We start from the raw sequence: 57671 nt of genomic DNA on the forward strand, positions 1-57671 counted from the left end.
CTAGAGTATCTCGTTGTATAGATAATGGCCCAATGGAAGCATTTTGGGGGATGTTAAAATCAGAAATGTATTATCTAAAAAAATTTAATTCTTATGAAGAGTTAGAATCTGCAATTATTGATTATATAAAGTATTACAACAATCACCGTTATCAGAAGAGACTTGAATGTATGACACCAATAGAATACCGAAAGCATATTTTAAAACAAGCATCATAAAAAATGACATCAACCATAATTAAATGATTGATGTCATAGTGATTTTTATTTTTTCCACTGTCTACTTGACAGGGGCATGTTCAGTTTTGCCATGATTATAACATTATTTTTTATGATTTTCCCAGAGGGGATAATTTCAGCATTCAGTAAAGATCAAGATGTAATTATTATTGGTGCTAAAACACTTAGGGCTATAAGCTTGTTTTTCCCATTGTTTGGATTTCAACAGGTATATGCTTCATTGTTTCAAGCTCTTGGAAGGGGAAGGGAAGCTCTTATTCTATCCCTTTCAAGACAAGGTATATTTCTTATGCCTTCAATTTTGATATTGCCTAAAATATTTGAATTAAATGGAGTAATTTTTAGTCAGACTGTAGCAGACTTTTTTACAATACTTGTTACGGGAATATTAGCTATTATTCTAAATAGTAAACTAAAAGAAGAAGAGAATAGTTATAATTTTTTAAATGAGAAAATTTCATAATTCTGATTTGTTAAAATTAAGAGTTTAAGTAAAGACTTTAATTTATACATGTTCAAAACTCCCAGAAGCACTGAGTATTTGCATATGCATAAACTAAGTTTTACCATATAAATCCTATATTATTTATCTATAGATAAATAATTTTATAATATGAAATATTAAAGGTATGAAAATTGCTGGTAGCATGTTTCCTACCTTTATTTTTTTTATTTGGAGAATGTTAATTCCCAATGCAAATATTAACAACCCTCCAACAGCTGACATTTCTGTTACTACTGAAGTTAATAAGAACTGCTTCATAGAGAAAGCTGTTATAGTTATAAAACCTTGATATAAAAATACTGGTATTGCAGAAAATAATACTCCTACACCTAGAGAAGAAGCAAAGGCTATTGATGAAATACCGTCTAATACTGATTTTGCAAAAAGGGTCTGATGATTATTAGCAAGGCCACTTTCTAGTGCACCAATTATTGCCATAGAACCTATACAGTACATTAAGCTGGCATTAACAAATCCTTTAGAAATACTATCATTGCCAGTAGAAAACATTCCACTGGATAAATTACCTAATAATTTAAACTTGCTGTTAAAATGGTTCTCTAGCTTGTCCATTGTATTTTCAATGGAATTGCCAAGCTTTTCAAGCCTATCTTCTATTTTTAGAAGTTCTCCAATTATACTCCCTATAACTAAACTAAATATCAGTAAAAGAATATTTTCAGCCTTGAGTGCATTCATTAATCCTATTAAAATTACTGCAAGACCTATTGACTGTAATACAGTTTTATTATATTTATCAGGTATACCCCCTCTAAAAAGTAGACCTAAAATACTTCCTCCAACTATTGCAAGTGAATTTACTATAGTACCTAGCATATTGAAAACCTCCTCTAATTATTAGTGTATTCAAATTATTATGGGGTTTATGGAAAATCAACATAAAAATTGGAATAGACTTTAAAATTCTTCACATGTATTATACAATTTCCAAAATTATAATAATGCCATCTCAAAGCTTATTTGTGCATCCTAAAAATATCCATATCTGTGGGGTTGTTTTGGATGTATAAATATACATTACTTTAGAGTTGGATATCTCTATATTATATAATATAATAATATAAATCAATATAATATTTATTATATTGATTTATTTATAGACTTTAAATAATATTAAGGTGGGATAATTGTGGATTATAAAACATTATTAGATAATGCAAAAAAAAATATGCGTACTTGTAGAGTCTGTCCTCAGTGTAATGGCAGGGCATGTAGAGGAGAAATTCCAGGAGTAGGGGGTAAGGGCAATGGACTGGGCTTTATAAGAAATTATGATAAGTTTAGGGATATAAAAATTAATATGGATACTATATATAATAGTGAAGAAATAGATACATCAATAGAGTTATTTGGTATTAAATTTAAATATCCAGTATTTGCAGCTCCAATTGGTGCAGTAGAAATCAACTATAGTGATTTATATACTGACTATGAATACCAAAAAGCCATAATAGAAGGCTGTAAGAATGCAGGAATAGTAGGATTTACCGGTGATGGTGCAAAGGATGAGGCCTATGAATCTCCCCTTAAGGTTATAGGAAAAAATAGTGGACTTGGTGTTCCTACAATAAAGCCTTGGAAAAAGGATGAGATATTGAGAAAGATAAAATTAGCTGAAGAAGCTGGTGCTATAGCTATGGCCATGGATATTGATGCTGCTGGGCTGGCTTTATTAGGTATGCAGGGTAAGCCGGTGGCACCGAAGTCAGCTGAAGAATTAAAAGAAATAATATCATCTACAAATACTCCTTTTATTCTAAAAGGGATTATGACTGTAGAAGGTGCTAAAAAAGCATTGGAATCTGGAGCATATGGAATTGTAGTATCTAATCATGGGGGTAGAGTTTTGGATGAAACTCCTTCAACTATAGAAGTGTTACCTCAAATAGCCAAAGCAGTTAAGGGAAAAATGAAAATATTTATTGACGGTGGAATAAGATCAGGATTAGATGTATTTAAATCACTGGCTTTAGGAGCCGATGCAGTACTAATAGGTAGACCCTATGCAGTGGCAGTTTATGGTGGTGCAGCTGAAGGTGTAGAGTTATATACTAATAAAATAGGAAGAGAATTACACGATACAATGCTTATGTCTGGTGCAAAGAGTCTTGATGATATTAATGAAAAAATGATTACTATGTGTAGATAATAAACATTAGAACTTAAAATAGATTTCATAGAAAATGTAGAACATGTAATATTTTTTTGAAATCTATTTTGAGTATTGTTATTCATTATCTAAAGTTTTATGGGTTTTAAAACATATTTTAAATGTTGTTTTTTCATTATTACTTTGTACAGATATTTTCCCACTATGAAGTTCGATGATATTTTTAGCTATTGCTAGTCCTAAGCCTGTTCCTCCAGTGGCTTCAGATCGTGATTGTTCAATACGGTAAAACTTTTCAAATATATAGGGAAGGTATGCCTTAGGTATAGGAGAGCCATAATTTGTTATATTTATGATTGCAAGACTATTTTTCTGCTTCAATTCAATATCTACATATTTACCATCCTTACCATATCTTATTGCATTTACAATGATGTTTTCAAATGCCCTTACCAGCATATCACCATCACCTAATATGTAAATCTTGTCATCTAGTCCCAATAGCCTAGATTCCATTTTTGCATCTTGAAAAATAGGAAAAAGTTCTTCCACTAACTGTTTAAGTAAATTTAAAAGATTTATACTAGAGGTTTGTATTTTCATAGAACCATGGCTGAGACGGGTAAACTCAAACAGCTCATCAATAAGTTTTTTTAGTTTATGGGACTTTTCGTGGGCAATATCTGCATAGTACATGAGATGAACCTCATCTTTATATTGACCGTTTACAATTAATCCAAGGTAACCTAAAATAGAGGTTAAAGGTGTTCTCAAGTCGTGGGATATACTTGTGATTAGTTCGTTTTTAGTTTTTTCAGCATTCCTTTCATCTTCAATAGAGGTTTTTAATTGATTTGCCATTTTATTAATATTTTCAGCCAGCTTTCCAAGTTCATCTGATGATCTTATTGGGATTTCTATATCGAATTTACCTTGTGCAATCTTTTGAATCTCTTTAGATATTTCATGTGCATATTTTAATTTTTTTTGAGCTAATAAAAACCTATTCATTAAGAAAAAGAAGATAAAAAATAGTATAATACCTGTTCCGATGGTTAGACGGTAGATACCAACACGATATTTTATATTTCTCATAAAAGTATTTATCCAAGAAATATAGTATATTCTTGCAGCTATTATTAATAGTATATATACACATAATGTAGATAATACAATACTTAGAATAATAATAATTGATTTTTTATCTATATTTCTGAAAAATTTATTTTTCAAATTTATAACCTACTCCCCATACAGTTTTAATAAATCTTGGTTTTCTTGAATTCATTTCAATTTTTTCTCTGATTTTTCTAATATGAACCATAACAGTATTACTAGAGTCAAAGAAACGCTCCTTCCATACCTTCTCAAATATTTCCTCAGTCCTAAATACTTTGCCTCTGTTACTTGCAAGCAAAAAAAGTATTTCGAACTCCTTAGGGGTCAAATCTATTTCTTTATCATAGAGACAAACAGTATGATTATCATAATTTATAGTAAGCTCATCTATATTAATAATATTTTCATATAGATTACTTGGTTTATTAGGATTAAGATAGATGTATCTTCTTAGCTGAGACTTTACTCTTGCAACTAATTCTAAGGGGTTAAAAGGTTTTGTCATATAATCATCTGCTCCTGTACTAAGACCCATGATTTTATCCATATCTTCAGATTTAGCACTTAACATTAAGATAGGTATATTTAGTCTCTGGCGAATATTTCTACACACTTCAAGTCCATTAATGTCAGGCATCATAATATCAAGTATAACAAGATGAATATGATGATTATCAAGAATTTTAAGACCATTTATACCATTAGTTGCTGTGATAACTTCATAGCCTTCATTTGTTAAGTGAATTTTAATAAGATTTACAATTTCTTTTTCGTCATCTACGACTAAAATTTTTGTTTTTTCCATTTTTCTCTTTCCTTTATATAAAATTTATTTTAAAAGTGTACCCCTTTAAAAAATAATGGATTTTTTAGTATTGCTTTAATACCATTATTATACAACAGTGCTTAATAATTTCAAACTAAGCCTTTAATACTTTATGAGATGCATGATTTATGGGAAAAATCAATACTTAATACTGTTTATTAACATAAAAGCTGCTAGATTATAAAAATATCTTAAGAAAATCTTAAGATATTTCCAAAGTTTTTTTTAAGACTTTTACTATAATATGAACTTGTAAGAAATATTATTAAAAATAATGGAGGTTAGCTTAATGCTAAAGAAAAAAGCAATGAATCTTATTATAATAATGCTGCTGATATCAATTTCCACAATTGGATGCAGTAACCAAAGTGTAAACAATGGAGAAAACAGCATAAAAGGAAATAAAGAGGAGGGCAATAATACTGAATCTGTTCAACTAAATACAAAGGAAGTGTTAAACAGTGGAGTAGAGCAAACCCTAAATATATCTATCTATGAAGAGGATGAATTCTATAATGAAGCAGCAAAAAAATTCATGGATAAATATCCCCATGTAAAAGTAAATGTAAATAGTTTTACTGCTCCAAATTTAATAGAAATGCCTGGAGGTGCGGTAATGAGCACAGCTCCCTCTCCAGAACAGACAGAGGAAAAGTACATAACAAAATTGAATACTGAATTAATGAGTGGAAGAGCAGGAGATATTATAGTAGATCTTAACTCTCTTCCTTTGGTGAAATATATCGAAAGCGGCAATTTAATGGAGCTAAATTATTATCTGCAAAATGATGATGAAATCAATTTAGATGAATACTACGATAATGTTATTGATGCTCATGAAAATAGCAAGGGAAAATTATATGCATTACCCATATCTTTTAGTATGGATACTTTAGGATTGAATATGGAATTAGCTAGGGAAGCAGGTGTTAATGTTAATATAGATAAGGATTATTACTCTATTAAAGATGCTACTTCTATGGGTATGGAAATATTAGAAAAAGTAGAGGGCAATAATATAGTATTGTTTCTTCAACGGCCTATTAGTTTAGTATTTATGGATATCTCAAACAACTATAATAAATATATAAACCACGAAGAGAAGAAGGCATATTTTGATTCAGAAGATTTTTATACTATTCTTACCACATATAAAAATTTATATGACAATGGATACTTTAAAGACTATGATTATCTAAAAGATGAGCTAATAATCACAGACGGTTGGGGCGGTCAAGACGCTTATTTTCAATTACACCCTGATAATGAATATAAATATAAACCTCAAGCCGGGGATAATGGGGAAATAGATTGTATTTCCTCAACTGTAAGCATAAATTCTTCCTCGCAAAACAAAGCTTTGGCATGGGAGTTTATAAAGTTTCTTTTATCAGAGGAAATTCAAAGCTCAAAACAAATAATCTTTACACCTGTATATAAGAAGGCTTTTATTTCCAATTCAAAGGAGTATGTTTCCTATCTTCAATCAAAAGGTAATGATTATTTAAAGGCAGATGAATATATAGAACTTTATGATGGATGGGCAAAAACCATTAATCACCATTATTGCAAGGACTTAAATATTAGAAATTTTATTGTAGAAGAGTTAGAAGATCTTTTCTCCGGTAAAAAGTCGGCAAAGGATACTCAAAAGAGTCTACAGAATAAGATTACTACTTATTTGAATGAATAGATTGAGTGGTGTGGGATAATGAAAACGAAAAGTAGTATAACAATTTTAATACTGTTTGTAAGTGGATTTGCACTATTTTATATTATCCCATTTTTAGGCTCTATATACTATGCATTGATAGATAATACAGTAAATAGACAATTTGTAGGGATAGATAATTTTACTATGCTGCTAAGTAATCCTGTATTTCTAAGGGCATTAAAAAATACCATTACTTTTATCATTTTGATTGTACCCTTAAATATGATATTGTCTCTACTATTGGCTATGGCAGTAAATAAAACTTCTTCATACAAAGAGCTTATAACCATATTATTTTTATTGCCCTTGGTAATACCTTCTGCAACTACTGCATTTTTCTGGCAAAAATTATTTGATTTATATGGACCAGTAAATAAGGTTTTAAGTAGTTTAGGGATTGAAAACATAGATTGGTTTGAAAGTCAGTATGCGGTTATGGTTATAGCTTTGATTTTCCTTTGGAAAAATATTGGTTATAATATGATACTTTTTATAAGTGGTCTAAATAATATTTCTAAAGAATATTATGAGTATGCGAGTATAGAGGGAGCAGGGAAATGGAAGGAATTTACCAATATTACAATGCCTTGCTTAATGCCTACCTCATTACTCATACTAATTTTGACCTTAGTTAATTCCTTTAAAGTTTTTAAAGAAATATATTTAATAACAGGAAACTATCCCCATGAGAGTATCTATATGCTGCAGCATTATATGAACAATCAATTTCATTCCCTTAATTATCAAAAACTAACTAGTGCCTCTCTTACTCTTACAATATTGATAGTATTATTTGTACTATTATTTTTCGCAATAGAAAAGAAAGTATCAAAGGATTTATCGTAGAGAAGATAAAAAAGAAGTTAGAGGGGGGAATATCAAATGGAAAAAACATATAATAATAAGTCAATTATGACATATATACTCATTATAATAGGGATCATATATATCTTCCCTATTTTATTGACCTTCACAAATTCTCTCATGAGCATAGGAGAGATAGAAGAAAACTATAGTACTGAAGATGGTATTTTTAGTGATGATGACTATAAGTATATAGATATGAATATAATTCCAGAAACAGTTACCTTTAATCAGTATAGGCATATTTTTTTGAATACACCTACATACATAAATATGTTTTGGAATTCTGTAAAACTTACTTTCCCAATTTTGATAGGTCAATTGATAGTTTCTTCTGTAGTTGCCTATATGTTTACAGTTTTACGATTCAAATTCAAAGAAATATTGTATTTTTTATATATATTGGTGATGTTATTACCCTTGCAAGTCACAATGGTACCAAATTATATTGTGGCTGATATGTTAAATATAAAAGACAGCTATTTAGCCATTATAATTCCATTAATTTTTAATCCCTTTGGTGTTGTTCTTCTTAGACAGTATATGAAAGTATTTCCATATTCATATGTAGAAGCGGCACAAATGGATGGAGCAGGGCATCTATATATTTTTACAAAACTAGTCCTGCCAATGATAAAGTCAGGTATAGTATCACTAGGAATACTTACATTTATAGATTGTTGGAATATAGTAGACCAGGCAATAGTATTTATCAGAGAGAGCCATAGACAACCCCTATCAGTATTTCTTTCCAGCATAAATCAAGGTGAAATAGGGGTAGCTTTTGCTTCATCATCATTTTATGCCATTCCTATACTTTTAGTATTTTTCTATGGACAAAAATATTTAGAAGATGGAATACAAACTGCGGGGTTAAAGGGGTAAAAAAATGAAAAGAAAAGCACTAAAAATTATAACGATTATATTTATTACATTGGTATTGATATTTACATTTTTTTCAAAAACCATATATAATTATTCTTTACCTGAGGTTTCTACTAAAATGCCTTCAAAGGGAAATATAGTAAATACAATAAGAGCAAAGGGATTAATAAAGCCAAAGAAAGTCCATAAAATATATTCTGATTATGAAGGCAAAGTTATGAATGTATATTTTGATAAAGATGATGAGGTAAAGGTCGGTAATACTATCTTAAAATTAGAAGATGATAATACAGAGTCAAGTACTTTATTGCTAGAAATAGATAAAATGAATAATAATCTTTCTTTACTGCAAAACAAAGCTGAAAAGTTAAAAGAATCACTGGAAAAGAATACTGTTCTTTTTAAGCAGAAAGCAATAATAAAATCAGAATTAGATAATATACGGGAAGAGTATGATAAGGTTTTGGCTGATATAGAAAATGTTAAAATAGATATGGATTTAAAGAAAAAGGAGCTATCAAAGCAAGGGGATAAAAGTATTATTGCCGATAAGTCTGGAATTATTCATTTGAAAAATGTAGATGAAGGACAATACATCAACAAAAACCATGTGATTTATGAGATTTATGAAAAAAGTAATACATATGAAGTGGATTTTCATGTTTGTGAGGAGGAAAGTTTGCTGTTAAGTGTAGGAGATGTAGTAGAAGTAGCTTTGTTTGGGAACAAAAATAAGATAGAAGGAACAATTTCATCTATTACCTATGATAATGAGGATGAGGATAATGAATTTAAAATAAAGATAAGCTTTGACTATACAGGTAAAGAAAGTATAATAGGAAAACCTGTAGAAATCACTATAAAAATAGTGAGTCAGCCCTTTGAAGCTCTTGTACCAAACAGTGCAATAAAGCAAGATGTGAAGGGATATTATGTTCTTGTAATTGGAGAAACTGACGGGATTTTTGGAAAGGAGTATTATGCAAAAAAAATAAATGTTAGAGTAATTAAATCCGACGAAAAAAATAGTGCAGTAGAGGGCTTTACATATTTTAGACCTGTTATTATCGGTAGCGATAAAGAAATAAAAAACGGAAGCAGGGTGAAAATATGTCAGCAGTAAGAAAAGTATTTTTTGCTTTGGGAATATTAAGCCTATTACTTTGTCTGTCTGTAGGAATGATCTTAGGTAATGAGGGAAAAAAACAGGTTGATAGTAATGTGTTCTATATTAGGGAGAAGAGAGAAAGTAATAGTTTTTCCTTGGAGGATATAGAAAAACTGAAAGAACTGACAAGAATAGCACCTGTACTTGAAACCACTAAAAGGGTAGAGTCAAATTTTTATAATAATGATATGACTGTAATAGGTACTAGCGAAGACTTTTTCTATTTTAATAGTATGAATTTTATTGAAGGAAATGGTTTTTTCACTACCCACGAAAAAACGGGTATAGACTATGCAGTATTGTCAGAAAGTGCAGCAAATAATCTTTTTGGAACATCAAAGTCTACAGGAACGACTTTTTTTATAGAAAATAAACCATTTATGCTTATAGGAGTAATTAAAGAAAAATATTTAGATGACAAAGAAAATATTGTTTATATTCCAATGAATAATTTTGTCAGACATTTTGATACCCAGGAAGTCAAGAGCATATATATACTAGGGGGAAATTCCATATATATAGAACAGTATTTAGGTACTATAGGCAAAAATATGAAAAATTTTTTAGTTATTGACTTAATGAAGTATATTAATGTTCTATCTCAAAGACCGTTAATAATATTTTTTTTATTAGGACTATGTGCTGTAGTGGCTAATTGCATGAAAATTTATAGGATATTAGTTGATACAATTACTATTGGTATGGAATTTTTTGAAAAATATTATGTTAGAGAAATAAGAAGTTTTTTAAAAAATCCCAGAGTAAGAAAAAATATCTTTTCAATTATGGTGAATTTACTTATTTCAGTAATTATTATTTATATAATTTCCTTTGATTTTATATTACCGAATTATTTTTACTTTACAGGAAAGGTTGACAGTGATTTTTTTATTAACACATTTAAGGTGTTTAAACAAAATTACTATCTCAAGGGAAATTTATATGTTCTTAGAATTTATAATGAAATATCAAATTCTTTATTTGATATAGCTATATTATTTGGGTTACCTATGGTGATAGTTTGTATGCCTAATAGGGAAAAAAAGCATATTATATAAACCTATATAGAACTTTATGAATAGGAAAGGTGAATTGAAACTATTTAAATAGATAGACTTAAACTAATGAATAATTTGAAATCACCTTCTATTCATACAAATCTCCTGCCAATTTTTCAAGACCTTCTTTATCTAGAATTACAATTGTATTTTTTTCTTTTTTAAGTAAACCTTTGTGACATAGACTATTTAAAGTTCTATTTAAATGTCTGTAGCTGGTTCCGAGAAGCTCAGCTATATCAGTTAGTTTATCTGTTTCAATTTCACTAAAGGGCATGGTATAATTTTCATCATTATTCATAATTGCTAAAAAATAACTAGCTAGCCTATTTTCCAAGGGATATAAAAGGTTAATTGCATTCCAGTAGGAAGCATTATACAGCTTGCTGCCTAGGGTTTTACAAATGAATTGTAAGAACTTTACATCATTTGCTGCAGTATTTTTTAATAATTTCATAGGAATAGCGATACATGTAACATTTTCTACTGCTTCCACATCACAAGCAGTTAAATCACCATTTACAAATTCTATATCACCCATTACTTGAAGAGGAGTGTAAAACCTTAAAAGTAATGATTTTCCATTTTTCAAGAGAGTATATATTTTAACTTTTCCCTCTACTAGAAGATAAAAATAGTCCATTTTTTCATGGGCTTTGCAAACATGCTCACCTCTATTGAAAGTATGTAATCTCATAGTATCCACTATATTTTCTTTGAAAATATTATCAATATTATATTTTTTAAAATATGAATATAGGATTTCTTTATTATATGAAGATTTCATATTATTTCCTAGCCTTCTTTCATAAAATTTTAGATAAAATCAAAACTTCCAGATATAAGAACTGGCACGATCAGTAAATTTAAGAACATTTATATTTATATATTATCATAGGACATATGTCCTTTTAAAGCAATTAAATATAATGATAATCTATAAGAGTAGATATAAGAAAACTGCTAGTGGAGATGATATTATGTATAAATTATTTGCAGTTTTTTCAGGAGTATTAATTGCTTTAATGGTAACTTGTAATGGTAGTTTATCAAGAAATATAGGAGATGAATTATCCCTAATTGTTATTCATTTACTTGGGCTTATTACAATAGTAGGTATTTTAATTATAAGAAAGAAGGATGTTCCTAAACTAAAAAATATACCTATATACCTATTTAGTGCAGGGGCACTGGGAGTTTTTATGGTGTTTTCAAATAATATTTGTTTTAATTATTTGGGGGTTTCCTTAACCTTGGCATTAGGGTTATTAGGGCAATCCATAGCTTCCTGTATAATAGATCATTTTGGACTGTTTGGAATGGAAGTCAGCAAATTCAAAAAAGAAAAATTGTTTGGATTTATACTAATATTCATAGGTATAATTTCTATGGTTATATATTAAGGAGGAAAATTCTTGATTTATATAATACTTGCATTTTTAACAGGCTCTATGGTGATTTTATCTTTAGTAATAAACTCAAGATTAGCTGTAAAAATAGGGGTGTTGCAGGGAACTTTAATTAATTATTTAGTTGGACTGATATTTAGTATTTTAGTTTTAATTTTTAATTATAGTCGTGTTGATATATCATTAAAGCTTTTTTCAAATATTCCCCTTTGGTTTTATTTTGGAGGAGTTATTGGAGTGATTGTTGTATCAGTTAACAATATAGTAATACCTAAAATTCCAACCATATATTCAACACTTCTCATTTTTATAGGCCAGATTTTTACTGGGATAATTATTGACTTTATTTTAGGAGATTCCATTTCCAGAGGGAAAATAATCGGTGGATTGTTGATTTTACTAGGTATGATGTATAATTTTTATATCGATAAGAAAAATTTGCTTGTAAAAATTGTTGATGAATAGATTATAGGTTTTTAAATTCAAGAGTTTTTATTTGTATATGAGGCTTAGGTTATGTGTTTCCTCCCTTGATTCACATTATATTAAAGCCTCATATTTTTTTTATATTTTTATTAATATAATATCACATAATATTTCCATATGATAAAATAATAAAAATAAAGGGAGGTTAATTAATGCAGAAGAAATTTAAATTAATAGTGTTAGAAATTATAGTAGTTTTCTCAATAATGGGATGTAGCTATGTAGAATCTCCAGATATGCTTATTCGAAGGCCTAGAAAGGTAATAGAAAATGAAAACTATAATATTATCAATAAATTTTTAGATGAAAATAAGACTTTAACTTTGGCATCAGGTCAAGAAAATTATGAAGCAATAAGAAGAGTTGATATTGATGGGGATAAAGCAAATGAACTTTTGGTATTATATAAGGATATTGATAAAAAACATCAAAATATAAAAGGCTTTGGTATTCTTATTCTTAAGGAAGAAAAAAATCAATGGTATGAAATTAATAGAATTGGAGGTTTAAGCCACAGCTTTGATTTAGTAGATTATAAAGATATAACTGGTGATAATAAGCTTGAAATAATTATAGGAGTAAATACAGAAAATGAAATGAATAAACAATTATTAATATATTCCTATCATGGTGGGTATTTTCGGGACATTTACAGCTGTATATATAAGGATATTGGAATAGGAGATTTAAATAAAGATGGTCAAAGTGAATTGATTGTATTTAATAAAAAACCGGAAAATAATAAGAAATATGTTCAGGTTTTAAAATTTTTTAATGACGATATGATGATACTTGATGAGTATATTATTAATAATGACAGTTATTATAGCACTATGACTGTTGGCAAGGCTTCCAAGGAAGAAATAGGTGTTTTTATTGATTATGATGTAGGTTTATATAAGGGATATACAGATTTATTAGTAATGAAAAATAATAAGCTTATACAGGTCTTAGATAATATAAGAATAAATTATAAAAAGGTATTTGAAAATCATATTACTAATTCCGAGGATATTAATAATGACAATATTATCGAAATAGGGTTTATAGAAAAATTATTAATAACAGGAGAATATAAAGATTATAGTGTTCCTTATATAAAAAAATGGTATCAATGGAATGAAGAAAATGATATAGTCCTCATACAAAGAGAATATTATGACTATAATCAAAGATATAAAATAATAATACCAAAAGAGTGGCAAGATGACTTTATTATTTTAGAAAAAGAAAATAAGACAAGCACAGAATTTTATTCTTTAAATAATAAAAAACAGTTAGATAAACATATTTTCTCTATAAAAAGTTTTAACAAAGAAAATTGGGATAAGAAGAATTTAGATACTATAGGTAAGGATTATATAGTTCTAAAGGAGGATGAAAATATTATAATAATAGGTATATTAGGATATATAAATGAGGGATCAAGATTTTATATAGATAAAGAAAAACTAAGTATTACATTTAATTTAATATAAATTTCCCGGAAAATAATTAACGCTTTTACATTTTTTATTTAAAATTTATTACACCTCTAAACTAAGTTTTACTATGTAAACTCTATATATAAATTAGAAGGAGAAATTATATGAAGACAAAAATATTAGTTTTAGAAGACGAAGCATCGATAAGGAGCTTTATAAGAATAAAATTAAAGGGATTTGGATATGAAGTATTAGAGGCGGAAACAGGAAAAGAAGCCCTGGCAAAAATAGATGATACTATAGATATTGCACTATTAGATGTTATGCTTCCGGATATCGATGGATTTGAAGTTTGCAGGCAATTTAGAATGAACTATCCTAAGCTTGGAATTATAATGATCACAGCAATGGGAATGGAAGAAGACAAAATTACTGGGCTTGGAAACGGTGCCGATGATTATATTGTTAAACCCTTTAGCCCTAAAGAATTAGTTGCCAGAATAGAATCATTACTCAGAAGAATAAATATAAATAAATCCAATGAGGAGATTAAGAGTAGTACCATTAAACATGGAAGATTCATATTAGATACTGATAAAAGGATTTTAAAGAAAAATGATAAGCTTATTTCTCTTACCCCTACTGAATATTCTATTTTAGAATTTTTAATGAGTTATCCTAATAAAGTTTTTAGCAGGGATGAAATATTAGATAGGGTGTGGGGAAAGAATTATTTTGGAGATATAAAGACTGTAGATGTAAATATGAGAAGAATAAGGCAAAAAATTGAAGATGATGCTTCAAATCCTTCATCTTTAAAAACCGTATGGGGACATGGATATATTTGGAGTACGGAATAATGAAGAGCATAAAGGGAAGATTATATATACAAAATGGCATAATAATTATAAGTATTGTATTGATTTTGGAAGTGATATTTCTATTTTCCGTAAGGAGTTACTATTTTCAAAGTGTAGAAAGGCAGCTGATAAACAAAATAGATATTTCTGGAGAGTTTTACAATAGACATCTCATTAATGAAAGAATAAATGAAAAGGCCAAATATATATTAGAAAATGATTCAAAGGATCCCATATTTTATATGCAGGTGATAGATTCTGATAGAATAATGATAATTGATTCAAATGGATTAAGTTATAATAAGCCTTTAAACACAAGGGATATTGTTGAAGCTTTAAATGGAAGTACTAAAGCTATAATAACAAAGGATGTAGAGACTAATGAAAAAATAATGGCGATATCAACCCCTCTATATAGATTAAATGATATTTCTGGAGTCCTAAGATATCTTATCTCAATTGAAGATTTAGAAAAAATGGTTGCAAGAATCTCATGGATTTCCCTTTTAATAGGGGCAATTGTAATAATTATTATATTTTTATTGAGTTCATTTTTAGCCAATGATATAATTGGTCCCATCAAAGAATTAACAAATATATCTGAAATAATGGCTAAGGGAGATTTTTCAAAGAGGGCAACTAAAATAAGTAATGATGAAATAGGAAAGCTTTCCAGGACATTGAATTACATGGCAGAAGAAATCCAAAGAAGTAATTCTGTAAAAAATGAATTTATATCATCCATATCCCATGAGCTTCGCACACCACTGACAGCGATTCAAGGCTGGAGTGAAATAATTCTTTCTGGTGAAGTTGAAAACTTAGAAGAAGAAAGGGAAGGATTAAGGATTATGGCTAGTGAAGCCAAACGATTATCGAGCCTAGTGGAACAGCTTTTGGATTTTTCAAAATTTGAAGCAGGGAAGGTTACACTGGATTTAAAAAAAGTAGATATAAATAGGCTTTTAAATGATATATATAGTTATTTTAAAAAAAGATTTCATAAATCCCAAATTAAAGCCAGTTTAGCTTTAGACAAAAACCGTTGTTATGTCAGGGGAGATGTTAATAGGCTTAAGCAGGTGTTTATAAATATAATAGATAATTCAATAAAGTTTTCAGGAGAAAAGGGAATAATAATAATAAGGACCTTTCTGAAAAAAGATATTGTATTAATTGAAATAGAAGACAACGGTATAGGCATTCCCTCTAATGAAATACATAAAATAACAGAGAAATTTTATAGGGGGAAAACTAAGAGATCAGGTAGTGGTATAGGTCTAGCAATTTGTAGAGAAATAATAGATTTACATTATGGAAAATTTTACATCAGCAGTGTAGAAGGTAAAGGAACAAAGGTGAGTATTGAGCTACCCCTTATGAATAAAGATAAATAATTTTAAATCTAGAAAACCTTAACCTATTTGTAAATATTTAATATAAAAGACTATGTATAATAATAATAGATTCCGGTTATGGATATCCTAGCAAAATAGTTACTTTATACACATCAAAACTCCTGAGAAACATTGGATATTTTTATATCCATAAAGTAAGTTTTGCTATGGGAAACCTATATAGATAACCAACTCTAAAGTATTATGAATTTTAATGTTGGTTATTAATATAGAAAATAATATATTAGAGTCAATACTGTCACTTGAGAAAGGATGAATAAGAGATGAGATCAATAAGTAAAAAAGTATTTTGTATTTTATGTATTTTAATATTGGCTGTTTCTGCTGTAGGATGTAAAACAGTTGATAGTGAAGAGCCTAATGTGGAAAATAATGAAGCTAAAGAAGAAAATGAAAATTCAAGTGAAAAGGAGGTATACAATAAAGATATAGCTAAGTATTTTCCGGCGGTAGAAGGAACAGTTTTAAGATACTATGGAACTGCTGAATATGGACAAACATTAACTTTAAATAAAGTTATAGAAAATGAAGAAGAGCTTAGATTAGCCTTTAAGGGTGAAATAGATGATCTGAGTGATGGAGAAGGTCCTTCTAAGGAGGAATTAATCCTTGAAGTTGAATATGTAATTGATTCAGATTCAGTAAAGGAAATATATAAAAACCAAGAGCTTAAGCATTCTCAATCTATTATTAGAGAGCAAATAGTATTAAAGTCACCAATTGAAGAAGGTAAAGCTTGGAATCAAACAGTAAATATAGATGGCATGGAATATGAAGCAGAAACAAAGATTATTGAAATATTTAAGGATGAAAATGGTAAAAATTTAGTAAAAACTGAAACCCTTGTAAAAGGTATGGAGAATTATCCAGAAGACACATATAAAGAAGTAAGAGTTTATAAAGAAGACAAAGGACTTGTGGAATTTAATAAAGTGATTCTTTTAGAAGGTCTAGAAGGCGAAGAGCCCTATCCTTTTGAATTTGGATATAGATTATATGAACAAGAATAGTAGCTGCTTTTGCTAAGGCATAAAATTATTTTAGAATCCCAAATTAATTTGGGATTTTTCTTTATATAAGCAAGAAAAAGATGTAAAATGATGTTAAGTGAAAAAATTCTATAATTTATTTTAAATGTACTTTTTAGGAGGGGGGAGAAAGTATGAAGGTATATATTAGTGCAGATATTGAAGGGATCACAGGGGTTACCAGCTGGAGTGAGACGGATAAAGGAAATGCCGATCATTCTTCTTTGGTAAAGCAAATGGAAGAGGAAGTAAATGCTGCATGTAGGGGTGCATTAAAGGCGGGAGCAGAGGAAATTTTAATTAAAGATGCCCATGATAGTGGGAGGAATATTGACCCTGCAGTTCTTCCAAGAAATACTAAGTTAATAAGGGGCTGGAGTGGGCACCCGTTTTCGATGGTTCAAGAGCTTGATGAAAGCTTCGATGCTCTCATGTTTATTGGTTATCATTCTCGTTCAGGCTCAGGAGCTAATCCACTTTCACATACAATGAATGCACACGCAATAAATTATATTAAGATAAACGGTACATATGCCAGTGAATTTTTAATTCACGCCTATGCAGCTGCAACAGTGGATGTTCCTGTAGTATTTGTAAGTGGAGATAAGGGACTTTGTGAAGAGATAAATAAATTTAATGAAAATATAAGTACCTTTGCAGTAAAAGAAGGAGTAGGAAATTCCACCATAGGTATAAATAGTAATTTAGCAGCCCAGCTTACAGAGGAAAAGGTAGAAGAAGCATTGAAGGGCAATTTAAGTTTGTGTAAAATAAAACTCCCTGATAGTTTTGAAGTAGAAATTTCATATGTAAATCATATTAAGGCATATAAAGCATCATTCTATCCAGGGGTTAAGCAGATATCACCTACAAATATAGTATATAAATCCAGAAGCTATTTTGATGTTTTATGTATGATATCCTTTTTAGTTTAATTACTAATAAAGATTTTAAAGCATCTGCTAAATGCCGATGCTTTAATTATTTCAAGCAATATGAGGATTAGAGGAGGAGCAATGAATCAGAATAGAATTCCCAAAAAAGATGCCTATATAGTACTGATTATTTCATTAATATTTATAGTAAGCTGCATATTATTTAAATTTTCTTTAGTATATGGATTTTTAGCAAGTGTATTTTTAGCAATTAGCATATTTATAAGAAGAGGTTTTTCTTTAAGAGAATTATTAAATATGATTTTATTTGGGTTATCAGAATGTAAGGTTATTTTTCTATTGCTGGTTTTAATTGCCTCCACAATATCTATCTGGATGTCTTCTGGCATAGTACCAGCAATGATATATTATGGATTTGAATATATGAAGGGAATGAATTTTCTATTTGCCACCTTTATAATTACATCTATAATATCAATTTTTATAGGATCAGCATTTGGAACCATTAGCACCATAGGAATAGCATTATTGGGATTAGGTAAGGGTTTTGGAATACCATCTCATATTCTACTTGGGACTATTATCTCAGGAGCATTTATTGCAGATAAAATATCCCCTATATCGGCGCTTCTTAATCTTACATTAGCATCAACAAAAGCTAGATATAGAGAAACAATAAAAACCATGCTTGTTACACTGGTTCCAACATATATATTATCTGGTATATTTTACTTTATAATAGGAAGAACTTATGGAATAGCAGTAGATATTAGTAATATGGATAATTATAAAATAGCTATAAAACAAAGCTTTATAATATCTCCTTTACTACTTTTGTTGCCGGTATTAATCCTGATTATGTCAGTTTGGGGAATAAAAATAATTCCAACTATTACGACAGGATTATTAGGAGGCTTCATGATAAGCTTATGGTTACAAAAAATTAAATTTATAGATGTTCTAAAGTCAATATTTTCAGGATATAGGGGAGCCACTTCCAGTGCTGAGCTTAATAAAATATTGGTTAGTGGTGGAATCCTTTCAATGGTAGAGGTAATGCTTATTATAGCGGGAGTAGTGGCTTTAAATAGTCTTCTTGAAGGAACAGGTATTATTCGACCAATAATTGATAATATAATATCCAAGGTCAAGTCAAAAAGCCAGCTTATATTTAAGACAGGGTTAATTAGTAGCATATTAACCATTGTAACCTGTGATCAAACCATAGGAATAATTTTGCCTGGTAGGCTGCTAAGAGAAAAATATAATGAATGGGATATCAATGATACTGTCTTGGCAAGAACAATATCAGATACAGGTACAATTATAGCTCCACTGATGCCGTGGAATGTCAATTCCATATTTATTTTTATAATATCGGGAATCTCAGCGTTTTATTATGCTCCCTATGCAGTATTATGTTATATTTCACCTGTAGTAACCTTTATAACCGCTTATTTCCATAAAGAAAAGAGATTACATGCTGAATATAAAAATATAGTATAGGAATAAGGCTTTGCCAGTTAATTGAGAAACTTGCATAATTAACATTATCAATTTTTAAAAAATATTAAAGGTCTTAAAAACAATTTAAAATTGAGGCTGTCAGGAAACAAAATTTATCTATTTCCTGACAGCCTCTTATGTGGTAAAAATATTTTAAACTTTGTACCAATATTAACCTCACTTTCAACTTTAATATAGCCTTTATGCTTATCAATAATCCACTTTGCAATTGATAAACCGAGACCATGGCCGCCGGTCTTTTTAGCCCTTGACTTGTCGGAACGGTAAAAACGGTTAAAGATTAATGGAATATCTTCTTTTGGTATACCTATTCCACTATCTTCTATAGTAACCATAACATTTCTTTTTTCTGTAAATAATTTAATTTTTATTTTACCATCTTCAGGTGTGAATTTAATACTATTGTCAATAAGTATTCTAAAAGCTTGTTTAATAAGCTTTCTATCTGCAGCAATTACAACTTTTTCATTAGCTTCCCAGATTATTTCATGTTTTGAATCGATTAAATTGGTTTCATAGGCAATTTCATTGATTAACTGATCTATATAGAAATCTTCAATTTGTAATTGTAATAAATCCTTGTCGCTTCTTGCAAGAAACAAAAGCTTTTCTATTAAATCCTTCATACCTTGAGATTCACTTTTTATTGCATCAATGGACTCATCTAGTACTTCTATATCTCCCTTTCCCCAGCGATCTAAAAGATTTATATATCCTTGAATTACTGAAATAGGAGTTCTTAATTCATGGGAAGCATCGGAAACAAATTGGTTTTGTTTTTCATAGGATGCCTGGATCCTATCAAACATATCATTGAAATTTATGGCAAGATCCCTGAGCTCATCATAGGATTCACTTACATCAAGGCGGGTATCAAGATTTTGAACATTTATCTCATTAACAGTTTCCGACATGTCTTTAATAGGACTAAGCATTTTTTTACTAAGCTTACATCCAATAACAATTATAATAAGAATTGCTAATATATTTAAAGTCAATAATATTATAGATAATATACTGACAGAAGTATTTTCAAAATCTAAGCTTTTTGAAAGCTGAAGATATAATATACTGTCATTCAAATTTATTTTATTGTTTAAAATCAAATTATCTCTATAAGCCTGCTGAATAATGGATGGAGAATTAAAATTATCATGAAATATTATATCATCATCTCTATTATTTGATGTATATAATATCTTTTTATTTTTATCAAAAAGTGATATTTCAATATTTTCATATTTTGAAATTTCATTTATTTTATCCACTGGTATTTCTGCTTCTTCTGCCACATGGTCAATAATAATATTACTGATTTTACTAATATTTTCATGGGTTTGATGCATTAAAAAAAAGCGAAATCCCAATAAAATTCCCATAGTGGATAAAAAAAGTATAAGAGATATTACAATACCATAGACAAAGGTTATCTTAAAGGTTAAAGAAAATCTTAGAAGCCTTTTTAATCTATTAATGATACTACCACAAATCCTTTTAAAAGGAATAAAAATAAAACCTATATATTTAAAAAGAATTGGTATAGAACTAATTAATATTTTAATGATTTTAAAAAACAATAAAATTATTTTATATATAAATTTAAATCCAGTTTTAAATCTACTCATCTTTTATAAGATACCCTACCCCTCTAATAGTGTGGATAAATTTCTTTTTGAACTTATCATCGATTTTGCTTCTCAGATAGCGGACATATACATCAACAACATTTGTATCGCCAAAATAACTGTATCCCCAAACTTTTTGAAGTATCTGTTCCCTTGTAAGGACCATATTTTTATTTTCCATTAAATATTTTAAAAAATCAAATTCCTTTTTAGTTAATTCAATAGGATTATTACAATATGTTACAAGATGCTTATTTTGATCAAGCTTTAATCCGTTGATAGAAAGAATATTTGATGCCTTTATGGCTGCTAAGTTATTATGCTTTAAAGCAACACGAATTCGTGCCAATAATTCTTCAATGGCGAAGGGCTTAGTAACATAGTCATCTGCACCTGTATCAAGGCCCATTACCTTATCCATAGTGGAATCCTTTGCGGTAAGCATAATAATTGGTATTTCAGATGATTGTCGTATTCGTCTGCATACTTCTACACCATTTAAGCCTGGAAGCATAATATCTAATATGATCAATGAAAAATCATTCTCAAGGGCTTTTTCCAGACCAGTTCTACCATCATATGCTTTTTCAACAATATAGCCTTCGTATTTTAATTCAAGCTCTAAAAAACGAGCAATTTTTTCTTCATCTTCCACTATAAGAATTTTATGTGGCATAAATACCGTCCTCCTAAGACTAATTACTTTCTCTTAAATTATACATCCTATAACTTATAATATTCAAGTTTTGTATATATTTTAAAGCAACCTATATTATCTATAAGTTGCTTATTTAAGCTATCTATCCTACTCTTCTTTTGTATTTTTAGTAGTTTCGTTTTCGTTGGATTGAAAATCAGAAGCCATATCATTTACAGCTGAGCTCATTTTATCGAAAACCTTATTGACATCATAGTTTTTTCCACCAATCTTCTCAATACTTATTTTATGTTTTGTTAATAAGGCTATAAGTAAACCTATTATCACAAAAGGAGTACCTATAATTGTTATTATTATAGCCAATGTAACTGGTATATTTAAGACGGTATTTTCACTGTTTTTGATTATGAATTTTGTTCTATTTCCTTTTTTAATAATACTTTTTAGCTTACTCATGAAATCACTTTTGTTTTTAGATTTTACTTTGTTTTCTTTTTCAAGATATACAAGGGCCTGAACTGTATCTCCTTCAAATTTTTCCAAAGCTTCCTTTGCATCTGCATAGCTTACATTTGCCCTCTTTTTTAATAAATCAATCTGTTCTAATGTGATTTTCATATAAATACCTCCATATAATTATAATTTTTTCTTTTTACTATTTGTTAATATTGTATAGCTTGAAAATTAGATAAAGCTTAGTGTAAGATTAAAAATAGATTAGAAAAAACAGCCAATACTAACTGTAATGTCAGTATTGGCTGTTTAAATATTTGTAAGATAAACAATTTCAAGGTTTAATATTATTTATTGTTAATATAATTTTCTAAGGCTTTTGATAATTGATCAGGACAGGAAGTGGACTTAACTCCGCATTTTATTCCCTTAAGCCTTTTAATAGCTTCATAAACATTCATTCCTTCAACTAATCTGCTAATACCTTGTAAATTACCGGGGCAGCCTGAAAAAAAAGCCACATTTTTCACCATATCATTATCAACAGTGAAGGTAATTTTCTTTGAGCAAACTCCTTGTGTAATGTATGAATTCATATCTATCCCCTTTTCTGCATATAGTATTATTTGAAATTTTAGAGTATATGTAGTCCAGTACTATGTTAATAAGTAAAATTAAGCTTGTCAAGCTAATTATTTAAAACTTTGATTTTTAAGGTGTTCATAGAATTAAAAAGACTTAGCAGAGTTTAAATTTTCTATAAATAATCTGGGTTAAAGTTTTTATAGAATCTATTATGTTATAATGAAACAAAATAGAGTTATATTTATAAAAATTGATAAAGGTGGTTTTATTTCAAATGTACAATAAAGGAAAATTTTGCATAGACAGTGATTTTGAAATAAGAACAGTTAGAGAAGAAGGTAATGATATAGACCTCTTTATTCCTATTGGAAACAGAACTTTGAATTTGTATTTTGATGATAATATAAAGCCTTTATATTCAAGAATGCAGTTTTCTATAGTTAGGAATTTAATAATTAGATATTCATTGGATGCAGAAAATAATATTGCAACTATTCACATGTTGAGAAGTATTGATCTTCATTCATCGGTTGTAAATTTTGAAATTGATTATAGGAATCATGTAATAGAAATAAAGGATAGAGAGTATTTTGTTGAAATGAGGATAATTAATAAAGAAGCTGTTGATAAACTTATTTAAAATTAAATTTATCAACAGCTATATTTTATTTATGTTAAAAAAATAAAAACTTAAACTATTCATAATAAAGAAGACATATAATTAAATATGATGTGATTGCATAATTAAAAACTTCATATTTTGACTTGAGGGGGTATTTTATGTTAAATGGTAGGAAGATTCGAGAGATCAGAAAAAATTTAGGATATACTGCACGTGATGTAGAAATTCTTACGAGAAGCAGTAAATATTGTACCTCAATTTCAAAATCATATTTAGAGGAAATAGAAAGGGGTGATAAAAGAAATCCAAGCTTCACAAAAATTGAAGTGCTTGCAAACGTACTATGTTGTAAACTAGATGATTTAGTTTCAAAAGCTGAAGCTTAATAGAAATATAGTATTGGTTTTATATATAAATTTTAGAGGAACGGTTTTAGGCCGTTCCTTTAAAGTTTATATGAAGACATAAGATTTTAATTTTTTGAACCTTTTAACAAGGTAAAATTAAAGCATTAAAAACCAATATGGGGTAGTTAGTTTTTTCAGAAGGTAATTATGCAATTTGCTCACTTACAAAAGGAGTAGATTAATTATGAAAAAAATTAAATGTTTATTCATTCTATTGATATTCTCTATTTTGTTAGTATACTTTTATGAAAATCACATATATTATCTAATCCCTTACAACCCTTTAGATGAATTAGACTCAGATACTCTAGTTACTTGTTATGTTAGGGTTAATGGTGATTCAAAAATAAAGAGTCATAATCCAAATAATAACGCTCTTATTTTTAAATATTTACGTAATTTAAATTTGAGACCTTTAAATTTAAACAAGAAAGAAAATAGAGATAAATTTCTTAAGCATAATTATAATACCTATTATTCTTATAAATTAGAATTTGGGCCACCAACGTATTATGTACATATTGATGATATATGGTTAGATAATCCAACCTTTGTTTATATTGGTTCTAGTAAACTTGGCTTCCGTAATGGATATTATAAAATTATAGATTCTAAATTAGATTATATGTATGTTAATGAATTGATTAATGATTCTAAAAAATAATGTTTGCTTAAAAAAATAAGAGGTTGTCTCACAATTAAAAAGTGACATAGCTCAAATTTTATGCAAAAAATGAAAAAAGATGAACTCCAATCTATGGATTGTTTGGGAGATATCAGGATTAATAGGAGTATGTATTGTTATAGTTTTAGGATTTTTCACTTTCTTATATTTACAGCTAAGAGAGCTGAAGAAAATGTTGATAGAATTGAATAATAAAATAGATAATTTAAAGTAAGGAATTAAATTAATGAATACAGTAGAGCCAATAAGGGACTTAAAAGGAGATTGATGCAGTGAAAAAGCATCTTTTAGGAGCTAGAAAGATGCAGTTTTGTTACCGATCATCATGGAGGTTTTAAATCACAGTAGTATTACTGTTACTGAAAGATATTTAGTAATTTTATCGTATCCTGGACTAGAAATAACACTTGACTGTGGAAAAAACTATAACCTCAACAAAGGATTAGTTATAGAACTAGATATTATTGGTTCAAATATCAAAACTAGTCGACAAATAGGCTTAGATAATACTAAAGAAAAAGTTATGTCATTATATAATTTAGAAAAAGAAATTTTCTATGACTCCAGCGATGAAGAGATACCTTCAGTTACCATTAGAGGCTTTAAAAGATTACAATATGGTGATAGTTATATGTCCTATGAGGAATATTGTTATATTCAAGATTCAGAAAATCCTACAGCCTTATTGTTTCTATTTAAAGAAAATAAAGTTGTCAGAATAATTTTACGGCATTTAACAGCAGGTTAGAATATGAATTTTAATAAATTGGATCTAAATTTGTATAGCTTGTTTTCTGCTATATATTAATATTTGAAACTTTTTATCTAGACCTGGGGCTATTAGAAATGGAAAAATGCTGCTTTGCTGCTGATCATTATGGAGGTTTTAAACCATAGCAGTATTTTGTTAAGTAGGTAGACATACTCTTGAGAAATATTAACAAAAGTAATGATTTTAAGGGGGATTTTGACATTTTTTTCACTTGTTATATGTTACTATCATAATCAAATGGTAATAATGATAAAGTATTATTATAAAAATATGGGTTTAGGAGATGATTAATATGGAGAAAATATTTAAGAAGAGTTCATTAAAAACTATACTTGTAATCTCGGTATTTTTAATAATTACATTATTTTTAATGAAAATGGGAATTAACAATAAAAAAGAAACAGTATTAGCACATAATAATGATAATATACAAATATTTATAGGAAATGTAGATGTTGAAGGCGAGGGGGTTAGTGTAACACTTAAAGATAGAGAGTCAGATGAAATAAATAATAATAATATTATTCATGATATTGATTTGATAGAAGTTGTAAATTTATTAAATTCTGCTGGTGCAGAAGTCATATCTATAAATGATGAAAGATTGCTTTTAACAAGTAAAATAGAAGCAAATAAAATGACAATTAAGATAAATGATACAGAGTATACTAGCCCATTTAATATTAAAGCTATAGGAGATTCTGAGATATTAAGTAATGCGTTGACAAATGAAACAAGTTATCTAAATTTATTGAAGGAACATGTAGAAATAGAAATAGAAAAGCATAATAAACTATATATCCCTAAATATAAAGGTAATATATATTTTAAATATGCAAAACCAGTTTATGATAAAATTGACTAATAAGTATAAAGTTTTATTCTAACAAAATCTCCTTCAGATTATTCAATTAGAAGGAGATTTTGTTAGAATGTTAAGAATATAAGAGTTTTAATTTTCAAATTATAGAATCATCTGCTAAAGGGCCAGATCTAACATTTAGGTGACTATCAAGATCGTTTAAAACAACCTTCGCTGGCCAAGATCAATCTCTACTAGGTTTGCTTTCTAAATATTTTGCTTTAACATAACCAAAACCACTCATAATAAATTTCCCTCCTTAATTATAAATATTTATAAATTTTTTAATGAAAAATTTAACCTGATAAATTTTTTACGTCATAGTTCCCTTGAACACATATACCAAGAGACCTAGTGTTGTGGCTTTTACAATGTGCTCCTATAGTATTTTCAGGCCTGCCCCTATGAATTTCGCCATCTTTAGGTACTAAGAAATGATAGCCAGATCCACTCCATCCCCTTTCTAGATACCATCTATGTATGTCATTTTTTAGCTTTTTTAGGGAGCACAATGAAAAAGCAAGAGTTATGATACCTAAATTGTATCCCATAGTTTTATCTAAAACCCATACACTTATAGCAGAAAACCAGCAATCTCAATAGTAATATTCAGAATTAAGGTTTATGATACAGTTCATTACAAGCATTGTAAATACTAACCTTTAAAAATGGCTTTGACAAAACAAGCAATTCATTGTAAGTTTATCTTATAGCGAATAGTGAAATAAAAGTATTAAGGGGGTATCAGGGTAGAGAAATAAGAATAATTAGATAAAAGATGATGAAATGTTGTGATTTTATATAAAATGAATACATGGGTTGAATTATGTATGACTTATAGGTTAAAATATTTATGTGAAAATAACAAATAAGAGGTGTGATATGGTTAGAACAATTATATGGGTTATATATTTTATTATCAAATTATTGCTAATAACACCAAAGCTTATAAAGCTTAAATCACTTGGAAGGCAAGATAAAATAGAGGAGAGGGATAAGCTAGCCTATAAAGTGGCTAGAAGCTGGGGAAGAGACTTAATAGAAAAAAGTGGATCCAAAGTAAAAGTTATAGGAGAAGAGAATGTACCAAAGGATAGACCTGTACTCTTCGTTAGTAATCATCAAAGCTATTTAGACATTCCTATTTTACTTGGATACATAGATAAACCAAAGGCTTTTATAGCCAAGAAAGAGCTTTCAAATATTCCACTATTTAGTACATGGATGAAAAGTCTACAATGCGTATTTATTGATAGATCTGATATTAGACAGTCATTAAGAGCAATAAAAAAGGGGATAGAGCTTTTAAAGAAAGGGTACTCATTTGTTATATTTCCTGAAGGAACTAGAAGTAAAGATGGTAATTTGATGGAATTTAAACCTGGAAGTCTTAAAATGGCTATCAAAGCTAAGGTTCCTATAGTACCTGTTACTATAAAGGGAGCTAATAAAATAATGCCAAGGGGTAAGATAGTAATAATTCCAACTGATGTAGAAATAATTATTTCTAAGCCAATATTTATAGACGATGGTATAGCAAAGGATTCTAAGGGCTTAACTGAGCAGGTATGGAATACAATTAATGATAATTTAAAATAAAAAATGCTATTCAAAATTTTGAATAGCATTTTTTATTTTAATTACATAGTAGAAATCACAGCTAAAAAACTTAGTATCTAATAAAAATAAACTAAAGGTTATTTTCAAAATAATTATAAATAATATAAATAATTTAACCAATAGAGGTAAAAATAAATATATGATAAGTAGATTTATAATTTATGGACTTTTAGGCTGGTGCATTGAAATTCTTTGGACGGGTTTTGGTTCTCTTTTAAAGGGAGATGTTAAATTAACAGGAAGGACATATATATGGATGTTCTTCATATACGGGCTGGCGGTATTTCTTGAACCTATTCATGAGCGAATAATGAGCTTTAATATTTTTTTAAGGGGAGGGTTATATACTGTATTGATTTTCACCATAGAATATTGTACGGGATGGGTGTTAAAAAGGGTATTGGGGGTATGTCCATGGGATTATAGCAAATGCAGCTTTTCCGTTAATGGCTTAATAAGATTGGATTATGCACCTGCTTGGTTTATAGCAGGACTAGTATTTGAAAAAATTCATATTGGGATAGAAAGGATAAGCAGTGTTATTAATATTTGAGGAAATTGTATAATTACCTTTCCCCGGAAATGATTATTACATATAGTTTCAAAATCTACAAAGTTATACTATATATTATACAATTTTGCCAAGTTAGAATTATGCAATTTTCTCAAATATATATAAATATATGTATTATTAATTTAAAATGTAAAATACTAAAAATTGTATAGAAAAATTAATATTAATTGCAAAATGGAGGTTTGTATATGACGAAAAAAATGAAGACCATGGATGGTAATGAAGCTGCTGCATATGTTTCATATGCCTTTACAGAGGTAGCATCAATTTATCCTATAACACCTTCTTCTCCAATGGCTGAGCTTGTAGATTTGTGGTCAGCAAACGGAAAGAAAAATATTTTTGGTCAAAGAGTTAATGTTGCTGAAATGCAATCAGAAGCAGGGGCAGCAGGTGCAATGCATGGTTCATTACAAGGTGGGGCTTTAACTACTACCTATACTGCTTCACAGGGATTGCTTCTCATGATTCCAAATATGTACAAGATGTCAGGAGAGCTGCTGCCAGGAGTATTTCATGTAAGTGCTCGTTCCCTAGCTGCTCAGGCCCTATCAATTTTTGGAGATCATCAGGATGTAATGGCAACTAGACAAACGGGCTTTGCACTACTTGCATCAAGTAGTGTTCAGGAAATAATGGATTTAGGTGGTATTGCCCATCTTTCAGCTATTAAGGCCAGAGTTCCTTTTCTACATTTTTTTGATGGTTTTAGAAATTCCCATGAAATTCAAAAGATCGAAGTATTAGACTATAAAGACCTGGAAAAGCTTTTAGATTATGAAGCTTTAGAAAAATTTAGAAATAATTCGTTAAATCCAAATAGGCCTGTACTTAGAGGAACTGCACAGAATCCTGATATATATTTTCAAAATAGAGAGGCTGCAAATCCTTTCTATGAAAGAGTTCCTCAAATTGTTGAAGAATATATGAAAAAAATAAGTGAAATAACAGGAAGGGAATATAAGCCCTTTAATTATTATGGACACCCTGAGGCGGAACATGTAATAGTAGCAATGGGCTCTGCTTGTGCAGTTATAGAGGAAGTAGTGGACTATCTTATTTCAAAGGATGAAAAGGTTGGTCTTATAAATGTTCATCTCTATAGACCATTTTCTGAAAAATACTTCTTTGATGTATTGCCTAAGACGGTTAAAAGAATTGCGGTTCTTGATAGAACCAAGGAGCCTGGAGCAGTTGGTGAACCCCTTTATGAAGATGTCAAAAGCCTATTCCATGGAAGAGAGAAGAGTCCTATTATAGTAGGAGGTAGATATGGACTAGGATCTAAGGATACAAGGCCTTCCCAATTTATAGCTGTATTTAAAAACCTTAAGAAGTATGAGCCAAAGGACCGCTTTACTATTGGCATAATAGACGATGTAACCTATACATCATTAACTGAAGAAGATATAGTAGAAACTACTCCTAAAGGAACAATTAGATGTAAGTTTTGGGGGCTTGGATCTGATGGTACAGTCGGAGCCAATAAAATGGCTATTAAAATCATTGGTGACAATACAGATATGTATGCCCAGGGATATTTTTCCTATGATAGTAAAAAATCTGGAGGGACTACAATTTCCCATTTAAGATTTGGAAGCGAGCCAATAAAATCCTCTTATCTTGTTTATGAGGCCGATTATATAGCATGTCACAATAAGTCCTATGTGAATCATTATGATTTGCTCAAAGGACTTAAAAAGGGAGGAACATTTGTGCTGAATTGTCCTTGGGATGAAGAGGCACTTGATGAAAAACTTCCAGACTCAATAAAGAACTATATAGCTGAGAATGAAATAAACTTTTACATTATAGATGCAATAAGTATAGCTCAGGATATTGGTCTTGGTGGTAGAATCAATATGATTATGCAGTCTGCATTTTTTAGCCTTGCAAAGGTAATTCCTATAGAGGATGCAGTAAAACATCTAAAGAAATCAATAGATAAAACCTATGGTGCTAAAGGTGAAAAAATAGTTAAGATGAACTATGATGCTGTGGATCAAGGAATAAAGGGGCTTAAAAAGGTAAATATACCAGATTCGTGGAAAGATGCTAAAGAGGATCATATAGATACACAGATTAAAGAGGAACCTGAGTTCGTTAAGAATATTCAAAGACCAATGGCTAGACATGAAGGCGATGAGCTTCCTGTAAGTGCATTTACAGGTATGGAGGATGGAACATTTCCCCTCGGCACTACAGCATATGAAAAACGTGGGATAGCTGTTATGATACCTCAGTGGCAAACAGATAAGTGTATACAGTGTAATCAATGCTCATTGATTTGTCCCCATGCAGTATTAAGACCATTTTTATTAGATGAAGAAGAAAAAGGAAAAGCACCTGATACATTTGAAACAAAGAAAGCTATTGGTAAAGGATTTGAAGGTTTAGAATATCGTATGCAGGTGAGTCCTCTTGACTGTACCGGTTGTGGTAATTGTGCAGATATTTGTCCTGCACCAAAGAAGGCTTTAGTAATGGTAGATGCTGAAAAAGAAATTGAAAGACAAAGTGAAAATTGGGAATATGCAGCAAACAATCTTAAATATAAAGATGATTTAATGAACAAATATACTTTAAAGGGAAGTCAATTTGCAAAGCCTTTATTAGAATTCCATGGAGCATGTGCCGGATGTGGTGAGACAGCTTATGTAAAGCTTGCAACACAGCTGTATGGAGACAGAATGATTATAGCAAATGCCACAGGCTGTTCTTCAATTTGGGGAGGAAGTGCGCCTTCAATACCATATACAACAAACCATGAGGGCAAAGGTCCTGCATGGGCCAATTCCCTTTTTGAAGACAATGCAGAATATGGATATGGAATATATTTAGGAGCAAAGCAAATCAGAAATCGCCTTAGGGATATAATGAAACAGGGAATAGAATCAAATATAGATAATCAATGTAAAGAGGCTTTTGAAGAATGGATAAATAATATGTATGATGGTGAAAAATCTAAAGAAGCATCTAGAAAACTATTACATATTATAAGAGCTCCTAAATATAAAGATAATATGATAATAAAAGAAATACTGAAAAAGAAGGATTATCTGGTAAAACCTTCAGTTTGGATTGTTGGTGGAGATGGTTGGGCCTATGATATTGGATACGGAGGCTTGGATCATGTATTGGCTTCTGGAGAAGATGTCAATGTACTTGTAATGGATACAGAAGTCTATTCAAATACAGGAGGACAATCTTCAAAGGCAACTCCAACGGCTGCAGCAGCTAAATTTGCAGCTTCGGGTAAGAAAATTCGTAAAAAGGACCTTGGTATGATGGCCATGAGTTATGGATATGTATATGTGGCTCAAGTAGCCTTTGGCTCCAATATGAATCATACTACCAAAGTATTTAAGGAAGCAGAAGAATATAAAGGTCCATCTTTGATTATTGCCTATGCTCCATGTGTAAGTCACGGAATTAAAACAGGTATGGGAACAACGGTGGCTCAGGAAAAGAAAGCAGTAGAAGCTGGATATTGGCATCTATATAGGTATAATCCAGAAATTAAGAGGGAAGGTAAAAATCCATTTGTATTAGATTCTAAAGAGCCTCAGGCTCCATTTAGAGAATATATAGAAAGTGAAATAAGATTTGCGAAAATACAAAATACATTTCCAGAGATTGCAGAGGAGTTGTTTAGTAAGGCTGAGTCTGATGCTAAGGATAGGTATCAAACCTATAGAAGACTTGCAGATATGAAGTATAATTAAAGGAAAAGCATAAAGTAATGATAAACAGTAAGATCATGGGAAGCATCATCTCCATGGTCTTATTTATTGCAACTTAGAATTTAGAGCCAAAAAAGCGTCTAAAGACGCTTTTTGTATTACTTTTGATTTTTATCTACCCAACCCTTTGCATTTTCAACTTCAAAAACACTTGGGAGAGGAACTCTTGAAACTTTTTTTATATTTTCAATATTAGCCCATGCTGCTGTTTCATGATTTTCAATCGATGAAGACATATTTTTTTCTTTATATCTATTATCTGTCATTTAAATCCTCCTTTTTAATTTTATAATATGCAAAGGAATTACATAATATAGGGATATAAGTAAAGACTTTAATTTATATAAATTAAGCTTTACTATGTGGACTCTATATAGATATTCCAGTAAAACTATTAATTTATACACATGAAAAATCCTTAAAATCTCTAGATATTTTGATATGAATAAATTAAGTTTTACTATGGGAAATCTATATAATTAAAATTTCTTTTCTTAATTATTATTTGTTAAATAATAAAATATATATGCTATTAAAATTTGGAATAAAATTTTAAAAGGAAGGAATGATTAGTGTGGACAAAAAAATAAGAAATACTAGGGTCGTTGTGGGAATGTCAGGCGGAGTAGATTCATCTGTGGCAGCATTAATTTTAAAAGAAAAAGGCTATGAAGTAATAGGTATCTTCATGAAAAATTGGGATGAAGAGGATGAATTTGGTTTTTGTACCGCAGCGGAAGATTATGAAGATGTTAGGAAAGTATGCTCTCAGATAGATATTCCCTACTATACAGTTAATTTTCAAAAAGAATACTGGGACAGAGTTTTTACTTATTTTTTAGATGAATATAAAAAGGGACGTACACCCAATCCCGATGTTCTATGCAATAAGGAAATAAAATTCAAGGCTTTTTTAGACTATGCATTGAAGCTTGGGGCTGATTATCTTGCTACAGGTCACTATGCTAGAGTGGATTTTCATAATGGAGAATATAGACTTCTTAGAGGAATAGACAAAAAAAAGGATCAAACTTATTTTTTATGTGCATTAGGACAATATCCTCTTTCTAAAGCTAAGTTTCCCATTGGTCATCTTACTAAAGATAAGGTAAGGGAGATTGCTTTGTCAGCAGGATTGGAAACTGCTGATAAAAAAGATAGTACAGGAATATGCTTTATAGGGGAGAAAAATTTTAAAGAGTTTTTAAGTAAATATTTACCTGCAAAAGCAGGAGACATAAGGAGTATTTCCGGTGAGCTATTAGGAAAACATGATGGACTTATGTACTATACTATAGGACAAAGAAAAGGCTTAGGTATTGGGGGAAGAGGATCAGGGAAGCCTTGGTTTGTTGCTGGTAAGGATGTTAAAAGTAATATACTTTATGTTGCTCAAGGGGCCGACAATCCAGCTCTTTATTCAAAGGGATTAATAGTTAATGAAATGCATTGGATAAGTCCAAGAAAACAAAAAAATACATTTGAATGTACTGCAAAATTTAGATATAGACAATTAGATAAAAAAGTAGCTGTGTATAATGAATTTAATAATAGATATAAAGTGATTTTTAATGAATCACAAAAAGCCATTACTAAGGGTCAGTTTGTTGTGTTTTATGATGGCGATATATGCTTGGGCGGAGGAATAATTGATGAAATACTAACATAAAATTAAGGGGAATATTATATATACAATATTATAGTTTATGGTATAATATTAGCAGCAAATTTTAAATTTAAAAATAAACAACTTTATAGATTAGATTTCCTATAGTAAAACTTAATTTATGATCGCAGCCACTGAGAATTCTTTTGGCTCATGTAATAAACCTGTTTTAAATTGAATAACCAAAAGGATAAACAGGTTTATAAAAATCGCTCAAAAGAAAACCTCAGAGGCTACTTACTTTCTTAAGTTTTATTGTCGATATCTATAGAAGGTTTAATAAATCTTTAAAATGAATATTAATTTGGAATATGGAGTGAACATAATTGAATAGCCTCCTGAAGTTTTTTAATAAAAATAGGGCATTAAGTATAAAGCTTTTATTTCTTTTTTTGGTATTAATTTATATGCCAATGGCTTTATATGCACATTTTGTTCATATTAGAACAGTTGATGCAGTAGAAAAAGAAAAAATAGATGATATTGAACAAATATTAATAAAAACTAGTCAATCAGTAAACTTTGCATTAGACAGTATTGAGAAAGGTGTTTTTGAAATTGTTAACCATAATGGTATGCAAGCAGGAATGGAAAACTTTACAATACTTACAGAATTTTATAAAAATAAAATGTCAGAATTTACAGAGCGACAAGTGGAGATTTTAAAAAGTAATGTACCCTATGTTGATAGAGTTGTATTTATAGATAAAAATGGTACCGTCATATTATCTGATGGAAATATAATGGTAAATAGCGATAAGTTTTATCAAAGTGATTCTTTTAAAAAATTATTATTTAGTAATAGTAATTTTTTATGGGAATATGGTTTTTCAGAGTATATATCACTTCAACCTAACAACGAGAAAAGACTAATGTTAATATATAGAATAAAAGATTTAAAGGGTATAGAAGATGTGGGGTACTGTTTTATAACCATAAATCCCAATAGCTTCAAGGCTTTATATGATAATACTAATATTGGGAATACTGGTGGAGTCGTTATTTTAGATGGAAATGATAATGGGGTTTTAAGCAAAGAAAGCTTTAATATTCCTGAAAAGACAGTGGATTATATATTACAAGAGAAGAGCTTTTATAAAATGAATAACTTAGATATATCAGGAAAGGAATATTATATAGGGGTTGCCCCCTTGTTTCCAATAGATTGGTTTTTAGTGGCAACGGTTCCAAGGGAAGAATTAACTAAAACTGTGGAAGAGAATCTTAAAAGTAATTTTACCCCAATTATTTATATAGGGATTTCAACGGCATTAATAATAGTTATAGAAACATTTATACTTTCTAAAGTGGTTACCGAAAAAGAAATGGCAAATTATCGTTTAGTTCTTAGTGAGAAAATGAATGAAAAGCTCAGGGTGTATAAGCACGATTTCACTAATCATTTACAGATAATCTGGGGACTTATGGAGCTAAAGCATTATGATAAAGCTTTAGATTATTTGATGAAGGCAAGTAATGAAGGTATTGTAATAAAAGAGAAATATGAAATAGGCGTTCCGGAAATAGAATCAACTATTTTTTCCACTTTATTAAAGGCAAGGGAAAAAGACATTGAAATAGAGATGGATTGTATAAAATTAGAGTCAAATTTGCCTATTAAAATCTATGATTTAACTAAGATTCTATCAAATTTGCTAAAAAATGCTATGTATGCTTTAGAAAAGGCCAATGGATGTGAAAAAAAGCTTAAGATTAAAATTTATGAAGAATTAGGTTTTTATGTATTTGAAATAATTAATAATGTTCCCATTATTCCTAGGGAGCTGAGGGAAAAAATATTTGAAAAGGGCTTTACTACAAAGGGGAAAGAAGGTAGTGGACTAGGACTTCATATAGTGAGAAAGATGGTAGAAAAAAATAAAGGCAGTATTGAGCTTAAGATTGATAAAGAAGGGAATCACTTTATAGTGAGATTTCCAGCATAAAAAGTGTACAAATATCTTATTAAAGGATTTTTATAAAAAAAGAGAATTCCAAGAAGGAAATTCTCTTTTTTTATTTGAATATTTTATTAAAAATATATACAAACTAATAATACCTGTATTGGAGGAAATAATAAATAATAGAAAAAAATTCTTGTTTACAAAATTTATTTGTATACATGAGATACTTGCATAAGTCTTTAGGGATTTTAAAAACTATAGGTAGTAGCTGGTCTCTACAAGAGGTAATTATGCAATTTTATCAGAAATGTGAAGGGTGACGATATGTTTAGAATTTTAAGGGATAGGATATTAGGAAAGAAAAGCCAAAGGATAGCAACCACTGTTGAAGACTTTCAACTATCTAAATCATTAGAGGATAATATAGATATGTTTAAAAAAATATTCAATAATGATGGGACTATTATTTTTAGGGAATTTGAAAGCAAAGATTCTTCTTTAAAATGTTGTCTGATATTTGTAGATGGAATGGTAAATAGAGATATTATAAATGAAAATATAATAGAACCTATATTTAAAATTGAACCAAAAGAATTCAATACAAGTAAGAGATCTATTGATATTTTAAAAAATAAAATAGTAGTTTCAAGTGGAGTTAAAATTGAAAAGGATGTGTATAATTTAATAAGTATATGCTTATATGGGGATACCATTCTTTTGGTAGATGGAATGAAGGAAGCTTTGCTGGTAGAATCTAAGGGTTGGACTACAAGACCAATAAGTGAACCAAGTTCCGAGAGAATAGTTAGGGGACCAAGGGAAGGTTTCAATGAGGCCATAATAACAAATCTAACACTAATCAGAAGAAAAATAAGAAGCTCTCAGTTGAAATTTGAATTTAGAGAATTAGGTACTCGTACAAGGACCAAGATATGTATTTGTTATGTTGAAGGAATAGCAAATAAAAAAATTTTAGAAGAATTAAAAAGAAGATTAAATGATATTGAGATAGATGGAATATTGGAATCGGGATATGTTGAAGAACTCATTGAGGATTCGCCATTATCTCCATTTGCAACTGTTGGCAATACTGAAAGGCCTGATATTGTAGCAGCTAATTTACTGGAAGGAAGGATAGCATTGGTAGTTGATGGGACTCCTCATGTACTAACTTTTCCCTATCTATTTTTAGAATATTTTCAGGCAAATGAGGATTATTATAATAGATTTATTTATGCTTCAATAAATAGAATCATAAGGATTGTTGGTTTTTTTCTTTCAACAAGTGTACCAGCTGTATATGTGGCATTAACCACTTTTCATCAGGAAATGATCCCTACGCCACTGCTCCTTAGTATTTCAGCTGCAAGGGAAGGCGTGCCATTTCCTACTATAGTTGAAGCTTTGCTCATGCTTTTTGCTTTTGAAGTCCTTAGAGAAAGTGGAGTAAGACTTCCAAAACCTGCTGGAGGAACTATAAGCTTTGTTGGTGCATTGATTTTAGGACAATCAGCAGTAAATGCTAGAATTGTAAGTGCGCCTATAGTAATAGTAACAGCCCTTACAGGGATATCAAACTTTTTAGTTCCTAAAATGATTGGTGCATTAATAATTATCAGGCTAATATTCCTTCTATTGTCAGCTTTTCTAGGTCTTTATGGATATATTTTTGGGGTTATAGGCCTGTTTATTCATTTAATGTCCATAAGATCCTTTGGCATACCATATATGCTAAATATCGGTTCCCTTCAAAAGCAGGATATTAAGGATACTGCTATTAGAGCACCTTGGTGGGTTATGTATTTAAGGCCTAAGCTTATTGGTGATAATGATAAGGTTCGTCAGACCAATGATGGCTTCCATGAAAAGAGGTAGTATTATGTCCAAGAAAAAGATTTTTTTTATTATTATCATCCTGTCCATTATATATATGGGAGGCTGCTGGAATTATAGTGAAGTCAATAACAAAATAATAGTAGCAGGAGCTGGGGTGGATTATAATAAGGAAAAGGAAAAGCTGGAATTAACAGTAGAAGTAGTTAAGCCTATGATGACTGGCGAAAAAATAGAATTTGAATCGGAGTATTTTACAAGTACAGGAGATAATTTATTTAATACAATAAGGAATATGATACCTAAAACGGGGAAAAAAATATTTTGGAGCCATGCCAAGGTAGTAATTTTAAGTCAAGAAGTCATAGAGGAGAAGGAAAAGCTTTTAAGTATTATTGATTTCATGAAAAGAGATGCTGAAACCAGAGATGATATAATGCTGTTAGTTTCCAGGGAAAAAACCGCCAAGGAAATATTGAAAACAGATATCAGAATCCATGAGATAATTTCATTTCATCTTGAAGATATGCTTGAAAATCAAAAAAGTGTATCAAAATATCGAGCAGTGCCCCTATGGAAATTTGTTGACGAATTATCTGAAGAGGGAATATCACCAACACTACCAACTGTAAATGTGGTTAACTATAATAAAAAGAAAATTAGTCAGATTTTTGGTACTGCTGTTTTTAAAGAAGCTAAAAAAGTAGGTTGGTTAAATGGAATTGAAACAAAGGCCTTCTTATTTATAATAGATGAATTAAAAGGCGGCGTAATAACAGTTAAGGAAATTCCTATAGCAGATAAACTTACAAATATAAGCTTTGAGATATTTAATAATAAAACCAAAGTAAAGCCCATCTATGAAGATAAAAAACTTAAAATGAAGATTGATATTGAGACTTTAGTTAATATTGATGAAATAGATGAAAATATAGATTTTACGAATGAAAAAAATCTAGAAATAATACAGAAAAAAGGGGGAGAAACTATAAAAGAAATGATTCACAGTGTAATGAAAAAAGTACAAGAAGAATATAGAAGTGATATATTTGGCTTTGGTGAAATCATAAGCAGAGAAAATCCAAAGCTTTGGAAGGAAATAAAAGAAAATTGGGATGAAATTTTCATAGGGTTGGATACACAGGTAAATGTAAAGCTTAAAATAAGAGGTAGTTCACTAAGGTCTAAAACAATTAAGATAGGAGATTAAAAATGTATGTTCTAGTTATATTAGGATATATCATAATTGGTACTATTGAAATGGTTCCATTGTATAAAAAGAATCAAAAAAAAGAGCTTATAGTATATGCTTTCTTTTTTACGGCTGCTTTTATTATAAGCTTGCTTCTAAGCCTAGGGGTAGAAATACCCAGTCCTACAAAACCCATCGAAAAAATTGTGAAATCAATAATGGGAAAATAACTATTTGTAATTGAGCAAATTGCATAATTATTTCTTCAAAAAACTAACTTCCACATATTGTTTTGAAATCTCCGAAGCTATACCATATATATTATGCAATTTTGCCAAATTGGAGTTATGCAATTTTCTCAATTATAAAGAAGGAGATATGATGAAAAAGATATATATATTTATAATAATAGTATGTCTGTTTCTTCTTACTAGCTGTTGGAATTATACAGATATAGATAATATGAGGTTTGTTTCAGGAGTTGCAATTGATTATGATGAAGTGAAGGGTGAATACATTGTTACTAGTGAAGTAGTTAAGCTGATAAAGGGTGGGGAAAAGTTTGGAAGTGCATTATTTCAAAGCAGAGGGGAAACGGTATTTGATGGAGTAAGAGATACTGTTATTAAAAATGCAAGAAGATTATATTGGGGACATGCAAAGGTAATTATACTCAGCAAAGATATTACCAGTAAAAGGCTAATATCCATACTAGATTATACAAGTAGAGATGCAGAGTTTAGAGATAATATATGGATTGTAGTGTCAAATGAGAAAACGGCAGATTCAATTTTGGAGAATACCTTTGAAGACCGTCAGGAAATAGCTTCATTTCATATTGATAATATATTAAAAAGTGAAAAAAATATTTCCACATATCATGCAGTACCTGCATGGAAGTTCATAGAAAAGATATATGATAAGAGTACTGCACAAACATTGCCAATAGTAAGCATATCAGAGAAAAATGGTGAGAAGATCCCCAAAATAGGGGGACAGGCTATATTTAGAGGGGGCAAAATAATAGGAACCTTAGATGAAATGGAGACTAGAGCCTATCTATGGGTTATTGATGAATTAAAGGGGGGCGTACTAACGGTGAAGACTAATATAGAAGGTAGTTTAACAGAAGTTACCATGGAGTTATTTAATAATAAAACCAAGCTGCAGCCAAAAAAAGTAGATAATAGAATAGTTATGAAAATAGATGTGGAAAGTGATTATGGAATAGGAGAAATATCAGGCGAGGTAAATGTTATAGAAAAAAGTGCTAGGAAGACATTAAAAAGGGATATAGAAAATCATATAAAAAAACAAATCGAAGATGTAATAAAAAAAGCCCAAAAGGAATATGAAAGTGATATATTTGGCTTTGGAATGAAAATAAAGGATAAAATGCCTGATGAATGGAAAAAAATCGAGCCCTATTGGCTAGAAATTTTTAAAAATATAGAGATAGAGATAAATGTAAATGTAAATATTCGTAGTAGTGCATTAACATCTGAACCAATCAAAGTAAAATATTAAATCAGTCTGGGAGGTAGTGACATTGAATAAAGAAAGTGTTTCAGAGATTCAGGGAATATGTTTAATCATTTTATTTATTTCTGGAAGTACTTTGGCGCTACCAACTGGTTCTGCTGCAGGGAGTGACCTTTGGCTTGCCATATTAGCTGCACTTGTTTTAGCTATTCCGCTATATATGGTATATGCCAGATTATTGGTTCTTTATCCAGGAAGGGACATATTTGATATACTCCAGGATATTTTTGGAGAGTTCTTTGGAAAAGCCTTGGGACTTATATTTATTTGGTTTACCTTTCATTTGGCAGTATTGGTTTTAAGGGATCAAGGGGAGTTTTTAATTACCCTTTCATTGCCAGAAACACCTATGATAGTTCCTATGATTGTGGTTACATTATTATCTATATGGATAGTTAAGTCAGGTATTGAAACAATGGGGAGATGGGCTAATCTTTTTGTGATCTTAAATGCTCCTATACCAACAATAGTAATTTTGATGTTAATACCTCAAATGGAAATAACTAATATTGTACCAATATTATATAATGGTATACATCCATTTTTACAGGGAACCATAGATACTTTAGTATTCCCCTTTGGAGATGTAGTAGTATTTTTAATGGTTTTTTTTGCATTGGGACCAAAAACCTCTACTAAAAAAGTATTTATTAAGGGATTGTTATGGGGCGGTATTTTAATAGCAGGGGTTTCCCTTGCAGAGATATTAGTCTTGGGTGAGGATTTATATTTATCTACCTACTATCCAAATCATAATGTGGGAAGTAAAGTTAGCGTTGGAGAGCTTTTACAGAGACTAGAAGTTATTACTATTGTTGCAACTCTCACTTCTTTCTTCTTAAAGACAAGTGTATGCTTATTAGCTATTAGTAATGGAGTGTCAAAAATATTTAGATTTAATGATTATAGAGTTTTAGTGACTCCCATAGCTTTACTTATATGTAATTTTTCATATTTCATTTTTGATAATTCAATGGAGCATTATGTGTGGACTTCAAAATTGAGCACATACTACTTCTTTCCCTATCAGATTATTTTACCTATTATTATACTCATATTTGCAAAGATGAAGAAAAGAAAGAAACTAAATAGTAAAAGATGATTAACAGCCTTCTACTTTATAGGACCTTGCTAATCATCTTTTTATCTTTATAGGACCTTGCTAATCATCTTTTTATCTTTATAGGGTCTGGCTCTTACTTCTTGTAATTCCCTTATATATGAGGGAATTTATTATATAACTTTAGGACTTGGGCAGCATGCTTGGATTTATAAAAGGGATTTTTATATATCATTTGCTTAATAATAGGTAGACCTAGAAAAGATACTAATTTGTCAAAGTCTTTATTATCAAAGGTGTTTATAGACCTTCTAAGCTCATGATGCAGTTTTACTGCTTCTGTTGTTTTTTTCATTAGCTTATTGTAGTCACCCTTCTTTACAATGGATTTAGCCGCATTTATACCGCTTTCTACAGCATTTGTTACTCCAAAACCCAATAAATTTCCTGTCAAGCCTGCTGCATTTCCCACTAAATAAACATTATCAATTTGAAGGGGATAAACAAAACCCGTTACATATTCTATATCCCTTGTTTCAAATATTTTATATTGGATATTTTCTTTGGTTAAAAAATTTTTCCAATAATAATTAAGTTCACTATAAGTAATATTATTAACTATTAAGGTTAAGTTGGCTTTGGATTTATTATAGGGCAATAGATAGGCATATGTATTTTTTGCAAAGTCAGTATTCAGCCACATAGCTATAGAGCCCGGTTTAAAATTTCCCTCTATTGTTGAAATTCTAATAATGGTATTAAGGTTAGAGGTCCATACACCTAGTTTTTTAGAAAGAATATTGTCTCCAGTGGCCCATACTACATAATCAAATTTCTCCTTTATTTTATCAATATCAATATATGTATCGAAAACTACAGGAAGGTTAACTTGTTTCATAATTTGGTTTTCCATTGAATAGGATTCAGAACCCCTTTTATAAATATATCCTAAGCCTCCCCTAACAATGGTTTTATTTCTCGGGCCAAACATTACTATCTTTTTTAATCTTTTTAAAGGTATTAATTGAAGACCATACTTTTTTGCAAAGTATTTTTGTGGACTGCAATTAAATTTAGAAAAAGTTTTAAGAATACACACATTATAGTCTAGGGCATCATTTACTGTGCTTCTTTTCTCAAAAATTGTAGGTGTTATTCCATATTTTTTCAATTCAAAGGCGCAGGATAATCCAGATAAACCAGCGCCCACTATAGCTACCTCCATAGAGTTCAACTTCCCTTCCTTGCATTTAAATTATAATAGTAATTTCCAAAGAGGATTATTAGAATGTAAGCAGCAATGTACATTAAAAGAGCATAAAATATATTCATATTTTCCCCATAAATAAATATTCTCGTTGTTTTTAGAGTTATAATTTCAATTATCATATTTAAAGTCACAAAGATTGATATTAAAATAATATTTTTTTTAATGCTTTTTGAAAGAAATTTATAAAAAAGCATTGCCACAATAGGAAAATATATGAGGCTGGATATTATAGTTATTTCTGGATAACCTGGATTTTCCAAAGGATATTTCCAGTACCCATAATGTAACCCTATAATTTCAATAGTATAATTTTCAGCAGCAATAAATAATCCAATTGGAAGAAGCTCTTTTAATTTTTTTTTGCTGATTACAGCTATAAAAATAATCATTAGAATTAAAACATTTCCATAATAAAAGAGTAAAGACCATGTTTTGATATCCATTATTTCACCTTCAATAAATATTAATCTATAAGAATAATATTTGTATTTAAAGCCAAAAATATTACTAGGGAAAATAGAAATCCAGGAGGGAAATAAATGAAAAAATTATCCCAAGAACAACTTATGGATGTGTCATTTACTTTATCAATAGACCGTGAAGAAATACTTTTGAAAAAGTATCGAGATTATATGGGAAGAATCAATAATAAAGAAATTAAGGATATAATTAAAGAGTTTAAAAAAACCTCAAGGGAACATATAAAATTAATAAAGGATTTAATGATAAAAGTTAATTTACAAGGTTAGGTGATAGGCCATGAAGGAAGTAGATATATTAAAGGACATACTTCAATATAAAATTTCAAATCAGCTTTTTTATAATGAAAAATTGATACATATACTGAACCCTGAGGTGAGACAGCTTTTTAGTGAAATGCGAGATGATGAAATGAGACAGATTGAAAAGCTTCAGCAAAAGATAAAAAGACTCCAAGCGAAACCCTATATAATATCAAAAATATTTCCGACAAAAAGCAAGTATTAAAATAGTTTTTTATGGAGGAATTATATGGAATGGATATTACTTTTTATTACAAATTGGGTTATTTTTTTATTGTTGGTTGATTGGAGAAAGTTAAAAATAAATATATGGTCAGGATTACTAGCTATAATAATGGCAATTACCGTAGATTTTTTTAATACAATCAATGGAAGATATATTATTAGAGATAGTATAATATCCATTTTGGGTACTTCACTTTTTTTTTTAATAGGTCCAGTATTTGTAATAGGAACATTATTAGCCCAATATCATCCTAGGAAAAAAAGCTTAACCATATTAAATACTATAATTTTGTTTATATTATATTCTTCTACAGAGCTTATTCTTGTTTTTAGGGGCGCAGTAGAATATTTAAATTGGAATTTTTATGACAGTCTTATAATTAATATAGGTGCCCTGTCTACTTTAAGCTGGTTTTCTATAGTTTTATTGGATAAATGGAGAGTTGAAGAATGAGTTTATCAGCATATATTTTTTTCGTTATTTTAATAGCCTTTGCTGTATACTTTTGGTTTAAAATATTACAAAAATATGGGGGATGATGAAAATGAAAATAGCAATTATTGGAGCAGGTTTAGCAGGCCTTTCATGTGCTATCGAACTACAAAAATATGGAATAAACCCCGATATATATGAAAAAAATGGTTTTATTGGAGAAAGGCATCCCCATGTTACAGCTTTACTTAATTTAATGGTTAGACCTGCTAAGGATCCTTTGGATTGTTTTAAAGATAATTTTGATATAGAATTAACTCCCTTAAATATGCTTAATAAAGTTACCCATATTTCATTAAATAGAAGGACTGAAATTAAAGGAAATTTAGGATACCTTTTTGTTAGGGGAAAAGAAAAAAATTCAATGAAAAATGAAATGTACTCAAAGCTTAAGAAACCTAAAATAAAATTAAATAAATTTGTAAATTATGAAGATTTATCGAGAAAATACGATTATGTTGTTATTGCAACAGGGAATACAAATTTTACTGAAGAGCTTGGATGTTCATATAGATTGGTTAGCACCTATTTAAGGGGGGCAATAGTTTTAGGGAATTTTGATCCAAATGAATTAATCGTATGGATAAATAAGGATTACACAAAGGATGGATATGCATATCTTACTCCCTTTAACAATAAAAAAGCCTCTTTAGTATTGATTGTCACAGATGTTAATGATAAGCAAGTAGATAATTATTGGCATAGATTCTTAATTACTGAAAGCATGAATTATACTATTGTAGAAGAATTTAAACTAAAACACTCTACTGGCTATGTATATCCCAAGAATGTAGGCAATATATTTTTTGCTGGCAATGCTGGAGGAGGAATTGAACCATTTCTAGGCTTTGGACAGGTTAATTCAATAACATCAGGGTCCTTACTGGCTAGAGCTATAGCTGAAGGAAAAAGCTACAGCAAATTATTAAAAAAAATGGATAAGAGTAATAAAAATTTATACGAGTTCAGAAAAGCCTTCAATAGAGCTGCAAATGATGATTATGATAAGATACTATCTTTTATTAGAACTCCGGGAATTAAGCAGATGTTGTACGGTTCTCAGGTAAATGTAATCAAGGTTGGAGGTACTATATTTAAATATATCAATAAAAGAGCAGAAAAAAGAAATACGATGAAGTAGATTAACTTAGTGTGCTAGTTCTCATATCAGGGATTTTAATATTTACTTTGTGTTATAAAATCATTCAAATGAAATATTAAAATCCCTTGAATCAAACTTACAACTAAATATTTAATTTGCTAGTACAACAGGTTAAATTAAGATAAAAAAGAAAGATGTAATTTATAGTAAGACAATCTTACTTAGCCAATTCATACAATGCATTTGCATATATCTTAGTAATTTTAATCAAATCTTCTATTTCTATGTATTCGTCTTTTTGATGGGCCAGTTCAGGCTGCCCTGGAAATAATGGACCAAAGGCTACTGCATTTTCCATGGATCTAGCGTAGGTTCCTCCACCTATAGTTATTGGTTCACTATCATCTCCGGTAAACTCTCTATAAACTTTCATTAGCTTTTGGATAACTTCGTGTTCCTTGGGAAGATAAATAGGATCCATATTTTCGAGAACAACTATATCAAAGCCAGTATCTTTGAGTTCTTTTTCCATGCCTTCAATAACTTCAGTATGGGTATAAGTTACAGGATACCGAATATTAACCGTAAGCTTTACACCCTTTTCATCCAAATCTATTACTCCTGCATTAAATATGAGATTTCCTGAAGGGTCATCTTTAAAACCACAGCCTATTGATTCACCATAATACTCCATACCTATTTTTTCACTATATAGTTTAATGAAGTCAGAAGCATCACCTTCAGCTAGATTCAAGCTGTTTAGGAATAATATGAGCTGAGATACTGCATTTTCACCTTTTTCTGGAAGACTACCATGGGCAGAAACCCCATAGGATTTGATAATGATTGTATCTTCTTTTTCTTCTATTTCAAGCTTAATCTTATTATTTTCTTTATAGGCTTCTAATTTTTCCTTTATTGAAGAATCAGAAATAAGATGAGCTTCACAATAATCAGGAACCATATTAGGTCTATTACCACCTTTTATTTTCAATACTTTAATGCCATTGTCCTTATAATTTTTTTTGAACCTTTTAGTTATGTCAAATATTAAGATACCTTTTTCACCATGGATTGCAGGAAAGTCGGCATCAGGGGTAAAAGCAACATCTGGAGCATTTTCCTTAGTTAAATAGTATTTTAAGCTATCCCAGCCACTTTCCTCATCAAGGCCAAAAATAATTCGTATTTTTTTATTTAGTTTTAAGCCTGATTCTTTAATTGCTTTCATAGCATATAAAGCAGAAACAGCAGGACCTTTATCATCTATAGTTCCTCTTCCATAGATTTTACCATCGTGGATTTCTCCACCATAGGGAGGGTATGTCCAATTATCCCCTTCTGGGACAACATCAAGATGAACTAATACACCTACAACCTCTTCTCCATCACCAAATTCAGCATGACCACCATAGTTATCAATATTTTTTGTTTTGAAGCCAACTTTTTCCGATAGATTTAAAGCATGCATAAAACATTCATGGATATCCTGACCAAAGGGCATTTCATCCTTTGGAGAATCCTTTACACTTTTTAATCTAATTATTTCTTGGGTAGATCCTATAATTTCATCACGCATTTCTTCAACTTTTTGTTCTAGATTCATATTGATTCCCCCAATATTTATTTTCTTCATATTAACCCATTATGGAATATTTTTCAAGACCTCAATCAAACAGGTAGGTATATACAATTGAGGAAACTACATAATACATGTAAAGAATTTTAAAATTAATAATGTTAATTATGCAATTTCCTCAATTATTTTTGATTTTAAGTAGTATTATTAGTATAATTACCATATATGAATATAGAAAATTTAAAATTTTTAGGGGTGTACTTAGATTATGTATACTTTAGATGAGTTAAAACAAATTACCTATAAATGTAGAAGATGTGGATTGTGTAAAGGGCGGACTAATGTGGTTTTTGGACAGGGAAATCCAAAGGCGGATATAATGTTTATAGGAGAAGGACCAGGAAGACAGGAGGACCTTAAGGGAATAGCATTCATTGGAGCGGCAGGACAGCTCTTTACTAAAGGATTAAATGCAATTGGTCTTAAGAGAGAAGAGATTTATATAGCAAATATAGTAAAATGTCGTCCACCTAACAATAGAAATCCAAAAGAAGATGAGATGAAGGCCTGCTTACCTTACTTAAGATGGCAGGTAAAGATTATAAAACCAAAAATAATCGTATGCTTAGGTTCTGTTGCTGCTAAAAAAATAATAGATGAGAACCTAAAGATTACTAAACAAAGAGGACAATGGATAGAGAAAAAAGGTTGTATGATACTTCCAACCTTTCACCCGGCAGCACTTCTTAGGGATGAAAATAAAAAAAGACCTTTTTGGGAAGATTTAAAAGAAGTTAAAAGAATGTATAAGGAAATAAATAGACCTGAATGATTATGGATTTGTAGTTTTAATTGATAAGTTTTATTATGATATAGGGATTTAAGTAAAGCCTTTAATTTATACATGTCCAAAACTCCTAGAAGCACTGAGTATTTGCACATGTATAAACTAAGTTTTACTGAAATATCTATATAATTTTAAAGACAATGCTTCTTTTCTAGATCTAATAATTTCTTTTTAAGAGATATTCCACCGGGGGCAGAAAAGCCTGTAAGCTTACCATTGCTTCCGATTACCCTGTGACAAGGTACTATTATACCTATAGGATTTTTTCCAATAGCCCCTCCAACAGCTCTACATTTTTTCATATCTCCTAATTTTTTAGATACATCTTTATATGTCCATATATCTCCATACCCAATTTCATAAAGTATCTCCCAAACACTGATTTGAAAAGGGGTTCCTAAGAAATGGAGCTGTAGATTGAAAGTTTTTCTACTGCCAGATAGATATTCTTGTATTTGATTAAAAGCTATTCTATTTTTTTTATTATCTTCCATAATATTATCTTCAGCGAAATGCTTTTTCAACCAATTAAAATGTTTATCTACATCATTGTCCATAAAGCTCACATTACATAGCCCATCATCTGCAGAAGCAAAAAATATTTTTCCAAATAAAGTATTGTAAATATAATAATAAACATTTTTATCTTTATACTTTTTCATTTTAGCTCTCCTTTTTAAAGATAAACAACCTCAATGTTGTCTATTTTCAATATTAACTCCATATTTATATTATAGATAAACAATGTTAAGATTCAAAATGAATTTTAATATTGTTTATTTTTTTTCCTAACAAGATGTATCTTTTTAATAAAAAATGGAGTTTTGATAATAATAAATATTGAGAAATTTGTATTAAATACTGAAATAAAATATCAACTTATATCTAGAAAGGTTGGTGAATTTTATGACAAAACCGGCAGAAATAAGTGTAACCGAGGGTACAGATAAAAATTTACCTAAAGAAAAATTTGAGGAACTAGAAAAATTTATTGACGGTCTTGAAACCACAAAAGGGACACTAATTCAGATACTTCATAAAGCCCAGGATATATTTGGGTATCTTCCTAGAGATGTGCAACTTTACGTGGCAAGAAAGTTAGGGATTCCTGGTGCTGAAGTGTTTGGAGTAGTAAGCTTTTACTCTTATTTTACTACTAAACCACGAGGCAAACACACTATAAGTATATGTATGGGCACAGCCTGCTTTGTAAGGGGAGCTGACAAGATTGCAGAAAGATTGAAAGAAAAATTAGAAATAGAAGCAAATGAAATTACTGAAGACGGACTTTTCACATTGAAGGATGTTAGATGTATAGGCGCTTGTGGTCTTGCTCCAGTTTTAATGGTGGATGATAAGGTATACGGACGGGTGAAAGAAGAGGATTTAGATAATATTATTAATACCTATCGCAATCAGGAGGTGAAGCAGTAATGAAGGTTAAATCTTTGGAAGAACTTAAGAAAATTAGAGAAGAATCCATAGATAAGGTGGGTTTAAGAGAACATGGAGAAATTAAAGGAGATAAAGTAGAGATACTTGTAGGTATGGCAACCTGTGGGATATCTTCTGGAGCAAGAGAAACTTTAAATAAATTTGTAGAAGAAGTAAAAAATGAGAAGCTTGATAATGTAAAGGTAATACCAGTAGGCTGTATTGGATATTGTCATTCAGAACCTACTGTCCAGGTAAATATTTCAGGGAAAAAACCGGTTTTATATGGAAATGTAAAGGAGAAAAAAGTACATGAAATTATTGAAAAGCATATAAAGGGAGGGCAGCCAGTAGAAAGTCTGATTTTGAAGGTTGACTTTGAAAGAGTATAAAAAAGTTAGTAATGGAGGAGGCTTAACATGACTCAGTTTCGCACGAATATAATGGTCTGTGGCGGTACAGGATGTCTAGCCAGTGAAAGTGAAAAAGTATTTAAAAATCTTAATCTTATTCTCAAAGCAAGGGGGTATGATAAGGAAGTTCAAGTTATAAAAACAGGCTGCTTTGGTTTTTGTGAACAAGGACCAATAGTAAAAATAGAGCCCGATAATGTTTTATATGTCAGAGTTGGGCCAAAGGATGCAAAGGACATTATAGATGAGCACATTGTTAAAGGTAGACATGTGGATAGACTTTTATATAAAGAGCCTAAGGAGGGAAAGAAGGCCCACAAGCAAGAAGATATGCCCTTTTATAAAAAGCAGCTTCGAATTGCCCTTAGAAATTGTGGGCTTATAAATCCCGAAGATATTTACGAATATATAGCTTTGGGAGGATATGAGGCCTTAGGAAAAGTACTTACAACAAAGACTCAAAAAGAAGTAATAGATATGGTAAAGGAATCAGGACTTCGTGGACGTGGTGGAGGAGGATTTCCTACAGGTTTAAAGTGGGAGATAACAAAGAAGCAACAGTCAGAAACTAAATTTATGGTTTGTAATGCCGACGAAGGAGATCCAGGGGCATTTATGGATAGAAGTATATTGGAAGGCGATCCCCATAGAGTTTTAGAAGCTATGGCTATTGGAGGATATGCTATTGGAGCTGATAAAGGGATTATTTACATAAGAGCTGAGTATCCTCTTGCTATAAAAAGACTTAATATTGCAATAAAGCAAGCTCGTGAAATGGGCTTCTTAGGAAAGAATATATTTGATACAGATTTTAGCTTTGATATAGATATAAAATTTGGGGCTGGAGCCTTTGTATGCGGAGAGGAAACTGCTCTTATAAATTCCTGTGAAGGAAAGAGAGGAGAGCCAAATTATAAGCCTCCATATCCAGCTCAGGAAGGATACTGGGGACATCCAACCTGTGTGAATAATGTTGAAACCTTTGCCAATATACCTCCAATAATAATAAAAGGACCAGAGTGGTTTTCTTCAATTGGAACAGAAAAAAGCAAAGGGACAAAGGTATTTGCGCTGGCAGGGAAGGTTAATAATGTAGGCCTTGTAGAAGTGCCCATGGGAATAACCCTAAGGGAAATTATATTTGATGTAGGTGGAGGAATACAGGGTGGGCATAAATTTAAAGCGGTGCAAACCGGTGGACCGTCGGGAGGGGTAATAACCGAAGAAGAGCTTGATACACCAATAGATTATGATAGTTTAATTGGTATTGGGTCCATGATGGGTTCTGGTGGAATGATAGTTATGGATGAAACAGATGATATGGTAAATATAGCTAAGTTCTATCTTGAATTTACTATGGATGAATCATGTGGTCGATGTACTCCTTGTCGTATAGGAACTAAACGGTTATATGAAATGCTAAATAAAATAACCAGTGGAAAGGCAACAATGGCTGATATAGATGCAATGAAGCAATTATGTTATATGATTAAAGATGGCTCTTTATGTGGCTTAGGTCAGACCGCACCTAATCCTGTCCTTAGTACAATGAAATATTTTTGGGATGAATATATGTCCTATATAAAAGATGTTGATCATCCTCAGGGAGAAGGTAAATATGTGGCTAAAAATAAAATAGGATTAAAATCTTAAAAGGAGAGAGGTGAAATTATGGTCAAAGATTTAAAGAACCAAGGGAATATCAAAAAAATAAAAATTAAAATAAATGATCAGGAGTTAACAGTTCCTGAAGGAATAACAATTTTGGAGGCATCCCATGAAGCTGGAGTAAAGATTCCGACTTTATGTCATTTAGATCTCCATGATCTACAGCTTTACAATAAAACTGCTTCATGTAGGGTTTGTATGGTGGAGCTGGTAGATTCACAGGATAAAAGTAGAAATAAACTGGTACCATCATGTGTAACAAAGGCCTATGATGGTATGGCTGTTCGGACAGATACAATTCGTGCCATAACTGCTAGAAGAATGGCTGTAGAGCTATTATTATCAAACCATCCTAATGAATGCTTTACTTGTCCTAAAAATTTGGAATGTGAGCTGCAATCCTTAGCTGAGGAACTTAATGTAAGGGAAATAAGATGGGAAGGAGAAAGAATGAACTATCCCAAGGACGTATCCAGTGATGCAATAGTTAAGGACGCAAATAAATGTATATATTGTAGGAGATGTGAGACAGCTTGCAATGTAATACAAACCTGTGGAATATTATCTGGTATTGGACGGGGATTTGAAGCCTTTGTAGGACCTGCCTTTAATATACCAATGGTAGAGTCTTCATGTACATATTGTGGTCAGTGTGTACAGGTGTGTCCTACAGCAGCACTTACTGAGATGTATCATACTGATAAGGTATGGGAAGCTTTAAGTGATCCTGACAAACATGTTGTAGTGCAAACTGCACCCGCTATTAGGGTTGCCCTTGGAGAATTATTTGGAATGGAGGCTGGAACAATAGTAACGGGAAAAATGGTTACTGCCCTTAAACGCATGGGATTTGATGCAGTATTTGATACGGATTTTGGTGCTGATTTAACAATTATGGAGGAAGCTTCAGAGTTTATTTATCGCTTGGAAAATAATAAGACTTTACCTATGCTTACAAGCTGCTGCCCTGCTTGGGTAAAATTCATAGAGCATCAGTTTCCAGAGCTTTTAGAAATTCCTTCTACTTGTAAGTCTCCCCATATAATGTTTGGAACAATTGCTAAAACCTATTATGCTGAGAAAAATAACTTGGATCCTGATAATATTGTTGTAGTTTCAATAATGCCTTGTATTGCTAAAAAAGCAGAAGCTGCTAGACCAGAGCTTACAAAGGATAAACGGAACAATGTGGATATAGTTATAACTACTCGGGAACTTGGGGCAATGATAAAGGAAGCCGGTATTGAATTTGACCATCTGCCAGATAGTGAATTTGACCGGCCCCTTGGAGAAACAACCGGAGCTTCTGTTATATTTGGAACAACTGGTGGAGTTGCTGAAGCAGCTGTACGTACGGCTTATGAGTGGATTACAGGAGAAAAGCTTAAGGGAGAAGATGTAGTATTCAAGCAGTTAAGAGGTGCAACTGGACTTAAAAAAGCAACTGTGGAAATAGGAGATAAAGAAATAAATATAGGGATAGCAAGTGGTCTTGGAAATGCCAGAACTCTTTTAGAAGAAATAAGGGAAGGAAAGTCAAAGTATGAGATTATAGAAATAATGGCCTGTCCAGGAGGCTGTATTGGTGGTGGTGGACAACCATACCATCATGGTAATGATGAAATTGTTAGAAAAAGGCAGGAGGCTATCTATAGGGAAGATAAAAATAAAAAGCTTAGAAAATCCCATGAAAATCTTGAAGTTTTAAAACTATACGAAGAATATCTTGGAAAGCCCTTTGGAGAAAAAGCTCATAAGCTTCTTCATACCCATTATGAAGAAAGAGAAAGGATTTAAAAATAGAAAGGAGTATTAAAAATGGCACGAAAAGTAGGTTTGTTACCTAAATTAATAGCTGGGATTGTTCTAGGGATTATCATAGGTTTGATTTCAAAATCTACAGAGTTTTACTTTATTGTTCGGCTCCTGACTACCTTTACCAGTATTTTTGGAAATTTTTTAAAGTTTATAATACCATTTATAATAATTGGTTTTGTTGCTCCTGGTATTGCTGATTTAGGTAAAGGGGCTGGAAAACTGTTGGGGCTTACTGCAGGTATAGCATATATTTCTGCAATAACAGCAGGAATTATAGCTTTTTTTATAGGATCTACCATACTGCCGAATGTAATTAAGGCAGGGGAGGTCGCAGAAAAATCAACTTTAAATCTTGAGTATTTCTTTACAATAGAAATGCCTCCTATGATGGAAGTGATGACAGCATTAATTACAGCCTTCATTTTAGGACTTGGCATGGCTGCAATTAAGGGTAACACTTTGTTTGGTGCTTTGAGAGACTTTCAAAGCATTGTTGAAGGAGTAGTAAGGAGAGTTTTAATTCCCCTTATACCAATACATATATCAGGGATATTTGCCAGATTAACTACTACAGGAGAAATATTTAAAACTATCAAAGCTTTTTCTTCAGTATTTGCTTTAATAATTATTCTTCAAATAAGCTATATAATTATTCAGTATTTAGTAGCCTGGATGGTCAGTGGTAAAAATCCATTTAAAGCTATCAAGAATATGCTCCCCGCTTATTTTACTGCACTGGGTACTCAATCTTCAGCAGCAACAATACCAGTAACTATTCAAAGTGCTAGAAAGAATAAGATTACTGAAGACATTATTGATTTTGTAATTCCCCTTGGGGCAACTATCCATCTGGCAGGAGATACCATTACCTTGGTACTTGCTTCGATGGGAGTTATGATAATATCTGGAACAATACCAACCTTTGCTATGATGCTTCCATTCATATTAATGCTTGGTGTAACAATGGTTGCTGCTCCAGGAATACCGGGAGGAGGAGTATATGCAGCTCTAGGGCTTTTGGAAAACATGCTTATGTTTTCTACAGGGCAGCAGGGACTGATGATTGCACTTCACTTTGCGCAAGATAGCTTTGGTACAGCAACTAATGTTACAGGTGATGGAGCTATAGCTATAATGATTGATGAGATATCAAAACGAAAAAAATAAGAAAATTGTATAGATATTCAAAAGTCAAAGTTGGATAACTTTGACTTTTGAATTATAAATTTATATTTTAATGATTTAGCTGCAGGTTGTTATTAGTTAGCTCTTAGCCAAATAAAGCAATAATTTTAAATATCCAATTCTATTGGTTCATTAAAAAGCTGGAACTATTGCACCTTTATATTGTTCTTCAATAAACTCCTTAACTTCCCCAGATTGTAAAGCTTCAATTAATGCTTTTATATTTTCATTATCCTTATCCTCTGGTCTAATGGCGAGTATATTTGCATATGGAGATTCACTGCCTTCAATTATTAATGGATCAGTTGAAGGATTGAGACCAGCTTCAAGGGCATAATTTGTGTTGATTATAGCAGCATCAACATCCTTTAGTGTTCTTGGTAGCTGAGCAGCGTCTATAGGCTTGAAAACCAAATTTTTAGGATTAGAATCTATATCTGCATCTGTAGCCTCAAGACCTGCATCTTCTTTAAGTTTTATATAACCTTTAGATTCAAGGAGTATTAAAGCTCTACCTTCATTAGTAGGATCATTGGGAATAGATATTACAGCTCCATCCTTTAAATCATCGATTGATTCTATTTTCTTTGAATATAACCCTAAGGGTTCAATGTGAATTTTTGCTGCACTAAAAAGCTCTATATTTCTCTCGCTGGCAAAGGATTCCATATATGGTTCATGCTGAAAGAAGTTAGCATCTATTTCCTTAGCATCTAGAGCAAGATTAGGCTGTACATAATCGGTAAATTCTATTATTTCCAGCTCTATACCTTTTTCTTTAAGTTTAGGTTTAATTATATTTAAGATTTCAGAATGAGGTACAGGTGTTGCTCCAACCTTTATAACAACTTCATCTCCTTTAGTTTCATCATTATTAGATGTTTCTTTAGGGCTGCACCCTACCAATGCAAGGGATAGAATGAGTAAGCCTATAGTGATTAATAAAATATTTTTTTTCATAAATTTTTTCCTCCTATTTTCTATTCAATGATTTTGATAAGCTATTTCCTAAAAATTGCATAATTTGGACTATGGCAACGAGCACAATTACGGCAGCTATTAAAACATCTGTCTTAAAACGATGATAACCATATCTGATTGCCAGGTCTCCTAATCCCCCACCTCCTAATATTCCTGCAATTGCAGAATATCCTAAGATATTTATAAGAGTTATAGTAATACCAAGAGCAAGGGATGACATCGCCTCGGGTATTAAAACTCTAGTAATAATTTGAAAGGGCGAAGCTCCCATTGCCATTGATGCTTCAACAATTCCCCAATCTACTTCTCTTAAAGAAGTTTCAACTACTCTGGCAAAAAAAGGAGTGGCAGCGACAATTAGAGGAACAATGGCAGCTGTAGTTCCAATGGAAGTTCCAACTATTAAACTTGCAAATGGAGCAATTAAAATTATAAGTATTATTGCAGGCAATGATCTTATAACATTGATTATTGTAGATAAAATTTTATTTAATGTAGGAAAAGGCATTATATGATTTTTTTCTGTAACCACTAGTATTATTCCAAGGGGAAGACCCAGTACTATTGTAAACAATGCCGATAGTCCTATCATATATAATGTTTCAATAAGCGATGGTATAAGAAGCTCTAATAAATCACTCATTTGTAATCACCTCAGCTTTCACATTGTTAGTTTCAAGATATGAAATAATATCTTCTAATTTATTAGATACATTATCAATACCTATTGTTAATTTGCCCAGAGGCTGATTTTGAATATATTCAATTTGGCCGGACAAAATATTTATTTCAACGTTAAAATCCTTTCCTAATTTTGATATAATCGGTTTTTGAGCGCTATTTTCCATGAAAGAAAGATTTAGCATTATACCTTTTTTAAATTCTTCAGGTATATAATTACTACTTTCAACAAAATGTTTAGTTATTTCATTTCCAGGCTTTGAGAAAATATTTATTGTACTACCTTCTTCAATAATTTTTCCGTCTTCCAATATTGTTACAAAATCACATATTTCCTTTATAACATCCATTTCATGGGTAACAACTACTATTGTAATACCTAGTGACTTATTTATATCTTTAAGCAGGGTCAAAATTTGTTTAGTTGTCTTAGGGTCTAGAGCAGAAGTAGCTTCATCACATAGTAATACATCAGGATCATTGGCTAGGGCTCTAGCTATACCTACCCTTTGTTTTTGACCACCACTTAATTGTGATGGAAAAGAATTAGATTTGTCTGTAAGCTCTACAAGCTCAAGTAAAGATTTTACCTTTTTTTGAATCTGAGCTTCTGGGGTTTTTGATAAACTTAAAGGAAATGCAATATTATCAAAAACCGTTTTGCTTGATAGAAGATTAAAGCCTTGAAAAATCATACCGATTCTTTTTCTTGCATTTCTTAAATCCTTACTATTCAATGAGGTAAGATTTACTTCATTAATCCATACTTCTCCGCTTGTAGGTTCTTCAAGTCTATTTATACATCTAATCAAAGAGGATTTACCTGCTCCGCTTAGACCTATTATTCCATGAATAGAGCCTTTATTTATGTTTAAGGATATATCCTTTAAGGCAACTACCTCATGGTTTCCTTTTTTATAAATTTTGGTAAGGTTATTTAGTTTAATCAATTGATTCACCTCTTTATTTTTTGAAATATCACTATAGCCATTTAAATAAAATTAAAAAAACCCTTTCGACAGTGAAAGAGTTTAAAATATATATTTTCTCATCTGTCGATATAGAAATATCGCTGGAATTAGCACCGATACATTTAAATATGCCGGTTGCCGGGCTTCATAGGGCCAGTCCCTCTGCCACTCTGGATAAGATATCGTGATATTTAATTTTTTATGACATGTATACATTATAAATCAATTAACTATTTTGTCAATAGAGAAATTGCATAAATTTTTATAGAAAAGCTTATAAAAATGCATAGAAATATAAGCTGTAGATATATGTTATAAAATTTTACAGATTTATAGATATGATTATTTTTTTATTGGGAATAATGAGTTTCTTTAGTTTTACAGCTTATATCTAATAGTTCATAGGAAAAAAAATTTTTAGCTTTATATTGATTTTAATTTTTTTCTCTATTAATTGGGTAATAATAAATTAAAGAATAATTTTAGGAGGAATATTTATGAATATATATGAATTTGCTATGAAGATGGAGCTTGATGGGAAAAAATATTATGAGAAGCTAATGAATAGTGCAGAAGATGAAGGGCTCAAGAAGATATTTAAAATGCTTGCCCAGGACGAAGAGGAGCACCATAGAATAATTAAGAATATGAAAGATATGAATACAAAACATATTAAATCAGAAACCTTAAAAAATGCCAACAATATTTTTTCTAAAATGTTATGTACGGATCAAAAGTTTAATTTAAGTTCTACCGCAATAAAAGCATATGAACATGCATTAAATTTAGAGGATGAAAGTATTAGACTATATGAAGATAAGTATGAGAAAAGTGAAAACAAAGGTGAAAAGAAAGTCTTTAG

60 protein-coding genes and 1 riboswitch (1 of these 61 running past the window's edge) are annotated in these 57671 nt (G+C 30.4%); of the genes, 43 read left to right on the top strand and 17 right to left on the bottom strand.

Going from position 1 to position 57671, the window contains the following annotated elements; all coding sequences use genetic code 11:
- Positions 1–218: IS3 family transposase (locus tag B5X81_RS20895; protein ID WP_139380422.1), on the top strand; the 218-nt coding region annotated here is incomplete at its 5' end.
- A gap of 91 nt (positions 219–309) precedes the next feature.
- Positions 310–702 (top strand): MATE family efflux transporter, encoded by a 393-nt coding sequence (locus tag B5X81_RS20900; protein WP_170917528.1) that lies wholly within the window; start codon positions 310–312, stop codon positions 700–702.
- A 123-nt stretch (positions 703–825) separates the two neighbouring features.
- On the opposite strand, the gene B5X81_RS20905 is transcribed toward B5X81_RS20900, so the two are convergent.
- Positions 826–1581, bottom strand: coding sequence for a DUF554 domain-containing protein (locus tag B5X81_RS20905; protein ID WP_079494581.1), 756 nt, complete (start codon positions 1579–1581; stop codon positions 826–828).
- A gap of 313 nt (positions 1582–1894) precedes the next feature.
- Between B5X81_RS20905 and B5X81_RS20910 the strand changes: the two genes are divergently transcribed.
- Positions 1895–2914, top strand: coding sequence for an alpha-hydroxy-acid oxidizing protein (locus B5X81_RS20910; protein WP_079494583.1), 1020 nt, complete (start codon positions 1895–1897; stop codon positions 2912–2914).
- 78 nt (positions 2915–2992) lie between these two features.
- Here the strand turns inward: B5X81_RS20910 and B5X81_RS20915 are convergent, their stop codons facing one another.
- Together B5X81_RS20915 and B5X81_RS20920 are read right to left on the bottom strand one after the other, a co-directional pair.
- A complete protein-coding gene (locus B5X81_RS20915; RefSeq protein ID WP_208985113.1) occupies positions 2993–3886 on the bottom strand; it encodes a HAMP domain-containing sensor histidine kinase in 894 nt (297 codons plus the stop codon).
- Between the two features lie 211 nt (positions 3887–4097).
- Complete coding sequence (locus B5X81_RS20920) at positions 4098–4799, bottom strand: response regulator transcription factor (RefSeq protein ID WP_079494587.1); 702 nt, start codon at positions 4797–4799, stop codon at positions 4098–4100.
- Between the two features lie 310 nt (positions 4800–5109).
- Between B5X81_RS20920 and B5X81_RS20925 the strand changes: the two genes are divergently transcribed.
- The 5 genes from B5X81_RS20925 to B5X81_RS20945 are packed head-to-tail and all read left to right on the top strand — an operon-like array spanning position 5110 to position 10509.
- A complete protein-coding gene (locus tag B5X81_RS20925; RefSeq protein ID WP_170917529.1) occupies positions 5110–6513 on the top strand; it encodes an ABC transporter substrate-binding protein in 1404 nt (467 codons plus the stop codon).
- A gap of 18 nt (positions 6514–6531) precedes the next feature.
- On the top strand, positions 6532–7380 hold the full coding sequence (locus B5X81_RS20930; RefSeq protein WP_139380423.1) for a carbohydrate ABC transporter permease: 849 nt from the start codon (positions 6532–6534) through the stop codon (positions 7378–7380).
- Positions 7381–7416: 36 nt separating this feature from the next.
- Positions 7417–8283 carry a carbohydrate ABC transporter permease gene (locus B5X81_RS20935; RefSeq protein WP_079494593.1) on the top strand — a complete coding sequence of 289 codons (867 nt, stop codon included), beginning with the start codon at positions 7417–7419 and terminating at the stop codon, positions 8281–8283.
- A gap of 4 nt (positions 8284–8287) precedes the next feature.
- Positions 8288–9406: an efflux RND transporter periplasmic adaptor subunit gene (locus B5X81_RS20940; RefSeq protein ID WP_079494595.1), complete on the top strand. Its 1119-nt coding sequence runs from the start codon at positions 8288–8290 to the stop codon at positions 9404–9406.
- A complete protein-coding gene (locus B5X81_RS20945) occupies positions 9394–10509 on the top strand; it encodes an ABC transporter permease (protein WP_079494597.1) in 1116 nt (371 codons plus the stop codon). Before B5X81_RS20940 ends, B5X81_RS20945 begins: the two co-directional genes overlap by 13 nt.
- Before the next feature lie 88 nt (positions 10510–10597).
- On the opposite strand, the gene B5X81_RS20950 is transcribed toward B5X81_RS20945, so the two are convergent.
- Entirely contained in the window at positions 10598–11296 is a 699-nt protein-coding gene (locus B5X81_RS20950) for a cyclic nucleotide-binding domain-containing protein (protein ID WP_079494599.1), read from the bottom strand.
- A gap of 193 nt (positions 11297–11489) precedes the next feature.
- On the opposite strand from B5X81_RS20950, the gene B5X81_RS20955 reads away from it, so the two are divergent.
- The 8 genes from B5X81_RS20955 to B5X81_RS20990 all read left to right on the top strand — a co-directional run bounded on the left by B5X81_RS20955 (position 11490) and on the right by B5X81_RS20990 (position 19536).
- The gene (locus B5X81_RS20955) at positions 11490–11912 is read left to right on the top strand and encodes a DMT family transporter (protein ID WP_079494601.1); all 423 of its coding nucleotides are present in this window, start codon (positions 11490–11492) and stop codon (positions 11910–11912) included.
- A gap of 12 nt (positions 11913–11924) precedes the next feature.
- Complete coding sequence (locus B5X81_RS20960) at positions 11925–12383, top strand: DMT family transporter (protein WP_079494603.1); 459 nt, start codon at positions 11925–11927, stop codon at positions 12381–12383.
- A gap of 173 nt (positions 12384–12556) precedes the next feature.
- Complete coding sequence (locus B5X81_RS20965; protein ID WP_079494605.1) at positions 12557–13882, top strand: hypothetical protein; 1326 nt, start codon at positions 12557–12559, stop codon at positions 13880–13882.
- Between the two features lie 110 nt (positions 13883–13992).
- Entirely contained in the window at positions 13993–14688 is a 696-nt protein-coding gene (locus tag B5X81_RS20970; RefSeq protein ID WP_079494607.1) for a response regulator transcription factor, read from the top strand.
- Positions 14688–16085 carry a sensor histidine kinase gene (locus B5X81_RS20975; protein WP_170917530.1) on the top strand — a complete coding sequence of 466 codons (1398 nt, stop codon included), beginning with the start codon at positions 14688–14690 and terminating at the stop codon, positions 16083–16085. The genes B5X81_RS20970 and B5X81_RS20975 overlap by 1 nt, the downstream gene beginning before the upstream one ends.
- Positions 16086–16369: 284 nt before the next feature.
- Complete coding sequence (locus B5X81_RS20980; RefSeq protein ID WP_079494611.1) at positions 16370–17116, top strand: hypothetical protein; 747 nt, start codon at positions 16370–16372, stop codon at positions 17114–17116.
- A 152-nt stretch (positions 17117–17268) separates the two neighbouring features.
- A complete protein-coding gene (locus B5X81_RS20985; protein ID WP_079494613.1) occupies positions 17269–18069 on the top strand; it encodes a M55 family metallopeptidase in 801 nt (266 codons plus the stop codon).
- A gap of 81 nt (positions 18070–18150) precedes the next feature.
- Entirely contained in the window at positions 18151–19536 is a 1386-nt protein-coding gene (locus B5X81_RS20990; protein WP_079494615.1) for a Na+/H+ antiporter NhaC family protein, read from the top strand.
- Between the two features lie 113 nt (positions 19537–19649).
- Here the strand turns inward: B5X81_RS20990 and B5X81_RS20995 are convergent, their stop codons facing one another.
- The 4 genes from B5X81_RS20995 to B5X81_RS21010 form a co-directional block, all read right to left on the bottom strand.
- The gene (locus B5X81_RS20995; protein WP_079494617.1) at positions 19650–21182 is read right to left on the bottom strand and encodes a sensor histidine kinase; all 1533 of its coding nucleotides are present in this window, start codon (positions 21180–21182) and stop codon (positions 19650–19652) included.
- Positions 21175–21858 (bottom strand): response regulator transcription factor, encoded by a 684-nt coding sequence (locus tag B5X81_RS21000; RefSeq protein ID WP_079494619.1) that lies wholly within the window; start codon positions 21856–21858, stop codon positions 21175–21177. Before B5X81_RS21000 ends, B5X81_RS20995 begins: the two co-directional genes overlap by 8 nt.
- Before the next feature lie 129 nt (positions 21859–21987).
- A complete protein-coding gene (locus B5X81_RS21005; RefSeq protein WP_079494621.1) occupies positions 21988–22458 on the bottom strand; it encodes a DUF4342 domain-containing protein in 471 nt (156 codons plus the stop codon).
- 182 nt (positions 22459–22640) lie between these two features.
- Positions 22641–22889: a TIGR03905 family TSCPD domain-containing protein gene (locus B5X81_RS21010; RefSeq protein WP_079494623.1), complete on the bottom strand. Its 249-nt coding sequence runs from the start codon at positions 22887–22889 to the stop codon at positions 22641–22643.
- A 263-nt stretch (positions 22890–23152) separates the two neighbouring features.
- Here B5X81_RS21010 and B5X81_RS21015 point away from each other — a divergent pair, with 263 nt between their 5' ends.
- From B5X81_RS21015 to B5X81_RS21035, 6 genes are all read left to right on the top strand, one after another.
- Positions 23153–23518 carry a hypothetical protein gene (locus tag B5X81_RS21015; RefSeq protein WP_079494625.1) on the top strand — a complete coding sequence of 122 codons (366 nt, stop codon included), beginning with the start codon at positions 23153–23155 and terminating at the stop codon, positions 23516–23518.
- Positions 23519–23658: 140 nt separating this feature from the next.
- On the top strand, positions 23659–23886 hold the full coding sequence (locus B5X81_RS21020) for a helix-turn-helix domain-containing protein (RefSeq protein ID WP_079494627.1): 228 nt from the start codon (positions 23659–23661) through the stop codon (positions 23884–23886).
- 205 nt (positions 23887–24091) lie between these two features.
- On the top strand, positions 24092–24571 hold the full coding sequence (locus tag B5X81_RS21025; RefSeq protein ID WP_079494629.1) for a hypothetical protein: 480 nt from the start codon (positions 24092–24094) through the stop codon (positions 24569–24571).
- A 60-nt stretch (positions 24572–24631) separates the two neighbouring features.
- On the top strand, positions 24632–24784 hold the full coding sequence (locus B5X81_RS27920; RefSeq protein ID WP_208985114.1) for a hypothetical protein: 153 nt from the start codon (positions 24632–24634) through the stop codon (positions 24782–24784).
- 133 nt (positions 24785–24917) lie between these two features.
- Positions 24918–25340, top strand: a complete 423-nt coding sequence (locus tag B5X81_RS21030; RefSeq protein ID WP_079494631.1) for a hypothetical protein — start codon at positions 24918–24920, stop codon at positions 25338–25340.
- A 316-nt stretch (positions 25341–25656) separates the two neighbouring features.
- On the top strand, positions 25657–26229 hold the full coding sequence (locus B5X81_RS21035; RefSeq protein WP_170917532.1) for a DUF881 domain-containing protein: 573 nt from the start codon (positions 25657–25659) through the stop codon (positions 26227–26229).
- 293 nt (positions 26230–26522) lie between these two features.
- On the opposite strand, the gene B5X81_RS21040 is transcribed toward B5X81_RS21035, so the two are convergent.
- Positions 26523–26777 carry an N-acetylmuramoyl-L-alanine amidase gene (locus tag B5X81_RS21040; protein WP_079494635.1) on the bottom strand — a complete coding sequence of 85 codons (255 nt, stop codon included), beginning with the start codon at positions 26775–26777 and terminating at the stop codon, positions 26523–26525.
- 331 nt (positions 26778–27108) lie between these two features.
- Between B5X81_RS21040 and B5X81_RS21045 the strand changes: the two genes are divergently transcribed.
- The 3 genes from B5X81_RS21045 (at position 27109) to nifJ (ending at position 32145) form a co-directional block, all read left to right on the top strand.
- A complete protein-coding gene (locus B5X81_RS21045) occupies positions 27109–27825 on the top strand; it encodes a lysophospholipid acyltransferase family protein (protein WP_079494637.1) in 717 nt (238 codons plus the stop codon).
- A gap of 160 nt (positions 27826–27985) precedes the next feature.
- A complete protein-coding gene (locus B5X81_RS21050; protein WP_079494639.1) occupies positions 27986–28399 on the top strand; it encodes a putative ABC transporter permease in 414 nt (137 codons plus the stop codon).
- Between the two features lie 209 nt (positions 28400–28608).
- Positions 28609–32145, top strand: coding sequence for a pyruvate:ferredoxin (flavodoxin) oxidoreductase (nifJ, locus tag B5X81_RS21055; RefSeq protein ID WP_079494640.1), 3537 nt, complete (start codon positions 28609–28611; stop codon positions 32143–32145).
- A gap of 116 nt (positions 32146–32261) precedes the next feature.
- Here the strand turns inward: nifJ and B5X81_RS21060 are convergent, their stop codons facing one another.
- Positions 32262–32429, bottom strand: coding sequence for a CDIF630_02480 family spore surface protein (locus B5X81_RS21060; protein ID WP_079494641.1), 168 nt, complete (start codon positions 32427–32429; stop codon positions 32262–32264).
- Between the two features lie 308 nt (positions 32430–32737).
- Between B5X81_RS21060 and mnmA the strand changes: the two genes are divergently transcribed.
- From mnmA to B5X81_RS21095, 7 genes are all read left to right on the top strand, one after another.
- Complete coding sequence (mnmA, locus tag B5X81_RS21065; protein WP_280175292.1) at positions 32738–33832, top strand: tRNA 2-thiouridine(34) synthase MnmA; 1095 nt, start codon at positions 32738–32740, stop codon at positions 33830–33832.
- 323 nt (positions 33833–34155) lie between these two features.
- Complete coding sequence (locus B5X81_RS21070; protein WP_079494643.1) at positions 34156–35775, top strand: ATP-binding protein; 1620 nt, start codon at positions 34156–34158, stop codon at positions 35773–35775.
- A gap of 282 nt (positions 35776–36057) precedes the next feature.
- Positions 36058–37608: a spore germination protein gene (locus B5X81_RS21075; RefSeq protein WP_079494644.1), complete on the top strand. Its 1551-nt coding sequence runs from the start codon at positions 36058–36060 to the stop codon at positions 37606–37608.
- A gap of 4 nt (positions 37609–37612) precedes the next feature.
- Entirely contained in the window at positions 37613–38776 is a 1164-nt protein-coding gene (locus B5X81_RS21080) for a Ger(x)C family spore germination protein (protein ID WP_170917533.1), read from the top strand.
- A 2-nt stretch (positions 38777–38778) separates the two neighbouring features.
- Positions 38779–38988 (top strand): hypothetical protein, encoded by a 210-nt coding sequence (locus B5X81_RS21085; protein ID WP_079494646.1) that lies wholly within the window; start codon positions 38779–38781, stop codon positions 38986–38988.
- A 151-nt stretch (positions 38989–39139) separates the two neighbouring features.
- Entirely contained in the window at positions 39140–40285 is a 1146-nt protein-coding gene (locus B5X81_RS21090; RefSeq protein WP_170917534.1) for a Ger(x)C family spore germination protein, read from the top strand.
- Between the two features lie 22 nt (positions 40286–40307).
- Positions 40308–41402, top strand: coding sequence for a GerAB/ArcD/ProY family transporter (locus tag B5X81_RS21095; protein ID WP_170917535.1), 1095 nt, complete (start codon positions 40308–40310; stop codon positions 41400–41402).
- Positions 41403–41514: 112 nt separating this feature from the next.
- On the opposite strand, the gene B5X81_RS21100 is transcribed toward B5X81_RS21095, so the two are convergent.
- On the bottom strand, positions 41515–42585 hold the full coding sequence (locus B5X81_RS21100; RefSeq protein WP_079494649.1) for an NAD(P)/FAD-dependent oxidoreductase: 1071 nt from the start codon (positions 42583–42585) through the stop codon (positions 41515–41517).
- A 5-nt stretch (positions 42586–42590) separates the two neighbouring features.
- Positions 42591–43073, bottom strand: a complete 483-nt coding sequence (locus B5X81_RS21105) for a CBO0543 family protein (RefSeq protein WP_079494650.1) — start codon at positions 43071–43073, stop codon at positions 42591–42593.
- A 96-nt stretch (positions 43074–43169) separates the two neighbouring features.
- Here B5X81_RS21105 and B5X81_RS21110 point away from each other — a divergent pair, with 96 nt between their 5' ends.
- The 4 genes from B5X81_RS21110 to B5X81_RS21125 all read left to right on the top strand — a co-directional run bounded on the left by B5X81_RS21110 (position 43170) and on the right by B5X81_RS21125 (position 45271).
- A complete protein-coding gene (locus B5X81_RS21110) occupies positions 43170–43379 on the top strand; it encodes a hypothetical protein (protein WP_079494651.1) in 210 nt (69 codons plus the stop codon).
- Positions 43380–43389: 10 nt separating this feature from the next.
- On the top strand, positions 43390–43617 hold the full coding sequence (locus tag B5X81_RS21115; RefSeq protein ID WP_079494652.1) for a ferritin family protein: 228 nt from the start codon (positions 43390–43392) through the stop codon (positions 43615–43617).
- A 24-nt stretch (positions 43618–43641) separates the two neighbouring features.
- Complete coding sequence (locus tag B5X81_RS21120; RefSeq protein WP_079494653.1) at positions 43642–44091, top strand: hypothetical protein; 450 nt, start codon at positions 43642–43644, stop codon at positions 44089–44091.
- Positions 44092–44182: 91 nt separating this feature from the next.
- On the top strand, positions 44183–45271 hold the full coding sequence (locus tag B5X81_RS21125; RefSeq protein WP_079494654.1) for an NAD(P)/FAD-dependent oxidoreductase: 1089 nt from the start codon (positions 44183–44185) through the stop codon (positions 45269–45271).
- 178 nt (positions 45272–45449) lie between these two features.
- Here the strand turns inward: B5X81_RS21125 and pepV are convergent, their stop codons facing one another.
- Positions 45450–46838 (bottom strand): dipeptidase PepV, encoded by a 1389-nt coding sequence (pepV, locus tag B5X81_RS21130; RefSeq protein ID WP_079494655.1) that lies wholly within the window; start codon positions 46836–46838, stop codon positions 45450–45452.
- 241 nt (positions 46839–47079) lie between these two features.
- Between pepV and B5X81_RS21135 the strand changes: the two genes are divergently transcribed.
- Positions 47080–47643 (top strand): uracil-DNA glycosylase, encoded by a 564-nt coding sequence (locus B5X81_RS21135; protein WP_079494656.1) that lies wholly within the window; start codon positions 47080–47082, stop codon positions 47641–47643.
- A 146-nt stretch (positions 47644–47789) separates the two neighbouring features.
- Here the strand turns inward: B5X81_RS21135 and B5X81_RS21140 are convergent, their stop codons facing one another.
- Positions 47790–48320: a methylated-DNA--[protein]-cysteine S-methyltransferase gene (locus B5X81_RS21140; protein WP_079494657.1), complete on the bottom strand. Its 531-nt coding sequence runs from the start codon at positions 48318–48320 to the stop codon at positions 47790–47792.
- A gap of 244 nt (positions 48321–48564) precedes the next feature.
- Between B5X81_RS21140 and B5X81_RS21145 the strand changes: the two genes are divergently transcribed.
- The 5 genes from B5X81_RS21145 to B5X81_RS21165 are packed head-to-tail and all read left to right on the top strand — an operon-like array spanning position 48565 to position 54158.
- The gene (locus B5X81_RS21145; RefSeq protein WP_079494658.1) at positions 48565–49092 is read left to right on the top strand and encodes an NADH-quinone oxidoreductase subunit NuoE family protein; all 528 of its coding nucleotides are present in this window, start codon (positions 48565–48567) and stop codon (positions 49090–49092) included.
- Complete coding sequence (locus B5X81_RS21150) at positions 49092–49484, top strand: (2Fe-2S) ferredoxin domain-containing protein (protein WP_079494660.1); 393 nt, start codon at positions 49092–49094, stop codon at positions 49482–49484. The genes B5X81_RS21145 and B5X81_RS21150 overlap by 1 nt, the downstream gene beginning before the upstream one ends.
- A 27-nt stretch (positions 49485–49511) precedes the next feature.
- Complete coding sequence (nuoF, locus tag B5X81_RS21155; RefSeq protein ID WP_079494662.1) at positions 49512–51158, top strand: NADH-quinone oxidoreductase subunit NuoF; 1647 nt, start codon at positions 49512–49514, stop codon at positions 51156–51158.
- A gap of 18 nt (positions 51159–51176) precedes the next feature.
- A complete protein-coding gene (locus B5X81_RS21160; RefSeq protein ID WP_079494664.1) occupies positions 51177–52970 on the top strand; it encodes an NADH-dependent [FeFe] hydrogenase, group A6 in 1794 nt (597 codons plus the stop codon).
- A 21-nt stretch (positions 52971–52991) separates the two neighbouring features.
- Positions 52992–54158 carry a dicarboxylate/amino acid:cation symporter gene (locus B5X81_RS21165; RefSeq protein ID WP_079494665.1) on the top strand — a complete coding sequence of 389 codons (1167 nt, stop codon included), beginning with the start codon at positions 52992–52994 and terminating at the stop codon, positions 54156–54158.
- Between the two features lie 150 nt (positions 54159–54308).
- On the opposite strand, the gene B5X81_RS21170 is transcribed toward B5X81_RS21165, so the two are convergent.
- From B5X81_RS21170 to B5X81_RS21180, 3 genes are read right to left on the bottom strand one after another with little or no spacing between them, the layout of a single operon-like run.
- The gene (locus B5X81_RS21170) at positions 54309–55136 is read right to left on the bottom strand and encodes a MetQ/NlpA family ABC transporter substrate-binding protein (protein WP_079494676.1); all 828 of its coding nucleotides are present in this window, start codon (positions 55134–55136) and stop codon (positions 54309–54311) included.
- 13 nt (positions 55137–55149) lie between these two features.
- Positions 55150–55800, bottom strand: a complete 651-nt coding sequence (locus B5X81_RS21175; protein WP_079494678.1) for a methionine ABC transporter permease — start codon at positions 55798–55800, stop codon at positions 55150–55152.
- Entirely contained in the window at positions 55793–56797 is a 1005-nt protein-coding gene (locus B5X81_RS21180) for a methionine ABC transporter ATP-binding protein (protein ID WP_456298920.1), read from the bottom strand. Before B5X81_RS21180 ends, B5X81_RS21175 begins: the two co-directional genes overlap by 8 nt.
- 86 nt (positions 56798–56883) lie before the next feature.
- Positions 56884–56990, bottom strand: a riboswitch (SAM riboswitch).
- 316 nt (positions 56991–57306) lie between these two features.
- On the opposite strand from B5X81_RS21180, the gene B5X81_RS21185 reads away from it, so the two are divergent.
- Positions 57307–57671, top strand: partial view of a ferritin-like domain-containing protein gene (locus B5X81_RS21185; RefSeq protein ID WP_079494682.1) — the 5' portion only. It continues 136 nt past the right edge of the window; 365 of the gene's 501 nt are visible here — the first part of the coding sequence; the start codon lies at positions 57307–57309; its stop codon lies off the right edge, out of view.

The sequence above is a fragment of the Maledivibacter halophilus genome (assembly GCF_900167445.1).
In the GTDB taxonomy this organism is placed as follows: domain Bacteria; phylum Bacillota; class Clostridia; order Peptostreptococcales; family Caminicellaceae; genus Maledivibacter; species Maledivibacter halophilus.

Bases quoted from the DNA above. Each gene is read 5' to 3' on its own strand.
- B5X81_RS20930 (WP_139380423.1), top strand. From the start codon at position 6,532: ATGAAAACGAAAAGTAGTATAACAATTTTAATACTGTTTGTAAGTGGA.
- nifJ (WP_079494640.1), top strand. From the start codon at position 28,609: ATGACGAAAAAAATGAAGACCATGGATGGTAATGAAGCTGCTGCATAT.
- B5X81_RS21005 (WP_079494621.1), bottom strand. From the start codon at position 22,458: ATGAAAATCACATTAGAACAGATTGATTTATTAAAAAAGAGGGCAAAT.
- B5X81_RS21080 (WP_170917533.1), top strand. From the start codon at position 37,613: ATGTCCAAGAAAAAGATTTTTTTTATTATTATCATCCTGTCCATTATA.
- B5X81_RS21175 (WP_079494678.1), bottom strand. From the start codon at position 55,800: ATGAGTGATTTATTAGAGCTTCTTATACCATCGCTTATTGAAACATTA.
- B5X81_RS21135 (WP_079494656.1), top strand. From the start codon at position 47,080: ATGTATACTTTAGATGAGTTAAAACAAATTACCTATAAATGTAGAAGA.
- B5X81_RS21120 (WP_079494653.1), top strand. From the start codon at position 43,642: ATGGAATGGATATTACTTTTTATTACAAATTGGGTTATTTTTTTATTG.
- B5X81_RS21040 (WP_079494635.1), bottom strand. From the start codon at position 26,777: ATGGGATACAATTTAGGTATCATAACTCTTGCTTTTTCATTGTGCTCC.
- B5X81_RS21015 (WP_079494625.1), top strand. From the start codon at position 23,153: ATGTACAATAAAGGAAAATTTTGCATAGACAGTGATTTTGAAATAAGA.
- B5X81_RS21060 (WP_079494641.1), bottom strand. From the start codon at position 32,429: ATGACAGATAATAGATATAAAGAAAAAAATATGTCTTCATCGATTGAA.
- B5X81_RS20955 (WP_079494601.1), top strand. From the start codon at position 11,490: ATGTATAAATTATTTGCAGTTTTTTCAGGAGTATTAATTGCTTTAATG.
- B5X81_RS27920 (WP_208985114.1), top strand. From the start codon at position 24,632: ATGCAAAAAATGAAAAAAGATGAACTCCAATCTATGGATTGTTTGGGA.
- B5X81_RS21030 (WP_079494631.1), top strand. From the start codon at position 24,918: ATGGAGGTTTTAAATCACAGTAGTATTACTGTTACTGAAAGATATTTA.
- B5X81_RS21110 (WP_079494651.1), top strand. From the start codon at position 43,170: ATGAAAAAATTATCCCAAGAACAACTTATGGATGTGTCATTTACTTTA.
- B5X81_RS21105 (WP_079494650.1), bottom strand. From the start codon at position 43,073: ATGGATATCAAAACATGGTCTTTACTCTTTTATTATGGAAATGTTTTA.
- B5X81_RS20905 (WP_079494581.1), bottom strand. From the start codon at position 1,581: ATGCTAGGTACTATAGTAAATTCACTTGCAATAGTTGGAGGAAGTATT.
- B5X81_RS21165 (WP_079494665.1), top strand. From the start codon at position 52,992: ATGGCACGAAAAGTAGGTTTGTTACCTAAATTAATAGCTGGGATTGTT.
- B5X81_RS21010 (WP_079494623.1), bottom strand. From the start codon at position 22,889: ATGAATTCATACATTACACAAGGAGTTTGCTCAAAGAAAATTACCTTC.
- B5X81_RS21115 (WP_079494652.1), top strand. From the start codon at position 43,390: ATGAAGGAAGTAGATATATTAAAGGACATACTTCAATATAAAATTTCA.
- B5X81_RS20925 (WP_170917529.1), top strand. From the start codon at position 5,110: ATGCTAAAGAAAAAAGCAATGAATCTTATTATAATAATGCTGCTGATA.
- B5X81_RS21075 (WP_079494644.1), top strand. From the start codon at position 36,058: ATGTTTAGAATTTTAAGGGATAGGATATTAGGAAAGAAAAGCCAAAGG.
- B5X81_RS20940 (WP_079494595.1), top strand. From the start codon at position 8,288: ATGAAAAGAAAAGCACTAAAAATTATAACGATTATATTTATTACATTG.
- B5X81_RS20935 (WP_079494593.1), top strand. From the start codon at position 7,417: ATGGAAAAAACATATAATAATAAGTCAATTATGACATATATACTCATT.
- B5X81_RS20900 (WP_170917528.1), top strand. From the start codon at position 310: ATGATTATAACATTATTTTTTATGATTTTCCCAGAGGGGATAATTTCA.
- B5X81_RS20980 (WP_079494611.1), top strand. From the start codon at position 16,370: ATGAGATCAATAAGTAAAAAAGTATTTTGTATTTTATGTATTTTAATA.
- B5X81_RS21160 (WP_079494664.1), top strand. From the start codon at position 51,177: ATGGTCAAAGATTTAAAGAACCAAGGGAATATCAAAAAAATAAAAATT.
- B5X81_RS21100 (WP_079494649.1), bottom strand. From the start codon at position 42,585: ATGGAGGTAGCTATAGTGGGCGCTGGTTTATCTGGATTATCCTGCGCC.
- B5X81_RS20950 (WP_079494599.1), bottom strand. From the start codon at position 11,296: ATGAAATCTTCATATAATAAAGAAATCCTATATTCATATTTTAAAAAA.
- B5X81_RS20975 (WP_170917530.1), top strand. From the start codon at position 14,688: ATGAAGAGCATAAAGGGAAGATTATATATACAAAATGGCATAATAATT.
- B5X81_RS20970 (WP_079494607.1), top strand. From the start codon at position 13,993: ATGAAGACAAAAATATTAGTTTTAGAAGACGAAGCATCGATAAGGAGC.
- B5X81_RS20995 (WP_079494617.1), bottom strand. From the start codon at position 21,182: ATGAGTAGATTTAAAACTGGATTTAAATTTATATATAAAATAATTTTA.
- B5X81_RS21145 (WP_079494658.1), top strand. From the start codon at position 48,565: ATGACAAAACCGGCAGAAATAAGTGTAACCGAGGGTACAGATAAAAAT.
- B5X81_RS21140 (WP_079494657.1), bottom strand. From the start codon at position 48,320: ATGAAAAAGTATAAAGATAAAAATGTTTATTATTATATTTACAATACT.
- B5X81_RS21045 (WP_079494637.1), top strand. From the start codon at position 27,109: ATGGTTAGAACAATTATATGGGTTATATATTTTATTATCAAATTATTG.
- B5X81_RS21020 (WP_079494627.1), top strand. From the start codon at position 23,659: ATGTTAAATGGTAGGAAGATTCGAGAGATCAGAAAAAATTTAGGATAT.
- B5X81_RS20990 (WP_079494615.1), top strand. From the start codon at position 18,151: ATGAATCAGAATAGAATTCCCAAAAAAGATGCCTATATAGTACTGATT.
- B5X81_RS21050 (WP_079494639.1), top strand. From the start codon at position 27,986: ATGATAAGTAGATTTATAATTTATGGACTTTTAGGCTGGTGCATTGAA.
- B5X81_RS21150 (WP_079494660.1), top strand. From the start codon at position 49,092: ATGAAGGTTAAATCTTTGGAAGAACTTAAGAAAATTAGAGAAGAATCC.
- B5X81_RS21090 (WP_170917534.1), top strand. From the start codon at position 39,140: ATGAAAAAGATATATATATTTATAATAATAGTATGTCTGTTTCTTCTT.
- B5X81_RS20985 (WP_079494613.1), top strand. From the start codon at position 17,269: ATGAAGGTATATATTAGTGCAGATATTGAAGGGATCACAGGGGTTACC.
- B5X81_RS21125 (WP_079494654.1), top strand. From the start codon at position 44,183: ATGAAAATAGCAATTATTGGAGCAGGTTTAGCAGGCCTTTCATGTGCT.
- B5X81_RS20945 (WP_079494597.1), top strand. From the start codon at position 9,394: ATGTCAGCAGTAAGAAAAGTATTTTTTGCTTTGGGAATATTAAGCCTA.
- B5X81_RS21170 (WP_079494676.1), bottom strand. From the start codon at position 55,136: ATGAAAAAAAATATTTTATTAATCACTATAGGCTTACTCATTCTATCC.
- B5X81_RS21000 (WP_079494619.1), bottom strand. From the start codon at position 21,858: ATGCCACATAAAATTCTTATAGTGGAAGATGAAGAAAAAATTGCTCGT.
- pepV (WP_079494655.1), bottom strand. From the start codon at position 46,838: ATGAATCTAGAACAAAAAGTTGAAGAAATGCGTGATGAAATTATAGGA.
- B5X81_RS21085 (WP_079494646.1), top strand. From the start codon at position 38,779: ATGTATGTTCTAGTTATATTAGGATATATCATAATTGGTACTATTGAA.
- B5X81_RS20915 (WP_208985113.1), bottom strand. From the start codon at position 3,886: ATGAATAGGTTTTTATTAGCTCAAAAAAAATTAAAATATGCACATGAA.
- nuoF (WP_079494662.1), top strand. From the start codon at position 49,512: ATGACTCAGTTTCGCACGAATATAATGGTCTGTGGCGGTACAGGATGT.
- B5X81_RS20920 (WP_079494587.1), bottom strand. From the start codon at position 4,799: ATGGAAAAAACAAAAATTTTAGTCGTAGATGACGAAAAAGAAATTGTA.
- B5X81_RS20965 (WP_079494605.1), top strand. From the start codon at position 12,557: ATGCAGAAGAAATTTAAATTAATAGTGTTAGAAATTATAGTAGTTTTC.
- B5X81_RS21035 (WP_170917532.1), top strand. From the start codon at position 25,657: ATGGAGAAAATATTTAAGAAGAGTTCATTAAAAACTATACTTGTAATC.
- B5X81_RS21025 (WP_079494629.1), top strand. From the start codon at position 24,092: ATGAAAAAAATTAAATGTTTATTCATTCTATTGATATTCTCTATTTTG.